The 56,945-nt window shown below is 72.2% G+C and carries 49 protein-coding genes and 1 tRNA gene (1 of these 50 running past the window's edge); 21 read left to right on the top strand and 29 right to left on the bottom strand.

All coding sequences use genetic code 11. The features are described 5' to 3' along the window. From JKV81_RS29995 to JKV81_RS29980, 4 genes are all read right to left on the bottom strand, one after another. A protein-coding gene (locus JKV81_RS29995) for an ATP-binding SpoIIE family protein phosphatase (RefSeq protein WP_129265260.1) crosses the window boundary here: on the bottom strand, positions 1-9 show its 5' portion. It extends 1,935 nt beyond the left edge of the window; 9 of the gene's 1,944 nt are visible here — the first part of the coding sequence; its start codon is at positions 7-9; the stop codon falls past the left edge of the window. 383 nt (positions 10-392) lie between these two features. Further along, positions 393-1,121 carry a cytidylyl-2-hydroxypropylphosphonate hydrolase gene (gene fomD, locus JKV81_RS29990; protein WP_124274463.1) on the bottom strand — a complete coding sequence of 243 codons (729 nt, stop codon included), beginning with the start codon at positions 1,119-1,121 and terminating at the stop codon, positions 393-395. A 44-nt stretch (positions 1,122-1,165) separates the two neighbouring features. Further along, complete coding sequence (locus tag JKV81_RS29985) at positions 1,166-2,569, bottom strand: class II fumarate hydratase (RefSeq protein WP_202078797.1); 1,404 nt, start codon at positions 2,567-2,569, stop codon at positions 1,166-1,168. Between the two features lie 246 nt (positions 2,570-2,815). After that, complete coding sequence (locus tag JKV81_RS29980; protein WP_164493618.1) at positions 2,816-4,483, bottom strand: fumarate hydratase; 1,668 nt, start codon at positions 4,481-4,483, stop codon at positions 2,816-2,818. A 203-nt stretch (positions 4,484-4,686) separates the two neighbouring features. On the opposite strand from JKV81_RS29980, the gene JKV81_RS29975 reads away from it, so the two are divergent. Continuing rightward, positions 4,687-5,358: a DUF1707 SHOCT-like domain-containing protein gene (locus tag JKV81_RS29975; protein WP_202078795.1), complete on the top strand. Its 672-nt coding sequence runs from the start codon at positions 4,687-4,689 to the stop codon at positions 5,356-5,358. A gap of 164 nt (positions 5,359-5,522) precedes the next feature. Next, entirely contained in the window at positions 5,523-5,888 is a 366-nt protein-coding gene (locus JKV81_RS29970) for a WhiB family transcriptional regulator (RefSeq protein WP_202078793.1), read from the top strand. Between the two features lie 61 nt (positions 5,889-5,949). Here the strand turns inward: JKV81_RS29970 and glpX are convergent, their stop codons facing one another. After that, complete coding sequence (gene glpX / locus JKV81_RS29965; protein ID WP_099174695.1) at positions 5,950-6,981, bottom strand: class II fructose-bisphosphatase; 1,032 nt, start codon at positions 6,979-6,981, stop codon at positions 5,950-5,952. Between the two features lie 144 nt (positions 6,982-7,125). On the opposite strand from glpX, the gene JKV81_RS29960 reads away from it, so the two are divergent. Continuing rightward, positions 7,126-7,680 (top strand): DUF4245 domain-containing protein, encoded by a 555-nt coding sequence (locus tag JKV81_RS29960; RefSeq protein ID WP_307820630.1) that lies wholly within the window; start codon positions 7,126-7,128, stop codon positions 7,678-7,680. Between the two features lie 90 nt (positions 7,681-7,770). Here the strand turns inward: JKV81_RS29960 and JKV81_RS29955 are convergent, their stop codons facing one another. From JKV81_RS29955 to JKV81_RS29940, 4 genes are all read right to left on the bottom strand, one after another. Next, a complete protein-coding gene (locus JKV81_RS29955) occupies positions 7,771-8,361 on the bottom strand; it encodes a malonic semialdehyde reductase (protein ID WP_129265263.1) in 591 nt (196 codons plus the stop codon). 132 nt (positions 8,362-8,493) lie between these two features. Then, positions 8,494-8,745, bottom strand: coding sequence for an exodeoxyribonuclease VII small subunit (locus JKV81_RS29950; protein ID WP_202078789.1), 252 nt, complete (start codon positions 8,743-8,745; stop codon positions 8,494-8,496). A gap of 64 nt (positions 8,746-8,809) precedes the next feature. Further along, a complete protein-coding gene (xseA, locus tag JKV81_RS29945) occupies positions 8,810-10,021 on the bottom strand; it encodes an exodeoxyribonuclease VII large subunit (RefSeq protein ID WP_099174845.1) in 1,212 nt (403 codons plus the stop codon). Between the two features lie 125 nt (positions 10,022-10,146). Continuing rightward, the gene (locus tag JKV81_RS29940; RefSeq protein ID WP_129267111.1) at positions 10,147-11,490 is read right to left on the bottom strand and encodes an APC family permease; all 1,344 of its coding nucleotides are present in this window, start codon (positions 11,488-11,490) and stop codon (positions 10,147-10,149) included. Positions 11,491-11,568: 78 nt separating this feature from the next. Between JKV81_RS29940 and JKV81_RS29935 the strand changes: the two genes are divergently transcribed. Beyond that, a complete protein-coding gene (locus JKV81_RS29935) occupies positions 11,569-12,558 on the top strand; it encodes a 4-hydroxy-3-methylbut-2-enyl diphosphate reductase (RefSeq protein ID WP_202078787.1) in 990 nt (329 codons plus the stop codon). Between the two features lie 111 nt (positions 12,559-12,669). Continuing rightward, a complete protein-coding gene (gene ppgK, locus JKV81_RS29930; RefSeq protein WP_129265266.1) occupies positions 12,670-13,407 on the top strand; it encodes a polyphosphate--glucose phosphotransferase in 738 nt (245 codons plus the stop codon). A gap of 86 nt (positions 13,408-13,493) precedes the next feature. Here ppgK and JKV81_RS29925 read toward each other — a convergent pair whose 3' ends face one another. Beyond that, entirely contained in the window at positions 13,494-14,123 is a 630-nt protein-coding gene (locus JKV81_RS29925) for a DUF6542 domain-containing protein (RefSeq protein ID WP_202078785.1), read from the bottom strand. A gap of 230 nt (positions 14,124-14,353) precedes the next feature. On the opposite strand from JKV81_RS29925, the gene ychF reads away from it, so the two are divergent. Further along, positions 14,354-15,442 (top strand): redox-regulated ATPase YchF, encoded by a 1,089-nt coding sequence (gene ychF / locus JKV81_RS29920; protein WP_124274474.1) that lies wholly within the window; start codon positions 14,354-14,356, stop codon positions 15,440-15,442. A 224-nt stretch (positions 15,443-15,666) separates the two neighbouring features. Next, a complete protein-coding gene (locus JKV81_RS29915; protein WP_202078807.1) occupies positions 15,667-17,085 on the top strand; it encodes an ATP-binding protein in 1,419 nt (472 codons plus the stop codon). 77 nt (positions 17,086-17,162) lie between these two features. Here JKV81_RS29915 and JKV81_RS29910 read toward each other — a convergent pair whose 3' ends face one another. Together JKV81_RS29910 and JKV81_RS29905 are read right to left on the bottom strand one after the other, a co-directional pair. Continuing rightward, positions 17,163-18,047 (bottom strand): CPBP family intramembrane glutamic endopeptidase, encoded by an 885-nt coding sequence (locus JKV81_RS29910; RefSeq protein WP_236058131.1) that lies wholly within the window; start codon positions 18,045-18,047, stop codon positions 17,163-17,165. A gap of 49 nt (positions 18,048-18,096) precedes the next feature. Further along, entirely contained in the window at positions 18,097-19,044 is a 948-nt protein-coding gene (locus JKV81_RS29905) for an alpha/beta hydrolase (protein ID WP_202078783.1), read from the bottom strand. A 72-nt stretch (positions 19,045-19,116) separates the two neighbouring features. Between JKV81_RS29905 and JKV81_RS29900 the strand changes: the two genes are divergently transcribed. Next, positions 19,117-19,674 (top strand): helix-turn-helix domain-containing protein, encoded by a 558-nt coding sequence (locus tag JKV81_RS29900; RefSeq protein ID WP_129265275.1) that lies wholly within the window; start codon positions 19,117-19,119, stop codon positions 19,672-19,674. An 8-nt stretch (positions 19,675-19,682) separates the two neighbouring features. On the opposite strand, the gene JKV81_RS29895 is transcribed toward JKV81_RS29900, so the two are convergent. The 3 genes from JKV81_RS29895 to JKV81_RS29885 form a co-directional block, all read right to left on the bottom strand. Continuing rightward, a complete protein-coding gene (locus JKV81_RS29895; RefSeq protein WP_202078782.1) occupies positions 19,683-22,220 on the bottom strand; it encodes an ABC transporter permease in 2,538 nt (845 codons plus the stop codon). Then, positions 22,217-23,047 carry an ABC transporter ATP-binding protein gene (locus JKV81_RS29890; RefSeq protein ID WP_202078780.1) on the bottom strand — a complete coding sequence of 277 codons (831 nt, stop codon included), beginning with the start codon at positions 23,045-23,047 and terminating at the stop codon, positions 22,217-22,219. Before JKV81_RS29890 ends, JKV81_RS29895 begins: the two co-directional genes overlap by 4 nt. 204 nt (positions 23,048-23,251) lie before the next feature. Then, positions 23,252-23,833 (bottom strand): hypothetical protein, encoded by a 582-nt coding sequence (locus JKV81_RS29885; RefSeq protein WP_307820629.1) that lies wholly within the window; start codon positions 23,831-23,833, stop codon positions 23,252-23,254. Positions 23,834-23,971: 138 nt separating this feature from the next. Between JKV81_RS29885 and JKV81_RS29880 the strand changes: the two genes are divergently transcribed. Continuing rightward, positions 23,972-24,571 (top strand): TetR/AcrR family transcriptional regulator, encoded by a 600-nt coding sequence (locus JKV81_RS29880; RefSeq protein ID WP_124274504.1) that lies wholly within the window; start codon positions 23,972-23,974, stop codon positions 24,569-24,571. 278 nt (positions 24,572-24,849) lie between these two features. Here the strand turns inward: JKV81_RS29880 and JKV81_RS29875 are convergent, their stop codons facing one another. From JKV81_RS29875 to JKV81_RS29855, 5 genes are all read right to left on the bottom strand, one after another. Further along, complete coding sequence (locus JKV81_RS29875; RefSeq protein ID WP_202078778.1) at positions 24,850-25,053, bottom strand: hypothetical protein; 204 nt, start codon at positions 25,051-25,053, stop codon at positions 24,850-24,852. A 405-nt stretch (positions 25,054-25,458) separates the two neighbouring features. Next, positions 25,459-26,304: an SDR family oxidoreductase gene (locus JKV81_RS29870; protein WP_202078776.1), complete on the bottom strand. Its 846-nt coding sequence runs from the start codon at positions 26,302-26,304 to the stop codon at positions 25,459-25,461. A gap of 131 nt (positions 26,305-26,435) precedes the next feature. Further along, positions 26,436-28,328, bottom strand: coding sequence for an SMI1/KNR4 family protein (locus JKV81_RS29865; protein ID WP_202078774.1), 1,893 nt, complete (start codon positions 28,326-28,328; stop codon positions 26,436-26,438). Between the two features lie 54 nt (positions 28,329-28,382). After that, positions 28,383-28,456, bottom strand: a tRNA-Trp gene (locus JKV81_RS29860). Further along, entirely contained in the window at positions 28,447-31,068 is a 2,622-nt protein-coding gene (locus JKV81_RS29855; RefSeq protein WP_202078772.1) for a glycosyl hydrolase family 65 domain-containing protein, read from the bottom strand. The genes JKV81_RS29860 and JKV81_RS29855 overlap by 10 nt, the downstream gene beginning before the upstream one ends. A 90-nt stretch (positions 31,069-31,158) precedes the next feature. Here JKV81_RS29855 and JKV81_RS29850 point away from each other — a divergent pair, with 90 nt between their 5' ends. Beyond that, entirely contained in the window at positions 31,159-31,641 is a 483-nt protein-coding gene (locus JKV81_RS29850; protein WP_202078770.1) for a cupin domain-containing protein, read from the top strand. Between the two features lie 25 nt (positions 31,642-31,666). Here JKV81_RS29850 and JKV81_RS29845 read toward each other — a convergent pair whose 3' ends face one another. Next, positions 31,667-32,785 (bottom strand): threonine synthase, encoded by a 1,119-nt coding sequence (locus JKV81_RS29845; RefSeq protein WP_202078768.1) that lies wholly within the window; start codon positions 32,783-32,785, stop codon positions 31,667-31,669. Positions 32,786-32,948: 163 nt separating this feature from the next. Between JKV81_RS29845 and JKV81_RS29840 the strand changes: the two genes are divergently transcribed. From JKV81_RS29840 to JKV81_RS29815, 6 genes are all read left to right on the top strand, one after another. Next, positions 32,949-33,701, top strand: a complete 753-nt coding sequence (locus tag JKV81_RS29840; protein WP_124274510.1) for a GntR family transcriptional regulator — start codon at positions 32,949-32,951, stop codon at positions 33,699-33,701. 202 nt (positions 33,702-33,903) lie between these two features. Continuing rightward, positions 33,904-35,625: a purine-cytosine permease family protein gene (locus tag JKV81_RS29835; protein WP_129265283.1), complete on the top strand. Its 1,722-nt coding sequence runs from the start codon at positions 33,904-33,906 to the stop codon at positions 35,623-35,625. Positions 35,626-35,828: 203 nt separating this feature from the next. Further along, positions 35,829-36,011 carry a hypothetical protein gene (locus JKV81_RS29830; protein WP_033298025.1) on the top strand — a complete coding sequence of 61 codons (183 nt, stop codon included), beginning with the start codon at positions 35,829-35,831 and terminating at the stop codon, positions 36,009-36,011. A gap of 41 nt (positions 36,012-36,052) precedes the next feature. Then, the gene (locus tag JKV81_RS29825) at positions 36,053-36,457 is read left to right on the top strand and encodes a (deoxy)nucleoside triphosphate pyrophosphohydrolase (protein ID WP_202078766.1); all 405 of its coding nucleotides are present in this window, start codon (positions 36,053-36,055) and stop codon (positions 36,455-36,457) included. 187 nt (positions 36,458-36,644) lie between these two features. Continuing rightward, positions 36,645-37,082: an ATP-binding protein gene (locus JKV81_RS29820; protein ID WP_129265285.1), complete on the top strand. Its 438-nt coding sequence runs from the start codon at positions 36,645-36,647 to the stop codon at positions 37,080-37,082. 193 nt (positions 37,083-37,275) lie between these two features. Beyond that, on the top strand, positions 37,276-39,855 hold the full coding sequence (locus JKV81_RS29815; RefSeq protein ID WP_129267117.1) for a SpoIIE family protein phosphatase: 2,580 nt from the start codon (positions 37,276-37,278) through the stop codon (positions 39,853-39,855). Between the two features lie 31 nt (positions 39,856-39,886). On the opposite strand, the gene JKV81_RS29810 is transcribed toward JKV81_RS29815, so the two are convergent. The 7 genes from JKV81_RS29810 to JKV81_RS29780 form a co-directional block, all read right to left on the bottom strand. Next, positions 39,887-40,600: a PspA/IM30 family protein gene (locus JKV81_RS29810; protein ID WP_202078764.1), complete on the bottom strand. Its 714-nt coding sequence runs from the start codon at positions 40,598-40,600 to the stop codon at positions 39,887-39,889. 103 nt (positions 40,601-40,703) lie between these two features. After that, complete coding sequence (locus JKV81_RS29805; protein ID WP_202078801.1) at positions 40,704-42,800, bottom strand: TPM domain-containing protein; 2,097 nt, start codon at positions 42,798-42,800, stop codon at positions 40,704-40,706. Positions 42,801-42,879: 79 nt separating this feature from the next. Then, a complete protein-coding gene (locus JKV81_RS29800) occupies positions 42,880-44,352 on the bottom strand; it encodes a glucoamylase family protein (RefSeq protein WP_202078762.1) in 1,473 nt (490 codons plus the stop codon). 189 nt (positions 44,353-44,541) lie between these two features. Beyond that, the gene (locus JKV81_RS29795; protein ID WP_129265288.1) at positions 44,542-45,744 is read right to left on the bottom strand and encodes a glycoside hydrolase family 1 protein; all 1,203 of its coding nucleotides are present in this window, start codon (positions 45,742-45,744) and stop codon (positions 44,542-44,544) included. Between the two features lie 78 nt (positions 45,745-45,822). After that, positions 45,823-46,692 (bottom strand): carbohydrate ABC transporter permease, encoded by an 870-nt coding sequence (locus JKV81_RS29790; protein ID WP_129265289.1) that lies wholly within the window; start codon positions 46,690-46,692, stop codon positions 45,823-45,825. Continuing rightward, a complete protein-coding gene (locus JKV81_RS29785; protein ID WP_202078760.1) occupies positions 46,689-47,675 on the bottom strand; it encodes a carbohydrate ABC transporter permease in 987 nt (328 codons plus the stop codon). The genes JKV81_RS29790 and JKV81_RS29785 overlap by 4 nt, the downstream gene beginning before the upstream one ends. A gap of 2 nt (positions 47,676-47,677) precedes the next feature. After that, positions 47,678-48,925 carry a sugar ABC transporter substrate-binding protein gene (locus tag JKV81_RS29780; protein ID WP_202078758.1) on the bottom strand — a complete coding sequence of 416 codons (1,248 nt, stop codon included), beginning with the start codon at positions 48,923-48,925 and terminating at the stop codon, positions 47,678-47,680. 263 nt (positions 48,926-49,188) lie between these two features. Here JKV81_RS29780 and JKV81_RS29775 point away from each other — a divergent pair, with 263 nt between their 5' ends. After that, the gene (locus JKV81_RS29775) at positions 49,189-50,271 is read left to right on the top strand and encodes an acetylxylan esterase (protein ID WP_202078756.1); all 1,083 of its coding nucleotides are present in this window, start codon (positions 49,189-49,191) and stop codon (positions 50,269-50,271) included. Here the strand turns inward: JKV81_RS29775 and JKV81_RS29770 are convergent. Further along, entirely contained in the window at positions 50,218-51,273 is a 1,056-nt protein-coding gene (locus JKV81_RS29770; RefSeq protein ID WP_129265293.1) for a LacI family DNA-binding transcriptional regulator, read from the bottom strand. The genes JKV81_RS29775 and JKV81_RS29770 overlap by 54 nt on opposite strands. Before the next feature lie 209 nt (positions 51,274-51,482). On the opposite strand from JKV81_RS29770, the gene JKV81_RS29765 reads away from it, so the two are divergent. The 4 genes from JKV81_RS29765 (at position 51,483) to JKV81_RS29750 (ending at position 56,618) form a co-directional block, all read left to right on the top strand. After that, the gene (locus JKV81_RS29765; RefSeq protein ID WP_307820628.1) at positions 51,483-52,004 is read left to right on the top strand and encodes a MarR family winged helix-turn-helix transcriptional regulator; all 522 of its coding nucleotides are present in this window, start codon (positions 51,483-51,485) and stop codon (positions 52,002-52,004) included. Next, positions 52,001-53,509: an MFS transporter gene (locus tag JKV81_RS29760; RefSeq protein WP_307820627.1), complete on the top strand. Its 1,509-nt coding sequence runs from the start codon at positions 52,001-52,003 to the stop codon at positions 53,507-53,509. The genes JKV81_RS29765 and JKV81_RS29760 overlap by 4 nt, the downstream gene beginning before the upstream one ends. A gap of 63 nt (positions 53,510-53,572) precedes the next feature. Beyond that, positions 53,573-54,124: an isochorismatase family protein gene (locus JKV81_RS29755; protein WP_129265294.1), complete on the top strand. Its 552-nt coding sequence runs from the start codon at positions 53,573-53,575 to the stop codon at positions 54,122-54,124. 193 nt (positions 54,125-54,317) lie between these two features. Beyond that, complete coding sequence (locus tag JKV81_RS29750; protein ID WP_202078754.1) at positions 54,318-56,618, top strand: ABC transporter family substrate-binding protein; 2,301 nt, start codon at positions 54,318-54,320, stop codon at positions 56,616-56,618. Positions 56,619-56,945: the final 327 nt, after the last annotated feature.

Raw genomic sequence — 56,945 nt, 5'->3', positions numbered from 1 at the left:
CTCCGTCACGCGTGGGATTCCGTCCGTCCGGGCCGGTTGTATGAGGCAATCACCTCGGGGGGCTGCGCCACTGTGCCCCGGCAAGAGCGGTGAGAACAACGGCTGTCACCGGATGCCCATGGAAAAGGGGCCGAAACCGTACGCCCGGCAGGCATGCCGGCAAGGGTTCTGCCGGTGGCCGGGCAGGGATAAGCGAACACGTCTCCACCCCCTCGTAGTGGTGCGTGCGACGCACGGCCCACCCGGCTCCGTAAGCCGTGTGACTCATGCGATGCGTGCGGTGACTGGTGGTCAGGCCCCTGTCCGGTCACGCCGGTTGTGGCGCATCGGTCCGGCGGAGCGGTTCTCGGAGGGCGATCCTACGTTTGCCCCCCTGGGGTGCATCAAGGGTCTCACGGCGGCGTGGGAGCGGGGGTGCGGTCCCAGTCATCCGGCAGCGGCGGGACCTGCCACCGGGGGTCGGGCCGCCAGTGCTCCCAGCCGTCGCTGAACGGGGAGCCCCAGCGCTGGATCACCTCGACGGCCGCCAGCCCCGCCTCACGCACCCGCCGGGCGGTGGCCTCGTCCATCAGGCCGACCCGCTGGGCCTGTGCGAACTCGTCCTCGTCGAGCCACTCCCAGCTGTGGTCGGGACGTACGGAGATGTCCAGGAAGTGGTCCTGCGAATCGACCCCGCCCGCCCAGCGTGAGCGGGGCTCCTCGAGGTTGACGTACCAGTTGCGGAAGAGCCAGCCGCGGTCCCAGAACAACCACACCGACCAGGGGTCGCCCGGCCGGGCGAGCTTGAGCACGCCCGAGCCGAACCACCGGGAGCGCACCGTCGTGCGCGGGCGGGTGTAGCGGGTGGCGAGCGGCTCGGCGTGCACCTGGGTGCCGTCGGCGAGGACCGGCCGCACACACTCGGTGCCGGACGCCATCCAGACCGCCAGCAGCTCGTCGGTGTCCTGCACGACGGTGACCGGCCGGCAGATGTGGACCGCCCGGCCGCCACCGGTCTCACCGGGGCGGGGTCTCTCGTTGTCCCGGTAGCGCCAGAGGATCCGGTCCCCCGGCGACCAGCGCACACCGTCCCCCGCACCCGCCCCGGAGCCTGCTCCCGTACCCGCGTCCGTCGCTGTCATGAAGAGATCTTAGGGACGCACCCGCCCGTACGGTGCGTTACGCGTCAGGGACGGGTCATACGCAACACGTCCAGGGCCTCGTTCAGCTGTTCCAGCGTCAGGTCGCCGCGCTCGACGTATCCTCCGGCCAGCACGGTCTCCCGGATCGTCGTGCCGTCGGCCAGGGACTTCTTGGCGACCTTCGCGGCCTCCTCGTAGCCGATGTACTTGTTCAGCGGGGTCACGACCGAGGGCGAGGACTCCGCGTACTGCCGGGCCCGCTCCGCATGGGCCGTGATGCCGTCGACCGTGCGGTCGGCGAGCAGCCGGGAGGCGTTGGTGAGCAGCCGCACCGACTCCAGCAGGTTCTTCGCGATCACCGGGAGCATGACGTTGAGCTCGAAGTTCCCGGCGGCTCCCGCGACGGCGACCGTGGCGTCGTTGCCGGTGACCTGGGCCGCGACCATGAGCACGGCCTCCGGGACGACCGGGTTGACCTTGCCCGGCATGATCGAGGACCCCGGCTGGAGGTCGGGCAGGCTGATCTCCGCGAGACCCGTACGGGGGCCGGAGGCCATCCAGCGCAGGTCGTTGGAGATCTTGGTGAGCGAGACCGCGATCGTACGGAGCTGGCCCGAGGTCTCGACGAGCCCGTCACGGGCGCCCTGCGCCTCGAAGTGGTTGCGGGCCTCGGTGAGCGGCAGCCCGGTCGTGCGGGCGACCTCGGCGATCACCGCGGCGGAGAAGCCGGGCGGGGTGTTGATCCCTGTGCCCACCGCCGTACCGCCCAGGGGGAGTTCGGCGAGCCGGGGGAGCGAGGCGTGCAGCCGCTCGACGCCGTGCCGGATCTGCGCCGCGTAACCGCCGAACTCCTGCCCCAGGGTGACGGGGGTGGCGTCCATCAGATGCGTACGGCCCGACTTCACGACCTCCGAGAATTCGGCCGATTTCCGCTCCAGGGAAGCGGCCAGGTGTTCGAGCGCCGGAATCAGGTCCGCGGTGACGGCGGCGGTCGCCGCGATGTGGATCGACGAAGGGAACACGTCGTTCGACGACTGGGAGGCGTTGACGTGGTCGTTGGGGTGGACCTCACGCCCCAGCCGCTCCGTGGCGAGCGTCGCCACGACCTCGTTGGTGTTCATGTTGGACGACGTTCCGGAGCCCGTCTGGAACACGTCGACCGGGAAGTGCTCGTCCCAGCGCCCCGCCACCACCTCGGCGGCGGCCTCCTGGATCGCGTCCGCGATGTCCGGATCCAGCACCTTCAGCTCGGCGTTGACCTTCGCCGCCGCGGCCTTGATCCGGGCCAGGGCCTCGATGTGGGCCCGCTCCAGCCGTTGCCCCGAGATCGGGAAGTTCTCCACCGCGCGCTGTGTCTGTGCCCGCCACTTCGCGTGCGCGGGCACCCTCACCTCGCCCATCGAGTCGTGCTCGACGCGGTACTGCGTGTCCTCGGCCGGTTCGCCCATGGTGTTCCTACCTCCTGCTGAGGCGAGCACGGTCCGCGCCCGCCGTATTCCCCGCTACTCCTGCCCAGGCCCCCCGGACGGATCACACCCGGCCACGACGTTCACGCGTCCACCGGGCCCGGAGCGCCCACCCGGCCCCGAGGGCCCACCGGGCCCCAGGGAGGCGCCCACCGGAGCCCGGCACGTCCGCAAACGACGGAGGGGCGCGTCCGGCGAACCGGGCGCGCCCCTCCGTCGGGTGTGCGGTCAGCCGAGGCCGGGGCCGCGGACCGGGATGCTGGTGAAGGTGGGGGCCGGGGCGGGCTCGGTGAAGAAGTCGTTGCCCTTGTCGTCGACCACGATGAACGCGGGGAAGTCCTCGACCTCGATCCGCCAGACCGCCTCCATGCCGAGCTCCTCGTACTCGACGACCTCGACCTTCTTGATGCAGTCCTGCGCGAGACGCGCGGCGGGGCCGCCGATCGAGCCGAGGTAGAAGCCGCCGTGCGCGTCGCACGCGTCGGTGACCTGCTTGGACCGGTTGCCCTTGGCGAGCATCACCTTGGAGCCGCCCGCCGCCTGGAACTGCGCGACGTAGCTGTCCATACGGCCGGCCGTCGTCGGGCCGAAGGAGCCGGAGGCGTACCCCTCGGGGGTCTTCGCCGGGCCCGCGTAGTAGACCGGGTGGTCCTTCAGGTACTGCGGCATCTCCTCGCCCGCGTCCAGCCGCTCCTTGATCTTGGCGTGCGCGATGTCGCGCGCCACGACCAGCGGGCCGGTCAGCGAGAGCCGGGTCTTGACCGGGTACTTGGTCAGCTCGGCGAGGACGTCGTCCATGGGGCGGTTCAGGTCGATCTTCACGACGTCACCCGCCTCGTCGAGGTGCTCGTCCGTGGTGTCCGGCAGGAAGCGCGCCGGGTCCGTCTCCAGCTGCTCCAGGAAGACGCCCTCGGCGGTGATCTTCGCGGTGGCCTGGCGGTCCGCCGAGCAGGACACGGCGATCGCGACCGGCAGCGAGGCGCCGTGCCGGGGCAGGCGGACGACCCGCACGTCGTGGCAGAAGTACTTGCCGCCGAACTGCGCGCCGATACCGATCTTCTGCGTCAGCTCGAAGACCTTCTCCTCCAGCTCCTTGTCCCGGAAGCCGTGGCCGGTCGGGGAGCCCTCGGCGGGCAGCTCGTCCAGGTAGTGCGCGGAGGCGTACTTGGCGGTCTTCAGCGCGAACTCGGCCGACGTACCGCCGACGACGATCGCCAGGTGGTAGGGCGGGCAGGCCGCCGTACCCAGCGAACGGATCTTCTCCTCCAGGAACTTCATCATGGAGGCCTCGTTGAGGACCGCCTTGGTCTCCTGGAAGAGGAACGACTTGTTGGCCGAGCCGCCGCCCTTGGCCATGAAGAGGAACTTGTACGCGCCGCCGTCGGTCGCGTACAGCTCGATCTGGGCCGGGAGGTTGGAACCGGTGTTCTTCTCGTCCCACATGGTCAGCGGGGCCATCTGCGAGTACCGCAGGTTGAGCTTGGTGTACGCGTCGAAGATGCCGTGCGACAGGGCCTCCTCGTCACCGCCCTCGGTGAGCACGTTCTGTCCGCGCTTGCCCATGACGATCGCCGTGCCGGTGTCCTGGCACATCGGCAGGACACCCGCCGCGGCGATGTTCGCGTTCTTCAGGAGGTCCAGCGCCACGAACTTGTCGTTGGAGGAGGCCTCGGGGTCGTCCACGATGCGCCGCAGCTGCGCCAGGTGGGCGGGGCGCAGGTAGTGGGAGATGTCGTGCATGGCCTCGGCCGCCAGCGTGCGCAGGGCCTCCGGAGCCACCTTGAGGAACGTACGGCCGTCGGCCTCGAAGGTCGAGACGCCGTCGGCGGTCACCAGCCGGTACGGCGTGGTGTCCTCCCCCAGGGGGAGCAGATCGGAGTACGCAAACTCTGGCATTACGGCCATTCCTCACTCGGCGACAGCAGCTGACCACCCTTGGGCAGCGCATCCACCAGGGTAGAACGCCGCCGACGCGCCGGGCCTGTGAGGTAAGGCTCACCCGGGGGCGCCTGATCCCGTACGGCGGATTCCTCCGCTTCTTCCGAGCGAGGCCGGAGAGGTACTGGTCGCGATCTATCGCGTTTGGGTAGTCTGGTCCGGTGGACCTCGAGAAGCAGCCCCAGCAGCCCGTCGCTCCGGCCGGTCCCGCGCCCGCCGGAATCCGCGCCTCCGACGCGGACCGTGACCGGATCGCGGACATCCTGCGAGACGCCGTGGCCGAGGGCCGGCTGACCGCGGACGAGCACGCCGAGCGGGTCGACCTCGTCTACCGGGCGAAGACGGTCGGTGAGCTGGAGCCGCTGGTCCAGGACCTGCCGGCGGCCGGAGGTGCGGCCCGGCCGGGCGCCTCGCCGTACGGCTACGGTCCCGAGGGGGCGTCCGGGCCCGCCGAGAATCTGGTGGCGGTGTTCAGCAGCTCCACCCGCAAGGGCCGTTGGCGCGTCGGCGGGCGCACGAACGCCTTCTCGCTCTTCGGCAGCGTGGAGATCGACCTGACCGAGGCGCTGTTCGGCCAGCGTCTGACGGTCATCAACGCGACGTCCATCTTCGGCAGCGTCGAGATCAAGGTTCCCGAGAACATCTCGCTGCGTGGCAGCGGGACGGGCATTTTCGGCAATTTCGAGGTCGACACACTGGAATCCGCCGACCCGGAAGCCCCGGTGGTCGTCGTGAACGGCTACTCGGTGTTCGGGAACGTCGAGGCAAAGCCCAAGCGTGGCAAGCTCATCACCAATCTCCAGAAGCAGTTGCGCAAGCACCTCGGCCACTGAGGCCGGGCGGCCGGTTCACGGCGAATTCCGGCCAACGGCCGGTACAGGGGCGCGGCGAGGGCCCGCACGGCGGCACCACTCAGTGCATAGGCGTGCGTACAGCGGGTAGGGAGTGCTGCATCGCCTCTCGCTCACGAAGCCGAAGCCGTCGTCAGGAGTGGACCGTGCTGCACATGCCGCATCAGCCCCTGCAGGTCGCCGCCGTTCCGTCCCAGCGCACACCCGCGCGGGAGGACCAGGCGGGGCCCTGGCACTCGGAGGCGGTGTGCCGCCGGGACGAAGCCGGGCTGTTCTTCGCCCCGTCGAAGGAGCCGACTGCTGCCCGGCTGGCCCGTGAGCAGGCCGCGAAACAGGTCTGTGCGGGGTGCCCGGTGATGGTGGAGTGCCGGGAGCACGCGCTCGTGCAGCCCGAGCCCTACGGGGTGTGGGGCGGCCTCACCGCCGCCGAGCGCCGGGTGGTGCTCGCCCGCCGCCGCAGGCGGGACGTGGAGCTCAAGGCCGCGGCGCCGACCGGCCGCATAGCCGGCTGAGACCGTTTGTGGATGTGGGGACCGCCCGGCCGGGCGGCCCCCACATCCACGCTCTCCGGAGCTACTTGGCGCGGTCGAAGTCGATCGCGCTGTAGGCGCGCAGCTTCGACAGCCGGTGGGTCGAGGAGATCGTCCGGATCGTGCCGGACTTGGACCGCATCACGATCGACTCGGTGGTCGCCGTCTCCGCGCGGTACCGCACACCGCGCATCAGCTCACCGTCGGTGATCCCCGTCGCCACGAAGAACACGTTGTCGCCGCTGACCAGGTCGTCGGTCGACAGCACCCGGTCCAGATCGTGGCCCGCGTCCAGCGCCTTCTGCCGCTCCGCCTCGTCCTTGGGCCAGAGCTTGCCCTGGATGACACCGCCGAGGCACTTTATGGCGCACGCCGAGATGATGCCCTCGGGGGTGCCGCCGATGCCCATCAGCAGGTCGACGCCGGTGCCCTCGCGGGCGGCCATGATGGAGCCCGCCACGTCGCCGTCGGAGATGAACTTGATCCGGGCGCCGGTCTCGCGGATCTCCTTGACGATGCCGTCGTGGCGCGGGCGGTCCAGGACGACGACGGTGACGTCCTCGGGCGCGGAGTTCTTCGCCCGTGCGACGCGCCTGATGTTCACCGCCACGGGCGCGTTGATGTCGACGAATTCGGCGGCCTCGGGGCCGGTGACCAGCTTGTCCATGTAGAAGACCGCGGACGGGTCGAACATCGCCCCGCGGTCCGCGGCCGCCAGCACGGCGATCGCGTTGGGCATGCCCTTGGCGTTGAGCGTGGTGCCGTCGATCGGGTCGACCGCGATGTCGACCTCGGCGCCGGTGCCGTCGCCGACCCGCTCGCCGTTGAACAGCATGGGGGCTTCGTCCTTCTCGCCCTCACCGATGACGACGACACCGTTCATCGACACCGTGGAGACGAGCGTGCGCATGGCTTTCACGGCGGCGCCGTCGGCGCCGATCTTGTCGCCGCGGCCGACCCAGCGACCGGCGGCCATGGCGGCGGCCTCGGTGACCCGCACCAACTCCAGGGCCAGGTTGCGGTCGGGGGCCTCCGGGGAGACCTCGAGCTGGGACGGCAGATGATGCTCGGACATCGGAGCGCACCTTTCTGTACGACGACGACCGGAAAAGAGGGTGCTGTGACTCTATCGGTAGGTCGATAAAATGAGCAGAGCGGGTCACGAATGAGCGGGTGCCCGCTGGCCGGGCGCCGGGCGGCTCATGCCACCATTGAGTCCGTGGCAAGCAAGCGAGGCAAGCAGACCGTCCGGGACATGATCCTGTCGATGCTCGTGATCACCGCAGTGGCGGGCGTCGTCTACATCTTCATCCCGCACGACGACAAGGCCGACCCGATCAAGGCGGTCGACTACCGGGTCGAGCTCGCGACGGCCCGGCGCGCCGCGCCGTACCCGGTGGCGGCCCCGGCCGGGCTGCCGGACGACTGGAAGCCGACCTCCGTCTCGTACGAGGGGCAGAACGGCGCGGGCTGGCACCTCGGCTTCCTCGACCCGGACGACAAGTACGTGGCCGTGGAGCAGTCGACGACCCCGGCGAAGAAGTACATCCCCGAGGTCAGCCAGGACGCCGAGAACACCGGCCGCACCCGCGACGTCTCGGGGCAGGCCTGGGAGGTCTGGAAGGGTCCGAAGTACGACGCGCTCGTGCTGCACGCCGAGGGTGTGACGACCGTGGTCACCGGCTCCGCCCCCGCCGACCGGCTGGCGGAGATGGCCGCCTCGCTGAAGACGGCTTCCGCGGACGACGCCTCGGGCGCTCCCGCCGCCTCCTGACACGCCGTACGCGCATACGGAAGAGCCCCGCGACGCTCGGCGTCGCGGGGCTCTTCCCGTGCTGTCCCGGGGCTGCGCCCCGGGCGGGGCTCAGACGGTCGTGACGACCTCGTCGTAGGAGAGGCGCGGCAGACGCGGGAACCAGGCGTCGTCGCCCGGCTTGCCGATGTTGACGGCCATGAGGAGCTTGTGGTCGCCGTCCAGGAACTCCTTCTCGATGCCCGCGGCGTCGAAGCCGGTCATCGGGCCCGCAGCCAGGCCGGCGGCGCGGACGCCGATGATGAAGTAGGCGGCCTGGAGCGCGGCGTTCAGCGCGGCCGACTGCTCGCGGACCGGGCGCTCGGAGAAGAACGCGTCCTTGGCCTGCGGGAAGTGCGGCATGAGCGCCGGGAGTTCCTCGTGGAACTCGTGGTCGGCGACGAGGAGCGCGACCAGCGGGGCGGAGGAGGTCTTCGGCCGGTTGCCCTCGGCCATGTGCTTCACGAGACGCTCGCGGCCCTCCGGCGTACGCACCAGGACGACGCGCAGCGGCGACTGGTTGAAGGCGGTGGGGCCGTACTTGACCAGGTCGTAGATCGCCTGGACCTGCTCGTCGGTCACCGGCTCGTCGGTGAACGTGTTGGCAGTGCGGGCCTCGCGGAAGAGGAGGTCCTGGGCGGCGGGGTCAAGAACGAGGGACATCTGGAGCGTTACCTTCCGGACGGAACGGGTCGAGCGATGCGATCACCGTAACCGAGGAATAGATTAAACTTCAACTAAATCTGGGCGGGAGTGATCCACCGCACAGACACCCCCGAAGCGACCCGGGCGCCCCTACTCCGCGCCGCCGGGCTCCGTGTCCTCCTCGGGGCGCGCCAGCGCCGCGTCCAGCCGGGCCCGCGCGCCCTCCAGCCAGTGCCGGCAGACCTTCGCCAGCTCCTCGCCGCGCTCCCACAGGGCCAGCGACTCCTCCAGCGTCGTGCCGCCCGCCTCCAGGCGGCGTACGACCTCGATCAGCTCGTCCCGCGCCTGCTCGTACCCGAGCGTGCCCGTCGCGGCAGCCGTCGTCGTCCCGTCGTCCGTCATGCCGACCACCCTATGCGCGGGCTCCGACAAACCCGGCCCCCGGCGGCGACGGCCTGCGGGGCCGTCACTCCGCGACCCGTACGGTGAACTCGCCCTCGGATACCCGCGCCCGCAGCTCCTCGCCCGGCGCCCCGGCGTCCGCGGGGGAGCGCACCACATGGCCGTCCGGCCGCTGGAGCACCGCGTAACCCCGCTCCAGCGTCGCCGCGGGCGACAGCGCCACCACCCGGGCCCGGGTGTGCGCGAGCTCCGAGTCGGCGCGGTCCAGCAGATGCCCGAGCACCCTGCGGCTCCGCCCCACCAGCGCGTCGACCTCGGCCTCCCGCTCGTCCACCATCCGCTGCGGCCGCTCCATCGAGGACCGGCCCAGCGCGTGCGCCAGCCCGCGCTCCTCCCGGTCGATCAGGCCGCGCACGGTCCGCAGCGCGCGGTCCCTGAGCCCCTGGACGCGGTCGAGCTCCTCGCCCACGTCCGGCACGACCTTCTTCGCCGCGTCCGTCGGCGTCGACGCCCGGAAGTCGGCCACCAGGTCGAGCAGGGGCGAGTCCGGCTCGTGCCCGATGGCGGAGACCACCGGCGTACGGCACGCGGCCACCGCCCTGATCAGCGCCTCGTCGGAGAACGGCAGCAGGTCCTCGACACTGCCGCCGCCACGGGCGACGACGATCACGTCGACCTCCGGCAGCGCGTCCAGCTCCTGGACGGCCTGCACCACCTGGTTCACCGCGTGCACGCCCTGCACCGCGGTGTTGCGCACCTCGAAGCGCACCGCCGGCCAGCGCCGCCTGGCGTTCTCCAGGACGTCACGCTCGGCCGCCGACGCCCGCCCCGAGACCAGGCCGATCAGCTGCGGCAGGAAGGGGAGCGGCTTCTTGCGGTCCAGGGCGAAGAGCCCCTCGGCGGCCAGCGACTTCTTCAGCTGCTCCAGCCGCACCAGCAGCTCGCCGATGCCCACCGGCCGTATCTCCGTGGCCCGCAGGGACAGCTGTCCCCGCGGGGCGTACCACTCGGGCTTGGCGAGGACGACCACCCGGGCGCCCTCCGTCACCACGTCCGCGATCCGGTCGAAGACCTGCCGGAAGCAGGTCACGCTCACCGAGATGTCGTGGGACGGGTCGCGCAGCGTCAGGAACACCACCCCGGCGCCCGGCCGGCGCGAGAGCTGGGTGATCTGCCCCTCGACCCAGACCGCGCCGAGCCGGTCGATCCACCCGCCGATCAGCCGCGACACGTCGCCGACGGGCAGCGGGGCTTCCGGGGACGTAGTGAGAGCCATACGGGCGAGCGTATCGGCCGGTACGGACAACCAGGGCCTTCCGTACGGCTCGAACGGGGGGCCGTACGGCGCGTACCGGGTCCTGCGGCGGCGCGTACCGGGCCCGTGCGCCTTGAGGGAGCCCCTCAGGCCGTCCGCCGCCCCCACTGCACCGCGAGCACCACCAGCCCGATGCCCAGCCAGCACAGGCCCACCAGCTGCGCGCTCGTCGTCGCCTCCAGGATCACCGCGACCAGCACGCCCGCGCCCACCACCGGCACCACGATGTGGCGCCACCAGCTCGGCGGCCCCTCCATCCGGCGTACGGCGAACCAGCCGACCACCGACGCGTGCAGCAGGACGAACGCGGTGAGCGCGCCCACGTTCACGACCGACACCAGATGGTCGAGGCCGTCGTCGCGCCGGGCCGCCCACACCGCCGCCACCAGCGTCACGACCGCCGCGCACGAGATCGCGACACGCGGCACCCCGGACCGGCTGTCGACCCGCGACAGGAACGACGGCAGCCGCCCCTCCCGCCCCATCGCGAACACCAGCCGGCCGGCCGCCGCCTGCCCGGCCAGCGCCGCGAAGGCCGCGCCGATCGCCTTGCTGACGGCCACCAGGTCGTGCAGCCACGTCCCGACCGAGGCGTCCACCGCGTCGTAGAACGCCGACCCCTGCTTCACCGGATCCGCGGCCAGCTCCGCCGAGCTCACCGGCTCCAGCAGCGCCGCCAGGTACGACTGGACCACGAACAGGGCCCCGGCGAGCAGCAGGCAGAACAGCACCGCCCGCGCCACCTTCGCGGAACCCCCCGTCACCTCCTCCGCGAACGAGGCGATCGCGTCGAAGCCCAGATAGGAGAGCACGGCGACGGAGACCGCCCCCAGCACCGCGGTCATCGAGAACCCGGTGTCCCCGGTCAGCGGCGACAGCCAGCCGCGCTGCGCCCCGTCCCGGGCGAGCACCACGACCGCCGACACCACGAACACCAGCAGCACCACGATCTCCATGGCGAGCACCGCGAAGCCCACCCGGGCGGCCGCCCGTACGCCCCAGAGGTTGAGCAGGGTCGTCACGACGACCGCGATCGCCGTCCACACCCACCGCGACACCTCGGGGACCAGCGCGTTCATCGCGATCCCCGAGAAGAGGTAGGCGACGGCGGGGATGAGCAGGTAGTCGAGCATCGCCATCCAGCCGGCGATGAACCCCGGGCCCTCCCCGAGCCCCTTGCGGGCGTACGCGAAGACCGAACCGGCGAGCGGGGCCACATGGACCATCTGGGCGTAGCTGAAGGCGGTGAAGGCCATCACCACGGTCGCCACCAGGTACACCAGCGCCACGGCCCCGTCGGACCTGGCGTCCAGCGTGCCGAAGACCCCGACCGGGGCCATCGGTGCGATGAACAGCAGCCCGTAGACCACCAGGTCCCGGAACCCGAGTGTGCGCCGCAGCTTCCCCTTTTCCGTGCTGCTGCCCGCCATGAAGCCTCCGTCGCTGGTCCGCGTACGCATCAGTCTCACCACCACGCCGTCCCGGCGCCTGTTCGACACGGCCTTACGATGGGACGCATGACTGCAACTCCTGCCCGCCGTGTCCTGCTCGCCGCACCCCGTGGCTACTGCGCGGGTGTGGACCGCGCCGTGATCGCCGTCGAGAAAGCCCTGGAGCAGTACGGTGCCCCGGTCTACGTCCGGCACGAGATCGTGCACAACAAGTACGTCGTGCAGACGCTCGAGAAGAAGGGCGCGATCTTCGTCGACGTGACCGCGGAGGTGCCCGAGGGCTCCATCGTGATGTTCTCGGCGCACGGCGTCGCCCCGACCGTCCACGCGGAGGCGGCCGAGCGCAAGCTCGCCACGATCGACGCGACCTGCCCGCTGGTCACCAAGGTCCACAAGGAAGCCGTCCGCTACGCCAAGGAGGACTACGACATCCTCCTGATCGGCCACGAGGGCCACGAGGAGGTCATCGGCACGAGCGGCGAGGCGCCCGACCACATCACGCTGGTCGACGGCCCCGAGGACGTCGCCAACGTCGAGGTCCGCGACGAGTCGAAGGTCGTCTGGCTCTCCCAGACCACCCTCTCCGTCGACGAGACGATGGAGACCGTCGGGGCGCTCAAGAACAAGTTCCCGAACCTCCTCTCCCCGCCCAGCGACGACATCTGCTACGCCACGCAAAACCGCCAGATCGCGGTGAAGAAGCTGGCCGAGGACGCCGAGCTGGTCATCGTCGTCGGCTCGAAGAACTCCTCCAACTCGATCCGCATGGTCGAGGTCGCCCTGGACGCCGGCGCGCCCGCCGCCCACCTGGTGGACTTCGCCGACGAGATCGACGAGGCCTGGCTGGAGGGCGTCACCACGGTCGGCCTCACCTCCGGTGCCTCGGTGCCCGACGTCCTGGTCGACGGCGTGCTGGAGTGGCTCGGCAAGCGGGGCTACGCCGATGTCGAGACGGTGAAGACGGCGGACGAGTCGATCACCTTCTCGCTGCCCAAGGAGCTCCGGCGCGACCTGCGCGCCGAGGCGGCCGCGCTCGCCGCGGAGTAGCCGCCGGTCCGCGCCCGGGGGCGCACGGTGCCCGGGGCGTGCCCTGGGCACCGCCCCTCGGATCGCCCGTCCGGGGAGTGATCCCCGCCACCTGCCCGTACCGTGGATCACATGGAGATCTTCGGTGTGGACATCGGCGGTTCGGGCATCAAGGGTGCGCCCGTGGACCTGGACCGCGGAGAGCTGGCGCAGGAGCGCCACAAGGTACTGACACCCCACCCGGCCACGCCAGACAGCGTGGCCGACGGTGTGGCCGAGGTCGTCGGGCACTTCGACTGGAAGGGCCCGGTCGGCATCACCTTCCCGGGAGTCGTCACCGGCGGCATCACCAGGACCGCGGCCAACGTGGACAAGGGCTGGATCGACACCGACGCCCGGACGCTCCTCAGCGACCGGATCGGTCAGCCCGTCACGATCCTCAACGACGCCGACGCGGCCGGGGTGGCCGAGATGACCTTCGGCGCGGGCCGCGACCGCAAGGGCACGGTGATCATGCTGACGCTCGGTACGGGCATCGGCAGCGCGGTCTTCACCGACGGACAGCTGGTCCCCAACACCGAGCTCGGCCACCTGGAGCTGCACGGCCACGACGCCGAGAAGCGCGCCTCCACGAAGGCCAAGGAGGACGAGGACCTGAGCTGGCAGCACTGGGCGCACCGGGTGCAGAAGTACCTGGTCCACGTGGAGATGCTGTTCTCGCCCGAGCTCTTCATCATCGGCGGGGGTGTCAGCCGTAAGGCGGAGAAGTTCCTGCCGCTCATCGAGCACGTACGGGCCGAGATGGTCCCGGCCCAGCTGCAGAACAACGCGGGCATCGTCGGCGCGGCCATGGCGGCCGCGGGCAAGTAGCCCGGTACCTGGGCGCGGGGGCGGGCAAGTAGCTTCCGCGCGGTCCTTCAGGCACGGGGGCGGGCAAGTAGCTTCCGTGCGGTCCCTCAGGCGCGGGGGCGGCGGGCGGCGGCGGCGCGGTCGGCCCGGAGCAGGTGGCGCTGCCGCTCCCGCATCTGCCGGACCTTCCGTACGGAGGCGATGAGACCCGCGACGAGCGTGCCGCCGTACAGCCAGCCGGCATGGACGGCGAGCGCGGTCACCACGGCCATCGCCTGCCCGCCGAAGCCGCCCGTGCCCCCGGCGACGGGGATCACCCCGATCGCGAAGGCGATGGGCACGATGATCGGCGCGGTCACCAGGTCGGCGGGCCGCACCCAGAGGGCCGTCAGGGCACTGACCGGCAGGAACAGCACCCCGTACACGATCTCCGAAGCGCCGAACAGCACCCGGTCCACGCAGGCCAGCAGGAACATGGTCAGGGCCGCGAAGAGCCCGGCGCCGATGCCGGTCAGCCGGGGGTTGGGGAACCGGCGCAGCGCCAGGACCACGGGCGGGACGCCGCCGGGCCGGGAACCGCGCGCCGCCGGCCCCGGGCCCGTCGCCGGCGCAGGGGCGACCGCGACCGTCACCGGATAGCCGGCGGGGGCCGTGACCTCGCCCAGCCCGCCGGGCGGGGCGGGCTGAACCTGCGGGGACTGCGTGCGCTGCGGGGTACGTGTCCTGTGCTGCTCCACCCCGACAACCTAGGTCGCCGGGTGCACTCTTTCGGGCGTTGGACACGCGCTTTGGGTGACCTTGGCGTTGCGTTCGACCACACCTGGCCGAAACCGCACCGTTCGGCCCCCGGGAAGCCGCCTCCCGCGCACCCGTGACGGGCCGCCCGGCCCCGCCCGTAAACTGGAGAATCGGTCCACTCCCGGCCCGCCCGCACAGCCCCTCTCCTCCACTTCAGGAAGTCGCCAAAGTGTCGCTCACGATCGGAATCGTCGGCCTGCCGAATGTCGGCAAGTCGACCCTGTTCAACGCCCTGACCAAGAACGACGTGCTGGCGGCCAACTACCCGTTCGCCACCATCGAGCCGAACGTCGGCGTCGTGGGCGTCCCCGACCCCCGCCTGAACACCCTCGCCGAGATCTTCAGCTCCCAGAAGCTGCTCCCCGCCACCGTCGACTTCGTCGACATCGCGGGCATCGTGCGGGGCGCGAGCGAAGGTGAGGGCCTGGGCAACAAGTTCCTGGCGAACATCCGCGAGTCCGACGCGATCTGCCAGGTCATCCGCGCCTTCAAGGACGAGAACGTCGTCCACGTCGACGGCAAGGTCTCGCCCAAGGACGACATCGAGACGATCAACACCGAGCTGATCCTGGCCGACCTCCAGTCCGTCGAGAAGGCCGTCCCGCGCCTGACGAAGGAGGCCCGCCTCCAGAAGGACAAGGTCGCGGTCCTCGCCGCCGTCGAGGAGGCCCAGAAGATCCTGGAGGCGGGCGACACGCTCTTCTCCCGGGGTATCACGGCCGGCACCGAGAAGGGCCGCCTGCTCCACGAGCTGCACCTGCTCACGACGAAGCCCTTCCTGTACGTCTTCAACGTCGACGAGGACGAGCTGGTCGACGAGGACTTCAAGAACGAGCAGCGCGCCCTGGTCGCCCCGGCCGAGGCCATCTTCCTCAACGCCAAGATCGAGTCCGAGCTCATCGAGCTGGACGACGACGAGGCCCTCGAACTGCTCCAGTCGATGGGCCAGGAAGAGCCCGGCCTGGCCACCCTCGGCCGCGTCGGCTTCGACACCCTGGGCCTCCAGACCTACCTCACGGCAGGCCCGAAGGAAGCCCGCGCCTGGACGATCAAGAAGGGCGCCACGGCCCCGGAGGCGGCCGGTGTGATCCACACCGACTTCCAGAAGGGCTTCATCAAGGCGGAGATCGTCTCCTTCGAGGACCTGGTCGAGACGGGCTCGGTCGCGGAGGCCCGCGCCAAGGGCAAGGCGCGCATGGAGGGCAAGGACTATGTGATGCAGGACGGGGACGTGGTGGAGTTCCGCTTCAACGTCTGAGCGGATGAAGTAACACCACGTCGCCGACGTTGCGCATACGCAGGTCAGAAGGGGTCGGACTCTGTCGAGTCCGGCCCCTTCGCCTGCACCGTGCTGGGTCTCGGGAGTGCGACGTTGCCGCGCAGGGTTTCTTGCGGCTGTCACCTTCCACGAGACGGCAGGGCTCTGCGCTAACCTTTATGTTACTAACATCGTCGTGAGTAACATACGTGGAGGTCGGCAGCGTGGTGGACTTCGTGGGCCGTCGGCACGAGCTGGCGACGTTGGAGCGGGAGCTGCAGAAGGTGGCGGCCGGGGTCGGCGGTGAGCGGCCCGGGCGCTGTGTGATGTTGCGTGGGCGGCGTCGGGTGGGGAAGTCGCGGCTGGTCGAGCGGTTCGCGGAGCGCTCCGGAGCCCCGTTCTTGTTCTACGCGGCGACCGGCGCGTCTCCCCGGGACGATCTTGCGCGGCTGGCCCGGGACGCCCAGGCGTCGACGTTGCCGTCGGCGGGGCTGGTGGCGGCCGCGCGGCCGGAGAGCTGGGACGCCGCGTTCGACGTGCTGGCGGCGGCGCTGCCCGCCGACCGGGCGAGCGTGCTGGTCATCGACGAGGTGCCGTATCTGATGGACGCCGACGGCGCCTTCGAGGGGATGCTGCAACGGGCCTGGGACCGGGTGCTGGAGGCCAAGCCCGTGCTGCTGATCCTCATCGGGTCCGATCTGTCGATGATGGAGGCGCTGAACAGCTATGGGCGCCCCTTCCACCAGCGCGGCCGGGAGATGGTGCTGGGGCCGCTGAACCCCGCCGAGGTGGGGCGGATGCTCGGGCTGGATCCGGCGGGCGCCTTCGACGCGGCGCTGGTCACCGGCGGGCTGCCGCTGATCTGTGCGGAGTGGCAGCGGGGAGCGGGGCTGTGGGACTTCCTCGGGGAAGCGCTGAGCGACCCGGTCTCGGCCCTGCTGGTATCGGCCGAGCGTTCGCTGGCTGCCGAATTCCCCCCGCAGGCCCAGGCCCGTACGGTGCTGGCGGCCATCGGCAGTGGCGAACGGACCTTCACCAACATCGCCCGTGCAGCCGGCGGGATCGGGGCCACGCCGCTGCAGCGAGCGCTGGAGCTGCTCACGGACAAGCGGATCGTCGCTGCGGAGCTGCCCGTCTCGCTCCGCCCGTCGAAGGATCGCCGCTACCGGGTGGCGGATCCCTACCTGAGGTTCTGGCTGCACCTGCTCGGCCCCTCCATGGAGGAGATCGAGCGTGGGCGGGGCGATCTGACGCTGGCGCGGATCCGGGAGAGTTGGACCAGCTGGCGTGGCCGGGCGGTCGAGCCGCTGGTGCGTGAGGCGCTCGCCCGGATACTGCCCGACGACCAGCTGCCCGCAGCGCCGGCGGTGGGTGGTTACTGGACCCGCACCAATGACGTCGAGATCGACATCGTCGGTGCGGACCGTGCTCCCGTTGCCAAGGAGCTGTTCTTCCTCGGCTCCGTCAAGTGGCTGGAGCAGTCGCCCTTCGACCGGCACGACCTGGCAGCCCTTCATCGGCACCGGGCTGCCCTCACCGACGAACCCGTGCCCCTCGTGGCGGTCTCGCGCAGCGGCGTCGACGCTCCGGGCCTCGACGCGACCTACGGCCCCGGTGACCTGCTGGCCGCCTGGCCGCTGTGAGGGGCGGTTCGCAGGCGAGGTGCGGGAGTTCGATGCGTACGGTGCGGCGTCCTGGTCGCGTGTGAACTGTCTGGCCGTCAGGCCCGGACGGTGTCCCGTGCGTCGGGGAGGGGTGCCTCGGCCGGTGGTACGTCCATGGCTTGCCCGGTCGTACGCCGGCGGCCCGTGGCCAGGAGCAGCGCGATGAGGATGATCTGGCAGCCCATGATCAGCGCCTGGGTCGCTGGGGTCTTCACGGCCAGCAGGACCATCGTCGTGTTGACGGCGAAGTGCACGGCGATCGAGGCCAGGACGCCCGCCCGCTCGTAGGCGCAGGTGACCAGCATGGCCATCGGGATGTTGCCGACGGCGAAGAGCACCCCGCCCGGGGTCGCGAGGCCCAGGTCGTTCTGGACCGTTCCGTCGATGAAGAACAGCGGCATGTGCCACACGGCCCAGATGACGCCGAGCACCAGGGCGATCCGGAAGCGGCCCATCGTGGCGCGCATCCTCGGGTAGGCGGTGCCGCGCCAGCCCGGTTCCTCGGATAGCGGGCCGGAGATGATCATGCTGACCAGGAACGCCGCGGGGCCGCCCATGGACCTCATCGTGTCCTGTGTGTCCGACCAGCTCGGTGCCGGGTCGCCGGCCGCGTGCCCGATGACCGCGGCGGCCAGTACGGCTGCCGAGGCCGCCAGCATCAGCAGCGGCGCCAGGAGCAGGGCGGCCGGGCGGAACCGGACGGCGTGCTCCGGGACCGGCTCGCCCCGGCGCCTGCGGCGGATGCGGATGACCAGGGCGCCTGCCAGCGGGCCGAAGGCCCCGAGCAGGAAGGGCACGTACGTGGGGGTGCCGGCGGCCGCCGGTCCGCCGAGGGCGATCGCGGTGCCCCAGCAGGCCCAGCTCATGCCGAAGGAGACCAGCATGAAGAGCATCAGGTCGGTTTTACGGCGGGTGGGCGCCGGTGTTTGTGGCGTGGGCATGCCAATATGTCCCTTGTGGTGAGTCGGGGGCGCACGGAGGGTCCGTAGGTCAGGAAGTGGCGGAGTGGCTCCTGGGGAGCGTCTCGCAACCGGCCGCGCACAGGTGGCCGGTGAGCCACCTGGCGACGAGGTCGAGCAGGCCGGGGTCGACCGGGTCGCGCAGCAGGCGGCGGTAGGAGTTCAGGGTCGGGTGGCCCGGGTCGCGCCGCAGGATGTGGGTGAGGTCGTCGATGCGGTGGGTCTCCGCGCCGCCGGGGACCAGCCGGGCGATCTCCTTCAGGTCGTCCGGGTCGACCTGGAGGTCCTTGTCGCCGGTGATCGCGAGGACCGCGGCGTCGACGGCGGCCAGGTCGTCCCGGGTGTCATGGGCGAGCATCTCCCGTAGCCAGCGGGCGTTGACCTTGGCTCCGGCCACGCGCGCCACGTCCGTCCGGGTCCTCTTCACCCGGGCGAGGGCCCGGCTGCCCAGGCCCGCCAGCGGCCGGCGCAGCAGTCGCACGGGGGCGGGCATGCTCGCGACGACCGAGCGGCCCTGTCGGCGGAACGCCTCCTCGCCCGGGCCCGCGAAGCCGGCCAGCAGCACCACCGCGCGCACGTCCGTCCGGGCCCCCAGGGCCATGGCGTGCAGCGCGCCCTCGCTGTGGCCGATCACCCCGATCGCGTCCGCGCGGATGTCGGACCGGGCCGCCAGGGCGCGTACGGCCGCGGCGGCGTCCCGGCGGTTGTCGGCGAAGCCTGCGGCCCGCCAGTCGCCGGGGGTGGCGCCGTTGCCGCGACGGTCGTAGCGCAGGGTGGCCATCCCCCGTGCCGCGAGGGTGTCGGCCACCGGCCGGCCCAGGTTCATCGGGAGCTTCGGGGTGTTGCCGTCGCGGTCCAGCGGGCCCGAGCCGTGCAGCAGCAGGACGGCCGGGTGCGGGCCGTGGCCGGCGGGCAGCGTCAGGGTGCCGGCCAGCGAGGTCCCGTCGTCCGCGGTGACCGTCATGTCGATGTCGGGCAAGGCTCCGCCTCTTTCGTTCGCGGTCATCCATTCTCAACTCCGAGAACGTTATCAGATGTGAGATCATGAACCATGGCAACCGCGAATCTCCTCCTCCACCCGGTCCGGATGCGCATCCTCCAGACCCTGGTCGGCGCCGGTGAGCTGACCACTGCCCAGCTCCGGGAGCGCCTCCCGGACGTCTCGGCGGCCAGCATGTACCGGCACGTCGCGACCCTCACCAAGGCCGGCATCCTGGAGGTGGTCCAGGAGAGGCCCGTACGCGGGACGGTCGAGCGGAGCTACCGGGTCCGGCAGGACGAGGCCCTCGTCGACGAGGACGCCCGCGCCGGAATGACCAAGGACGACCACCGGCAGGCCTTCACCGTCTTCACCGGCGGGATGATGGCCGATCTCGACCGCTACCTCTCCCGCGACGACGCCGATCCCCCGAACGACGGCGTCCTCTACCGGCAGGGAGCGGTATGGGTGACCCCCGGTGAGTTCACCGAACTGGTGGCGGAACTGGAGGCCCTGGTCGCCCGGTACACGGGGCGCACCCCCGGCGACGACCGCATCCGTCACATCGTCAGTCTCGCCCTGGTGCCCGACAAGGCGGCCGGGGAGGAGGGCCGGGCATCCGAGGCGTAGGGCACGGGCTACGACCAGCGGCGCAGCGCGGCCCGTGCGGGCAGTGTCACCGCGAGCAGGACCAGGGCGACGGCGGCCGCCACGAAGGAGCCGTACAGCAGCGGGGGCACGTACGGGCCGTCGCCGGTCAGGCCGTGGATCATCGGGATCAGCGTGGCCGCGGCGATGGCGGTGCCGAGGGTCACGCCCACCGCGGAGACCAGCAGGCCCTCCCAGTGGAGCATCTGCAGCACCTGGCGCCGGGTGGAGCCGACCAGGCGCAGCGTGCCCAGCTCGCGCCGGCGGTCGAGGACCGTCATCACCAGGGTGTTGACGGCGGCGACGGCGGCGAAGCCGCCGAGGACCGCGGCCATGGTGGTGTTGGACCAGGCACCCAGCTCCGCGTCGAGGCTCCGCCCGGTGGCGTAGCCGGAGGCGTCGGTGACCTCGCCGAGGCCGGCGAGCGACTCCTCCGAGCCGCCCCGTACCAGCAGCGCGCTGTCGAAGCCCGAGGTCACATGCCCGGCCAGGGACGCCCGGTCCATGGTCGCCGTGGCCAGGCCGAGCCCACGGCCGTAGACCGCGACGACCTCGGGGCGGGCCTTCGTGCCGTCCGGGAGGTGGAGCGGCAGCGGGTCGCCGACGCCGACGCCCGCCGAGGTGGCCAGTGTGGTGTCGATGGCGATGCGGCCGGCACCGAGCCGGTCGAGGCTGCCTTCGCGTACGTCCAGGTCCTGCACCTTCGCGAGGACCGCGCCCGATCCGGTGACCCCCTGGACCGCCGCGCCCTGGAGCGCCGCGAACTCGCCGGAGCCGACCGGGACCAGCACCTGTGTGCTGAGCACGCCGACGGCCGCCTCCACCCCCGGCGCACGAGCGGCTCGTGCCGCGGCGTCCACCGGGATCCCCGCCGGGTCCGTGACCACGTGGTCCGCGGTGAGACCCGCGCGCAGCTGTTTGTCGGCGATGTGGCTCTCGCTCGTGTGCATGAAGACGAGCGTCGAGGCGAAGGCCATGGCGAGCACGATCGGGGTGATCGCGGAGGCGAGACGGCGGGCATTCGTACGGGAGTTGGCGGCCGCCAGTTCACCGGCCGGGCCCGCTCCGCGCAGCGGGAGGCCGAAGAGGCCCGCGCACACCCGGGCCACCAGCGGGCCGAGCAGGGCGACGGCGAGCATGAAGCACATGACGACGCCGAGGGAGGCGCCTGCCGCGTCGTCCCCCGCGGAGTTCGCGGAGACGCCGGTGAGGATCGCGCCGCCGACGAGGGCGCCGACGCCCAGCACCGTACGGACGACACCCGGACGCAGCCGCTCCACGGACGCCTCGGTGAGCGCCTGCCCCGGCTTGGTCCTCGCGGGCCTGCGCCCGGCGGCCCAGCCGGCGGCGAGCGCCGTGAGCAGCCCGGTGGCCACGGCGACGAGGAGCGGGATCCAGGAGACGTGCACCCGTACCGCCTCGGGGATCGCGCCCCGGTCCTGCAACTGCCCGAACCACCAGTGCGCCAGCCCGATTCCGGGCAGACAGCCGGCGATCCCGGCGAGCGGCGCGACGAGCAGCGCCTCGGAGGCGACCGCGCGGCGGATCTGCCGGGGGGTGGCTCCGACGGCGCGCAGCAGCGCGAACTCGCGGGCCCGCTGCGACACCGACAGGGCCACCGTCCCGGCCGCGGTGAAGATCGCGACGATGGTGGCGATGCCGCCGAAGGAGCCGCCGATCCCGAAGAGCGTCTCCTTCGCGTAGCCGAGACCGGGGTCCTCGACGGCGCCCCGGTCGTCGCCGAGGTGTACGTCGGCGCCGGAGCCGGCCAGGGCCGTCCGTACGGACCCGGCGAGGGCGCCGGCGCGCGTACCGGGCTCGGCCAGTACGGCGATGGCGTCCGCCCTGCCGGGGTGGCCGGCGAGCGCCGGGGCCTGGGTGTCGGCGAACCACGCGAGGGCGTCCCCGGTGCCGGTGTTCCGGGCGGTGTCCCCGGGCCCGGCCTCGGCGACGCCCGCGACCCGGAAGTCCCGTCGCCCGGCTGCGGTCCGCAGGGTGACGGTGTCGCCGACGGCGGCCTTCGCGGCGCGAGCCGTACCCGCGTCGAGCACGACCTCGCCGTCGTGGGGCGCGGCCCCCGTGGTCAGCGCCGTACCGGTGAAGGCGTGCGAGCCCCACCCGTGGGCGGTGAGCGCACCGCCGGGGACGGGGAGTTCACGCGAGCCCGGCGCCGCGTCCGCCGTGCGCACGGGGAAGGTGAAGTCCGCTACGGCGGTGGCCGCCCCGGGTGCCGTGGCCGCCCTCGCCGCCAGTCCGGCGTCCACCCGTGCCCTGTCCGGCAGCGGGACGGCCTCCTCCTCACGGTCCTCGCCGCTGCCCGTGACCACGCGTACGTACTGGTCGGCCGCCGCGACGACCGGCACCTTCGCGTACCGCTCCGCCGGCACCGACGCCCGCAGCCCCGTCTCCAGCAGGATGCCGCAGGCCGCGACGATCAGCGCGGACATCAGCAGCGCGAGGAAGGTCCCGGCGAAGGACGCGGGCTTGAAGCGGACGGCGGCGCGCGCCAGCCCGTTGGGGCGCATCATGCCGCCACCCCGGCCCCCACGCGGGCGGTACGGGCCGTGAGCGCCGTCATCCGCTCCGCGATCAGCTCCGCAGAACCGCGCTCCACGCCGTCCGCGAAGGCGCCGTCCGCGAGGAAGAGCACCCGGTCCGCCCAGGCGGCCGCCACCGGATCGTGGGTGACCATGACGACCGTCGCGCCCAGCTGGTCGACGGCGTGCCGGAGCAGGCCGAGGACCTCGGCGGCGGTGCCGGTGTCGAGGGCGCCGGTGGGCTCGTCGGCGAACACCACGTCCGGGGCGGTGACCAGCGCGCGGGCGACGGCAACCCGCTGCTGCTGGCCGCCCGACAGCTCGCCGGGGCGGCGCCGCGCCTTGTCGGCGAGCCCGACCTGTGCGAGGACCGCGGCCGCCCGGTGGCGGTCCTGGCGCTGCCCGGCGAGGCGCATGGGCAACAGGACGTTCTGCGCCACCGTCAGCGACGGCAGCAGGTTGAACGCCTGGAAGACGAAGCCGACCCGGCTGCGGCGGAGTTCGGTGAGCTCGTTCTCGCTCATGCCGGTGATCTCCGTACCCCCGAGGCGTACGGAGCCCGCCGACGGCCGGTCGAGCCCGGCGGCACACTGCAGGAACGTGGACTTGCCCGAGCCCGACGGGCCCATCACCGCGGTGAACGTGCCACGGGCCAGGGCGAGATCGACGCCCGCGAGTGCGTGCACGGAGCCTGCTCCGCGACCGTACTGCCGCCGCACACCGCGCAGTTCGACGGCGTGGACGGCATGACCGGGGGTGGCGGCCGGGGACGCCGGTTCCTCGTCGGTGCTCCGGCGCCTGCCGCTGCGTAGCCTCATGTTCCGCCCTTTCGCGCTCTTCTCGACTGGGTGGAGTGTGGGGCGGCGGCAGCGCGCCGGGCGTCATACCCGGGAGCCAATGTGGGGGTGCTACCGGAGTAGGGGGCGGGGGAGGGGATCAGCCCGGGGGATCAGCCGGGGCAGGGAGCGGGGCATGCGTCCGCGCCGGGTGCCGGGTCATGCGCCCCGCGTCCGGGTGCCGGGTCAGGCGCTCTTGGCGGTGTGCTTGAGGCGGAGGGCGGAGACCAGGAAGAAGACCCCGCCGAGGAAGGCGTAACCGGCCAGATTGCTCAGCGTGGCGCCGTCCGCACCCGCCTGCGCGAAGAAGGACGCCCCGGCGAGGGTGGAGATGGCACCGCTGACGATCATCGCCCACTGGCCGCCCAGCCGGCGTCGCACGGCGCCCACGACGAGCTGGACCAGGCCCGCGGTGACGGCCCAGACGCCCCAGACCCGCAGGACCGCGGGGATGCCGGACGTGGCGGCGACGGCGAGGCCGACGGCGGTGAGGGTGCTGAGCGCGATGTTCACGTACAGGCCGCGGACCGGACCGCCGACCGCCCTCGCGGACCGGGCGTCGACGACCGCGCAGGCCACGTCGAACAGGGGATAGACCACCAGCAGGGCCGCGCTCAGCGGACCCAGGGTGTCGGCGGTCGCGAACAGCAGGCCGGCCCATACGGCGGCGAACGCGAACCGCAGGAAGTACAGCTTCCGCAGGGACGCGGCGGCGCCGGTGGCGGGGGTGGCGGGGGCGGTGCCTCGGGTGGTGACGGAGGTGTCCACGGGGGGTGCCTTTCGGTGGCGGCGCATCGATGGGGATGTGCGGGGGAGAACGTTCGGTCTCTTGTGACCATCAAAGGGCGCCCGGGGGTGGCTGTCAAGACCGAACGTTCTCCCTCACCTGTTTGGTAGCCTCGGAGCATGAGTAGGGGCACAGGAAGTGGCAGCACGTCCGAGGCGCGAGCCAGGCTGCTCGGTACGGCGACGAGGATCTTCTACGCGGAGGGAATCCACTCCGTCGGCGTCGACCGCATCATCGCGGAGGCGCAGGTGACCCGGGCGACGCTGTACCGGCACTTCTCGGGCAAGGAGGAACTCGTCCTCGCCTACCTCGACCAGGCCGACCGGGGGATCAGGGCGCAGGTCGCGTCCGCGCAGGCGGAGGACGCGCCCGCGGCGGACCGGATCCGGGCCGTCAGCCGCTCCATCACCGAAGGCATCAGGTCACCCGGGTTCCGCGGATGCGCCTTCCTCAACGCGGTGGCCGAGTACCCGGACCCCGCCCATCCGATCCACCAGGCCGTGCTGGCCCACCGGCAGTGGTTCCTGGACACCGTCACGGAGTTGCTGGCGGAGGCGGGTCACACGCCCGCCGGTGCGGCCGGCCGGCATCTCGTGATGCTGCGGGACGGCGCCATGGCGGAGGGCTGCCTCTTCGACCCGGAGCTCGTCTCCGAGACGTTCCTGCAGGCCGTCGAGGGACTACTGCGGGCACGCCCCGCCTCGACGGGGCGAAAGTGACAGCTTGAGGGGCCGGTCGTGGGGGCCGGGGCGCGGCGCCTCTCGACTCGCCGGTGTGCTCACGGTCGAGTCGTAAGGCTCATGTCGGAGACCTGCCGTCCGCCTCCGGGACCCGGGCTGCCCGAAAGGGTTCCCGGAGGGGTGTGGGGCGCCGCCCCACGGTTGTCCGGCCCGCCGGGCCGAGGTGACACTGCATGTGGGACGCGAGCGTGGCGCCGCCCCACGGCCGCTATGCCCCGCGGCCTGACCGGCATCGGGGCATACGGGCTCGGGTCGGCTCAGGCCGAGAGCGTGGAGGTGGAGCCGAGCCCGGCGGCACCCAGGCCGTCGACGCCGAGGGCGCCGGAGAATCCCGCGGAGAGCGAGGAGAGCGGCGTCTCCAGGGCGACCTCGCCGGCCAGGCCGGCGAAGGTGCCACCGGACACGTTGTCCAGGTCCGCGTCGGAGATTTCCTGGGCCTGTATCTGGGGGGCGGAGCTCATGAGGTGAATTCCTTTCACGTTCTGCTTCCGAATGGCGGGAGGCCGACCCCGTCAGGAAAGAAGGCCCCATTGCCGCTGTCACGACTGCGGCTTCCGCGGTGCGAAGGATGAAAGCACGTGGGTGCGTCACGGGGCCACCCACCCGGCAGCGCTCCGGCCTGCTCTTCCTCACCGAAAAGGCAGGGCGGTCACATCGGTTCATGGACCGGTGCGAATTCTTCACCCGACAGGACGGCTGAATTTCCGTCGGCCCTATTCCTGATCCGTCGCGAACGGGACATTCCCCGTACCGGAGGCGAGGCGTTCTCCCCGCGCCGGGAGAACGGCCGTCACCGGCGGTCCACCTGCGTGCGCCGTGTGGAGATCCACCGCAGACGGGCCGGCAACGGCCTCCTCGGACCCAGGTCAGGGCCCGACCGGCGTGCCCGGAGCGATGTCGTACGCCTTCTGTACGAGGGCGGGACGGCGGCCGTCGTTGAGCTGACGGCCCCACTGGGCGTCCATCTGCGCACGGGCCTGCGGCTCCATCTCGGCGGGGAGCAGATGCCGGTAGCGGTGGTCCTCGCCCAGGAGAACCTGGACGGTCCGCCGGTGGACCGGTTCCGGGTCGTACTGCTCGTGCGGGAAAGCGAGCCGGGCGTAGTCGAAGAGACGGTCGGCCGGGTTGTCGCGCCATTCCTTCCACGTCTCGAACATGGTGTCGTTGAAGCCGGTGAGGAAGGGGCCCGGATTGATGGTCGCGACCGTGACCCCGAACTCCGCGAGTTCCTGGTCGAGTGCGTCGGCGAACGCCTCCACCGCGTGTTTGGAGGCCGCGTAGGCGCCGGTGAACGGGTCGACGGTGAGACCGGCGACCGAGGACATGAACACGATCCGCCCACTGCGGCGCGCCGCCATCCGGCGGGCGATGCCCTGGGTGAGCAGCACGGTCCCGAAGACGTTCACCTCGAACTGGCGGCGCAGCCGCTCCTCGGGGAGGTCGGCGGTCGCGCCGCCCTCGGAGACGCCGGCGTTGTTCAGGAGGACCTCGACCTCCCAGGACCAGGCGTTCTCCCGGTCGCCCGGGTCGGTCACGTCCAGCTTCTCGACCCGCAGTTCGGCGCCGCGCTCGCGGGCAGCGGCCCGTACCGCGCTGACCTGGGCGATGATCTCCACGCCCGCGATCACCTCGTGCCCGGCCGAGGCGAGCCGCAGCGCCACCTCCTTGCCGAAGCCGCTGCCCGCGCCGGTGATGAGAATCGGTCCTGCCATGTCGTCACGCCTCTCCGCGCCCGCGCCCCGGGGCGCCCGCTGTCCTGACCAGCCCGTACCCGCCGCACCTTATGCGTCGGATGCGGGCATTTCGGTCACCTTCGGCAGCGGTGGGCGCGTGGGGTCCGAGGTCAGGACCGGTGGCGTACGAACCGGATATAGGCGTAGCTCTCCCCCTCACGCGGCGCCCGGGTCCAGGACCGGGTGGTGAAGGTGCTCAGGCACCCCCGGGTCAGCGCGAAGCGGGGAAGGGACAGGCCGAGTTCGGTGTGCAGGGCCGCCAGCGCGCGCAGCTCGTTGTCCTGTTCGGTGGCGTCCGGGAGGAACAGGCCTGCGGGGTCCAGGGCCTCGGGTATCGCTCCGGAGCGCTGGATCTCCGTACCCCGCACCGTGAACGCGTAGAGCTCCTCACCCTGTTCGGCGACCGACAGGTGGAACGTGGGCGGGCGGTCGCCCGGCGACGGGCGGCCCGGTTCGTGCCACACCACCACCGCACGGCCGGACGCGGAGGCGGCCGGGGCGGGGGACACGAACCGCTCGCCCAGGTGGTGAGGGTCGCGGTCGAAGGCGAAGGCCCACCCGCCGGCGGCGCGGCCGACGGCGACCGGGGCCCGGTCCTCCCAGGGCTCCGCGTGCTCCTGCGCCTCGGCCACGGATGCCCGCCGCCAGCGCCCCCAGCGCTGATCCACGGGGGCGCTCAGCGTGGAGCCCTCCTCGCCGATCAGACCCGGCAGCCGGGCGGGATCGATCCCCTCGGCCCAGACGCAGCGGTATCCGTCGTCGGCCTGCCGGTACGGATCGGATTCCGTCAGCCACACGAGACCCGGCGGGTCGAGATCGGGCACGGGATCCGGAGCGGGGCCCTGCTCCCCGGCCCGGGGCGTCGCGAGGATCTCCCGCCCGCGCTCCGGAGTGATCAGAGACCCCAGGAACGGATCGGCGAGCAGGCCGACCGGGGCGATCAGCTGGGGTCCGGGGGCTTCCCACAGCGGGAGCGCCGCCCGCAGCACCCGCCAGGCGGCGTCGGTCGCGCCCCAGCGGGCCGCTTCCCGGGCCTCGGCGACGGCCCGGCCCCACGGGCCGGGAGGCGCATAGCGGTGGGTGCCGTCCCGCACGGCGCCCAGCACGGCCTCGGCGGTCTCCCGGGGGACCCCGCGGGCGGCCATCATGCCGAGCCAGTGGTCGTCCCCGTCCGGCCCCCGTTCGCCGCGCGCCGGTTCCACGGCCTGCACGGGAAGTATCTCGGGCAGACAGCTCGGGTCGGCCACCAGGAAGCCGTAGTCCCGGGCGGTCTGCGGAGCCGTCAGGTGCCGGAGCTGGTTCAGCAGGGTGGCGCTGTGCGGCCGACCGAAGGAGAGCGCGTCCTCCAGCAGGGGCAGGGCCTCCTCGTGCCGCCCGCGCAGGGCCAGCAGTCGGGCCTCCTCGACATGGGCGTCCTGGGCGCGGGTGGTCGCGTTCACGAAGCCGGGCATCGCCGCCCGGTCCCCGTGGAAAGCGCGGTACATGGCCTCCATGTACGCGCGGAACGACGGGTAGCGGTCCGGGTATTCGCCGCTCCAGCCCTTGTAGACGTAGAGCGCCCACTCGCCGTCCTGGTCCCGGTCGCCCGGGTCGAGGAGGGCCGACGACATGTCGGACTCCGTCTCCAGCCGGAGCGCCCGCCGCCACATGCCGGCGAGCAGGACCTCCTCCTCGCGCGGGTCGTCTCCCAGACCCTCCTCGTACAGCGGGGTCATGCCGTGCGGATCATGGAACCAGTCGATGTCCGCGGCGCCCCCGAGCTCGTAGATCGCGGCTGTCTGCTCCACACGCCACCCGTCGCTCGCGGCCAGGAACTCCCGGTAGGACGGCGGCAGCCGCTGCCCCAGCCGTCTCTCGGCCGCGGCTATCGCGGCCTCGCCCGCTCCGGGTCTGGAAGGGCCGGCGAGGGGCGACTCGTCGTCCTGCTCGTCGTCCTCGCCGGGAACCCACTCCTCCTGCCAACGGCCCAGGAAGTCACGCCAGTCGAAAGTCTCATCGCTCATGGCCAGGATGCTGCCATCCGGCACCGACAACGCCGCCGGCACAAGGGATCCGGGCGGAGCCGACCGGATTCGAACCGGCGTCCTCGCGGTTGTGGAGACCGGCGCGACGACCTCTGCGCTACTGCTCCGCCCGGCCCGGCATGCTAGCAACCGCCTGTTCACCTGTGCCGACGGTCAGTTCGCTCACCCCCGCCGGCTTCTCCGCGTCCGCCGAGCGCACCGTGAGCCTGACCCGGCGGGCCGGATCGCCCGGGTGGTACGGGCGCCACGCGCGGCCGTCCAGGGAGGTCTCCAGGGTGTGGGAGGCCGGGGCGGTGTCCGTCCACCGGGGCGTCAGCGAAGCGATCCGGGTCACCTGACGCAGGGTCACCGTCAGCGTGCCCGTCGCGCCGTCCGGTGACCAGGAGGTCGACGGGCTGCCGTCCACCGCCGCCTCGGCGTACAGGCCGGGCGCCTCGGACGTGGCCGTCGCCGGGCGGCAGCGGGCCGCGTCGGTCGTCGGGGCGAGGTCGGGCCGCCGGGTGGGGAGCGTGAGGGTGCCGGAGAGACGGCGCGGCCCCGCCGGGGTGTGGACGGTGAAGGGCGCGCCTGCCGTCAGCCGGACCGTGGTCGTCCGGGGGCCGACGGCGACGTCGTACGTACGGCCCCGGTAACGCAGCCCCGTCAGCTCCACGCCCTCGCGGAGCTGCGGCGGCAGGAGCGGGTCCAGGCGTACGCCGTCCTCGCGCAGCCTGAGCCCGGTCAGACCGTGCGTGAACACCTGGAGGAAGCCGCCCTTGCCGGTGAGGAAGTCCTCGGCCGGGAAGCCCGAGAGCGGGTCCTCGGCCCCGGACTTCTCGCCCCGCGCCTCGGAGAAGAGGCTGTACGGACCCCGGACGAACGGGCGTACGGCGCGCTGGAGATACGTGTACGTGGCGCAGCCCGGCTCCCCGATCGCGGCGGCGTCGATCGCGTGCACCGAGTCGGTCATCGCGGGGCCGTCCGGGTCGGTGCGGGCGGCGTAGTAATCGAGTGTCGCGGCGGCGGCGCCCTCCTCCATCGGCCACTCCAGCGGGTAGACCAGCAGCACCGTGTCGGCCTGCTTGATCGTCGAGCCGTTGTAGCCCGCGTACTGGAGGAACAGCTTCCGCTCAGCGTCGTACGGGATGCGAAGTCCGTCGGCGACGCGGGTCCAGCCGGCGGGCGCCGGGTGGCCGAGGAGTGCGGCGGCGCGGGTGGCGTGGCGCAGGGCGGTGGCGGCGACCGCGTTGGTGAAGACGCCGTCGGTGACGCCGTTGCTGTACTCGTCGGGGCCGGCGACGTTCTTCACCGAGTAGCTGCCGTCGTCGTTGGCCGTGGCGCGCGACTGCCAGAAGTCGGCGATGCCCTTCAGCAGCGGCCAGCCCCGCCCGGCCAGCCAGGCGCGGTCGCCGGTGGCCAGGTAGTACTGCCAGACGGCGAGTGCGATGTCGCCCTGGAGGTGGTTCTGGGTGAGGCAGTGCGGCGGGTCCCAGCTCTGGCACTCGGAGTCCAGACGGCCCTCGCTCGCGCTCGTCCAGGGGTAGAACAGCCCCTTGTGGCCCAGCTTCTCGGCGTTCGCGCGGGCGGCGGCGCGGGTGCGGTAGCGGTACTCGACGACCGAGCGGGCCAGGTCGGGGCGGGTGGCGAGCAGCCCCGGATACATCCAGGTCTCGGCGTCCCAGAACACCATGCCCGCGTAGTTGTCGCTGGTCAGCCCGGCCGGGGCGATGCTGTCCGAGGAGCCGGGCCGGGTGTTGGCGAGCAGCCCGTACTGCGCGGCCCGCAGCCAGGCCTGGAGGTCCGGGCTGCCCGGGGTCCGGACGTCGGACGCCCACGCCTGGCTCCAGGCAGCCGCGTTGGCGGCGAGGACCCCGGACCAGCCGCGCCGGGCCGCGCGGTCCGCCGCCGCGCCGGCGGAGACGAGCGGGGTGCGGGAGGTGAGGGCGGTGTCGACGCCCACGTACTTCTCGAAGGTGTACGAGCGCCCCGCCCTGACCCGGGTGGTACGCGCGCCGTCGGTGCCCCGCTGGACGATCGCCCCCTCCGTGCCGGTGCCGAGCGTCCGGAACGTGCCGTCGCCGGCGACCGTGACCCGGCGCGCCCCGCGCACGTCCAGCCGGCCCGTGACCGTCGCGGTGCCGCTCCAGTGCGGGGTCATCCGCAGGCGTACGGCGCCGGTGTGGACGTCGGAGCGGTCGGCCAGCACCTCGTAGGTCAGGTCGGTCGCACGCCCGTCGGCCGTGGTCCACCGCAGGGAGGTGACCACGACGCCGCAGCGCAGATGCAGGGTCTGGCGGTAGCGGGAGACACGGCCGGCGGGGGTGGCGGAGCCGTACGTCTCGGAGCCGACGCGCACGTCCAGCGTGGTCCAGGACGGCAGCGCGGCGATCACCTCGCGGCCCTCGGCGAGGGCTTCGTCCCGGGCGTAGAGGCCCGACACGAAGGCACCGTCGTACCGTGGGGTGTAGAGGGGCCAGCCCGTCTTCTCGCCCGTGGCGGCGTATCCGGTGCCCGTGGCGGGCACCCGGTGGCCCAAGTAGCCGTTGCCGACATAGGGGTCGTATCCGGCGGCCTCGCCGAAGGTGGTGGACGTCGGTGCCCAGGAGGCGTCGGAGGGGGACTCCGTCCTGCCGCACACCGGGGCCGGGGCCGGCTCCGCGGCGTACGACAGGGGCGGCAGGGGGAAGATCAGCGCGCCCGCGGTCAACGGCGCGAGGAGAGAGATGCGCGTGAGGCTCACCCCACGAAGGTAGGGAAGGCGACGCCGCCGGTGCGGTACCGGCGCGCGGGACGAGCGGCCCGGTCCAGGACCGGGGGCAGGGAGAGCGGCATGTCCTATCCGGAACCCGTCTACACGGACGGCGCCGGCGAGATCAGCGCGACGTACCGTCCGGCGGACACCGTCCCGAATCTGCTGACACGCAGCGGCGGGAACACCCACTACCTGGCCACGGCGGAGTCGACGCACGGCGAGTTCGGGCTGTACCGCATCAACATGGCGCCCCGGGCGGGCGGCCCCGCCGAGCACTTCCACCGGTCGATCTCGGAGTCGTTCTTCATCCTCGGCGGGACGGTGCGGATCTACGACGGCGAGCGATGGGTCGACGCCACCGAGGGCGACTTCCTGTACGTGCCCCCGGGCGGCCTGCACGCCTTCCGCAACGACTCCGACGAGCCCGCCTCCATGCTGCTGCTTTTCACCCCGGGGGCGCCCCGCGAGGAGTACTTCGAGAAGGTCGGGCAGGTCTCCGACTGGCCGGAGAAGGAGCGGGCGGAGTTCTTCTTCAAGCACGACACCTACTGGACGCGCTGAGGCCTTCCCCGGCGCCTCAGGACTCCTACGGAGCCAGGCCCGTCTTGAGTCCGGCCCCGCAGAGCGGGACGACCACGCTCCGGTCCGTCACCCCGCCGACGGCCGCCCAGCAGGCGACCCCGGTGGTCTCGACGAAGAAGCCGCGGGCGGCCAGATCCTGCTGCGCATCGCGGATCTGGTCCTCCGTCACCGTCAGGAAGGTGCCGCCGGACTCCCGGACGGCGGCCAGGATCTGCCGGGCGCGCGGCGGCCGGGGGATGGCGATCCCCTCGGCGAGCGTGGACCTCACCGGGTCCGAGGGCTCGTCCGGCAGCCGGTCGGCGCCCGCCCGGAACGCCGTGGCCAGCGGGGACACCGCCTCGGCCTGTACGGCGATGAGGGCCGGGCGGCGGTCGATCAGGCCGTGCGCGAGGAGCTCCGCGGTGGCGAGGGCGGCGCCCAGGAGCAGGGTGCCGTTGCCGACGGGTACGGCGAGGGCGTCGGGCAGGGTGCCGCCCAGCTCCTCCCAGATCTCGTAGACGTACGTCTTGGTGCCGTGCAGGAAGTACGGGTTGAAGACGTGCGAGGCGTAGAAGGTGCCGGGCGCTCCGGCGGCGGTGCGGGCGGCGGCCGCCGTGGCCTCCCGGCCTCCGGGCACGGTCTCCAGCCGGGCGCCGTGGGCGCGGATCTGCTCGGTCTTCTTGGCGGAGGTCCCCTCGGGGACGTACACCGTGCAGGGCAGTCCGGCGCGGGCGCAGTACGCCGCGACGGCCGTCCCGGCGTTGCCGCTGCTGTCCGCGACGACCCGGTCGGGGCCGAGCCTGCGGGCCAGTTCGGCCAGCATGACCGCGCCCCGGTCCTTGAACGAGAGCGTCGGCATCAGGTAGTCGAGCTTGGCGGAGACCTGGTCCGTCAGGGCGACGAGAGGCGTCCGCCCCTCACCCAGGGAGACCGCCGGGGCGGCCAGGGGGAGCGCCTCCTCGTACCGCCACAGGGAATTGACGCGGGTGCGCAGCGAGTCGATCCGGACGGGCGGGAGAGGCCCGGTGTCCAGGTCCCAGGGGCCGCCGCAGTCCGGGCAGCACCAGGCCGCCGTGGAGCTGTCGGCCCGCGCCCCGTCCCGGGGGCAGACATAGGTGGCGGTGGGCATACGGGTCTCGGCCATGGAGCAAACCTATTCCGGGTCCGCGCATCCTGGTGCCCGCGCGGTCAGGTATGCGCCGGTGGCCAGCGAATCATCACATCGAGTGAAACTCTGGCCCGTGCTTGCGGTACTCAACCCACGGTTGCGACGCTGTTGCTGTCTGTCAACCTGTTGGGAGTGGCCTGTGGCTTTCGGTGAGCAGCCCGCCTATCTGCGCGTGGCGAGCGATCTCAGGGAGAAGATCGTCAACGGTGCGCTGCCGCCCCATACCCGCCTGCCGTCGCAGGCCCGCATCCGCGAGGAGTACGGGGTCTCGGACACCGTGGCGCTGGAGGCGCGCAAGGTGCTGATGGCCGAGGGGCTCGTCGAGGGACGGTCGGGATCGGGCACCTATGTGCGGGCGCGCCCTGTCCCGCGCCCGATCGCCCGCTCCGGCTACCGGGCGGGCCCCGGCACCACGCCGTTCCGTCAGGAGCAGACGGCGGAAGGGGTGCGGGGGACGTGGGAGTCCCGCAGCGAGCAGGAGGGGGCGAGCGTCGAGATCGCCGAGCGGCTCGGGATCGAGCCGGGCGACCGGGTGATGCGCACGCGGTACGTCTTCCGGGAGGCGGGCGAGCCGATGATGCTGTCCACGTCCTGGGAGCCCCTGGCCGTCACGGGCCGTACGCCGGTGATGCTGCCGGAGGAGGGCCCGCTGGGCGGCTGCGGTGTCGTCGACCGCATGGCGGCGATCGACATCGTCGTGGACAACGTGGCGGAGGAGGTCGGCGCGCGCCCGGGGCTGGCGGAGGAGCTCCTGGCGCTCGGCGGTGTGCCGGGCCATGTGGTCATGGTCATCGGCCGGACGTACTACGCCTCGGGGCTGGCCGTCGAGACGGCCGACGTGGTCGTCCCCGCCGACCGCTACCGGATTGCCTACCATCTGCCGGTCAAGTGAGCGCCGCCGAGGGCGGGGTGACAGGTGGGACGGCTGTGGTGACCGCTGGGAGCGACGGCGTGTCCGCCCCGGGTGATACGGAGTTAACGGGCCCGCGCCGCACGTAACCGGCGGGCAATCGCGCGTCGTGACAGCTTGTCATGTTCAAGTCCTACCTTCCCGTTCGTCACCGCACACCGGACCGACGAACGGGAAGTCACCGATGACGGACATCGCCACGCCCACGACGGGCGAAGCGCCGCACCAGGCGCCGCAGGAGGGCCCCCGGGCGCCACGGCGCAGTTACGCCAAGCTCGCCGCCGACGAGAGCCGCGAGGACTACTCCCTCCGCTACGCGCCGCACTCCTTCCGGCGCTGGTCGCCCTCGACGGTCGCGGGGACGGCGCTCGGGGGCATCGCGTATCTGGCGGACTTCGCGATCGGTGCGTCGATCGTCTTCACCTACGGATTCACCAGCGGGCTGGCCTCGATCCTGGCCGCCGCGGCGATCATCTTCCTCACCGGCATCCCGATCGCCCGGGCCTGCGCGAAGTACGGCCTGGACATGGACCTGGTCACCCGCGGGGCCGGCTTCGGCTACTTCGGCTCGACGCTGACCTCGCTGATCTACGCGTCCTTCACCTTCATCTTCTTCGCGCTCGAAGGCTCGATCATGGCGCAGGCCATGCACCAGGCCGTCGGACTCCCCGTCGAGGCCGGCTATCTGGTCACCACGCTGATCGTCATCCCGATCGTGTTCCGGGGCATGGGCGCGCTGGCCAAGGTGCAGGCCTGGACCCAGCCGGTCTGGATCATCGGCATGGTGCTCCCCTTCGTGGTGCTCGCCGTCGAGGCGCCGGGCTCGTGGGGCGCGTTCAGCTCCTTCACGGGCACGGAGGGCGCGCAGCCGGGCTTCTCCTGGATCGCCTTCGGGCTCGGCACGGGCGTCGCCCTCTCGCTCATCGCGCAGATCGGCGAACAGGCCGACTACCTGCGCTTCATGCCCGCCAGGACCGAGGCCAACAAGCGGCGCTGGAATCTCGCCGTGCTCGCCGCGGGACCCGGCTGGGTCATCATCGGGGCGGCGAAGCAGCTCGGGGGCGCCTTCCTCGCCTTCGTCGCACTGGAGGCGGTCGGCAAGACGCACGCGCTGGAGCCGATCGCCCCGCAGATCGAGGCGCTGAAGCCCTGGCTCGGTTCGTTCGCGCTGCCGGCCGCCGCCCTCTTCGTGATCGTCTCCCAGATCAAGATCAACGTCACCAACGCCTACAGCGGCTCGCTGTCCTGGTCGAACTTCTTCTCCCGGATCACCCACCGGCACCCCGGCCGGGTCTGGTACATCTTCCTCAACCTCACCATCGCGCTCACGCTGATGGAGATGAACATGTTCGCGGCCCTGAACAAGCTGCTGGGCTTCTACTCCAACGTGGGCATCGCCTGGATCGCGGCCGTCGCCGCCGACCTCGTCATCAACAAGCGGATCGGCCTGAGCCCCCGTTACATCGAGTTCAAGCGGGCCTATCTGTACGCCGTCAACCCCGCCGGCTTCGGGGCGATGGTGATCGCGTCGACCGTCTCGATCCTCGCCTTCTTCGGACTGTTCGGCAGGTACGCCGAGGCATTCTCGACCTTCATCGCGGCCGGACTGTCCCTGGTCCTCTGCCCGCTGATCGCCTGGCTGACGAAGGGGAAGTACTACCTGGCCCGGCCGAACCCGGTGAACGGCCCGGACGTCGAGATCGCCGACATCACCGCCACCCACACCTGCGCGGTGTGCGAGACCGCCTACGAGCTGCCGGACATCGCGGACTGCCCGGTCCGGTCGGGCCCGATCTGCTCCCTGTGCTGCTCGCTGGACGAGGAGTGCGGGGACGCCTGCCGCAAGGACCCCGCGGCCGGCCCGGTGCTGATGCCGCTCCCGGTCGTACGGACACCGGCCGGCTGACGCCGCGGAGGTGGCCGGAAGGGGGCGCATTCGGTGGATGCGCCCCCTTGGGTATGGCCGGATGCGTGTCTCTTTGTGTAAACACGCATCCGCTGAGTGAAGGTCAGGCGTACGCTCGGGCATATGCGTACTGCGGTTTCCTGGGGATCCTTAGAGACGTGCACGCCGTGGGGGAGAGGGGCGGGATGCTGGGGAGGAACGTCATGACGGACAGCGGTGCCGTACTTCCCTGGCTGGTGATCAGACAGGACGACAACGGCAACAGGTACCGCGTCGGGCGTTATGCGACGCAGGACGAGGCGCAGAAGATCGCCGACGGCCTGGACCGTCATGGACACAAGCAGCTCTACTGGGTGGAGCGAACGAGCCGGAGCGCGCGCCCGTAGGGCCGCCCGGCGGCCGGGAGCCACCGGCTACGCTCCGGCACATGAGTGATTCCGTGGTGGTGGCCGGGGCCGTCTGCGACGGCGGACGGCTCCTGGCCGCCCGCCGCAGCGCGCCGCCGGAGCTCGCCGGACGCTGGGAGCTGCCGGGCGGCAAGCTGGAGCCGGGGGAGAGCGGCGAGCAGGCGCTCGTACGGGAACTCCGGGAGGAGCTCGGCGTGGAGGCCGAGCCCCTGGAGCGCATCCCGGGGGAGTGGCCGCTGAAGCCCGGCCTCGTGCTGCGGGTGTGGACGGTCCGGCTGCTGTCGGGCGAGCCCAGCCCGCTGGAGGACCACGACGAGCTGCGCTGGCTCGCGCCGGACGAGGCGGACGACGTCGACTGGCTGGACCAGGACCGCCCCGCCGTGGCCGAGGCCGTACGCCGTCTGCGGGAGGCCGCGCGCGCCTGAACGCCGGGCCTGCGGGACGCGCCGGGGCGGAGAGGCGGACGGCCTGCGGGACGTACCGGGGCGGAGCGGCGCGAGGGATGCACCCGTACGCCCCATGGTGTGCGTTCTGCGATAGGTTGCTCTGAATATCGGGTATGTGCCGATCAGGCCCTTATGGAGGGCGCACCCCCGCTGCCGGCTCTGGGAAGTGATCGGCGTGACCGATACCGAAGGCGACTGCGCCGAGTGGAGTTTTCCGGCGGTGCCGGGCTCCGTGCGCAGCGCCAGGCACGCGGTACGTGACGCACTTCACCAGTGGGGGTTCGACGCGACGGTGGGCGATGTCGCCGTCCTGCTGGTCAGCGAGCTGGTGACCAATTCCCTGCGCCACGCCTCCGGCCCCATCGGCGTCCGCCTGAGGTGGCCGCATCCCGACGGCGAGGGGCCCGAGCCGGGCGCGGAGGCGCGCGGTCTGCTGGTGGAAGTCTCCGATCCGGTTCCGGATCCGCCCACCGAACGCACGGCCGGACCCGAGGACGAGGGCGGTCGCGGGCTGCAGCTCGTGGCTTGTTCCGCGCGCCGCTGGGGGACCCGGCGCGGAAATGGTGGCAAGACCGTGTGGTTCGAGCTGCCTCTGCCTGGTTAGGAGTGGGAGGGGACGCACAGCGATCACCGGAGGTCGGGCAGGACCTGGCTGAAAGGGACTGAGACCGTGCTGTGATCGTGAACGCCGTGCCGGTGAGGCCCGTAGTGCTGAATACTGCGGGCAGGACCGGTCCGGTGTGTGAGCTGGAGGGGACGGTCGCGTGAGCGAGATACCTGGGACGGCGGGCGACGTCATGTGGCAGAGCAGCCCGCCCGGCTCGATCTATGACTACATCAGGGTCGCATCGTTCTCGATCGGGGCCGACGGCCTGATCGAGCAGTGGAGCCGGAGGGCCGCCGGTCTGTTCGGCATGTCCTCCGCCGAGGTGGTGGGCAGGGACCCGGTCGAGGCCTTCATGCCCGCCGAGCTGCGCCCGGACGCCCACCGCGCGGTGAGCGAGATCCTCGACGGCAAGGAGTGGACGGGCCTCGTCCCGTTCCGGATCCCCGGCGAGAACGCGGTCCGCGGGCTCGCCGAGATCTATGTCATGCCGAGCGAGACGGAGACCGGCGAGCGCGCCGCGCTGTGCATCGTCGTCGACGTCAGGGCGCTGCGCCGCATCGAGACGGACCTGGCTGCTTCGCAGGCGATTTTCGGCCAATCTCCCTTCGGCTTCGTCCTCTTCGGCACCGACTTCACCGTCGTACGGGCCAACAAGCGGTTCGCCACCGTCTTCGGCGGCGAGGCCGACGACCACCGCGGCCGCACGGTCGAGGACTACCTGGCCCGCCCGGAGGCCGAACGCCTCTCGTCCACGCTCCGGCGCGTCCTGGAGACCGGGGACGCCGTCACCGACCTCCAGCTGGTCGGCACCCCGCCCGGCACCACGGGCCGGCGCCACTGGTCGATGAACCTCTACCGGGTGCACAGCGGCGCCGGGCGGCCCGTCGGCATCGCCGGGCTCGCCACCGACGTCACCCAGCGCCACATCGCGGCCCGGGAGGCGGCCAGCGCCCGCCGTAACCTCGCCCTGCTCAACGAGGCCAGCGCGCGCATCGGCAACTCCCTCGACCTGGAGACCACCGCCAGGGAACTCCTCGACGTCGCCGTGCCCGGCTTCTGCGACCTCGCCTCCGTCGACCTCTACCAGGGTCTGCTCACCGGCGAGGAGGCCTCACCCGCCAGCTGGGGCAGGCACCACCAGGAATCCGGCACCGGCTCCGCGGAGCTGCGCCGCGTCGCCCACGCCAGCGCCGTCTCCGACGCCCTCCCCGAGGTCTTCGCCGCCGGCACGGGAAGCGGCGCGGAGGGTGCGGGGGACACCGGCCCGCCCGCGCTCGGTTCGGTGCACCGCTACCCGTTCCACTCGCCCTGCGCCGTCGCCCTGCGCACCGGCCGCGTCGAGGACGTGCCCGGCGACGAGCGCGGCTTCGTCCACTCCACCCTCGCCGTGCCGATGGTCGCGCACGACGTCGTCGTCGGCCTCGTGCAGTTCTCCCGTACCAAGGGCAGCGAGTCCTTCGGCGAGCGGGACCGGGCGCTGGCCACCGAGCTCGCCGCCCGCGCCGCCGTCTGTATCGACAACGCCCGCCTCTACCGCCGGGAGCACGAGCGGGCGCTCATCCTCCAGCGCAGCCTGCTCCCCCCGGGTGACCCCGAGGCCGCGGGCCTGGACATCGCCTGTCGCTACCTCCCGGGCAACACGGCCACCGAGGTCGGCGGCGACTGGTTCGACGTGATCGAGCTCCCCGGCCACCGCACGGCCCTGGTCGTCGGCGACGTGATGGGCCGTGGACTGCGGGCGGCCGTCGCCATGGGTGAACTGCGGACCGCCGTACGCACCCTGGCCCTCCTGGACCTGGAACCCGCCGAGGTGCTCTCCGCCCTCGACGAGGTCGCCCGGGGTCTCGGCACCCCGGGAGGCGGCGAGCGGAGCGACGGCTTCGGTGCCGGCGGCGGAGCCCAGTGGCCGTCGCGCGCCGCCCACAAGTCACGCGAGGCCGACCTCTCCGAGGTGTATCTGGCGACCTGCGTGTACGCCGTGTACGACCCGGTCACCCGGCGCTGCACCTTCGCCAACGCCGGTCACCTCCCCCCGGTCGTCGCCGAGCCGGGCGAGCCCGCCCTGCTGCTCGACGTACCGCCGGGCATGCCGCTCGGCGTCGGCGGCGAGCCCTTCGAGGAGGTCGAGGTGGAGCTCAAGGAGGGCGCCCTCCTCGCGCTGTACACCGACGGGCTCGTCGAGTCCCGCGACCACCCGCTCGACGAGGGCCTCGACGCCTTCCGGCAGGCCCTCGCCGAACCGTCGCAGCCCCTCGAAGACGTCTGCGACCACGTCCTGACGACCCTCGACACCCGGCACGGCGAGGACGACATCGCCCTGCTGATGGCCCGTATCCAGGGGCTCGCCCCGGACGCGGTGGGCGACTGGCGCCTCCCGCGCGAGCTCCGCTCGGTCGGCCGCGCCCGCGAGCTGGCCCGCGAACAGCTGACCGCCTGGGATCTGGACGACCTGGTGGACACCACCGAACTGCTCGTCAGCGAGCTCGTCACCAACGCCCTGCGCTACGGCGAGGGCGAGATCCGGCTCAGGCTGCTCCGCGACCGTACGCTCGTCTGCGAGGTGTGGGACGCGGGTCTCGTCCAGCCGCGCCGCCGGCGCGCACGCGACACCGACGAGGGCGGGCGCGGGCTGCAACTGGTCGGGCTGCTCAGCGCGGCCTGGGGATCGCGGCGCACCCCGCGCGGCAAGACGGTCTGGTTCGAGCTGGCGCTGCCCGACGGGGCTCCCGCCGCCGAGCTCTCCGTGGAGCAGCTGCTGAGCATGTACTGACCGGGCGGGGCGGGCAGTCGCCCGCCCCCGGTCAGGAGGCGGACTTCAGGGCGGCGAGCCGGGCCTCGATCTCCGCGCTCTCCCCGAGGCTGTCCAGCTGCTCGAACTGGGCGTCCAGGGACGACGCGGCGAGTTCCTGCTTGCCCACCGCCCTCGCCTCCTCGCGCCGCACCTTGTCCTCGAAGCGCCCCAGCTCACTCGTCGGGTCCATGACGTCGATGCTCTTCACGGCGTCCATCATCCGGTTCTGCGCCTGCGCGGACGCGGCGCGGGCGACCAGCTCGTCGCGCTTGGACTTCAGCTGGGTCAGCTTGTCCTTCATCTGGTCGAGGCCCGACTTCAGCTTGTCCACCACCACGGTCTGCGAGGCGATCGTCGGCTCGGCCGTCCTCGCCTCCTGCTCCGACTGGAGCTGCCGCCCCAGCGCCACCTTGGCGAGGTTGTCGAACGTGTCCGCCTCGGCCCCCGCGCCCCCGGCGCGCAGCTCGTCGGCCTTCCGGCTCGCGGCCAGCGCCTTCCGGCCCCACTCATCGGCCGCGTCGACGTCCTCGCGGTGGTCCTCCTCCATCAGCCTGAGGTTGCCGATGGTCGCGGCCACCGCCTGCTCGGCCTCCGCGATGTTGGCGGTGTAGTCGCGGATCAGCTGGTCCAGCATCTTCTGCGGGTCCTCCGCCTGGTCGATCAGGGCGTTGATGTTGGCCCGCGCCAGCTGGGTGACGCGGCCGAGGACGGTCTGCTTGGTCATGGCACCTCTCCTTGTACGAAGTCCCCCTGCGTGAAGCCCCGTGGGAAATCCCTCCGGGCGAAGTCGTTCCGGGCGGAGGCCCGTCGTGCGCGCGCGGCCGGTGTCAGAAGCGGCCCCCGCCGCCGCGCCGGCCGCGGGTCCCGCCACCGCCGAAGCTGCCCGGACCGCCGCCGAAGCCGCCCCCGGAACCCCCGAACCCGCCGCCGAACCCGCCCCCGAGCCCTCCGCGCCGCCCGCCGCCGAGCAGCCCGCCGAGGATGATGCCGCCCAGCACCGCGCCGCCCGCCCCGCCTCCGCCGCGCGGGCCGCCGAAGCCGCTCCGGTCGCGGTAGACGCGTACGTCCTGCTCGGCCAGGCTCCGCGCCTGCGTGGCCAGCGCGTCCGCCTGCTGCGCCTCGGCCAGGGCGCCCTGCGGGTCGTTGCCCTCGGACAGCTCCCGGGCCCGCTCCCAGCGCCGCTGGGCCTCCGCGAGCCGGGTGCGGGCCTGACTGCCCACCGCGCCCCGGTTGGTGGTGATGTAGTCGGCGGCGGCGCCGATCGCCGCTCGCGCGGTGAGCATCGCCTGGTCCAGCAGCGAACGCGCCCGCCGGCCGCCCTGCTCCTGCTCACGGGCCCCCGCCAGCGCCTCGTCCAGCGCCGCGTCGGCCTCCTCCACCCGGCGCAGCGCGTCGATCGGGTCGTACGGTCCGGAGCCCATCTCGCCGCGCACATCCGCGGCCACCGCCTCGGCGCGGGCGACCCGGCCCCGCAGGTCCGCGGTCGGCACCCCCTCCGGGGTGCCGTCCAGCAGGCCCCGGGCGTCGGCCAGGTCCGTCTCCGTCTCGGTGAGCGCGCCCGGCAGCCTGTCCGCGGCCTCGGCCAGCTCCCCGGCCCGCCGGTCGACCGCGTCCACGAGGGTGGACACCTGGTCGATCGCCCCCTCGGCGGCGCGGACGTACACCGCGGCCCGTGCGTGGTCGCCGCTGTTCACCGCCTCGCGCGCCTGGTTGAGGGCGGACGTGGTGAACGTCAGCCGGTCCCCGGCCTGTTCGAGGTCCTCTGCGGCGGGGGCGGCGGCCGATTCGGCGTACCGCTCCCGCATCGCGCCGAGGGACGTCCGGGCGGCGGAGACGCGCTCCGTCAGGGTGCGGAAGGCGGTCTCGGCGGTGGCCACGGCCTGCGGGGCGGTCTGTTCGAGGGAGCGCAGCCGGTCGAAGTCCTCGGACACGGCGTCCAGGCGCTCGTTGGCGTCCCGGCACCGGCCGATGATCTCGTCGAGCATGCGGCGCCGTGTCGCGTCGTCCTCGGGGAAGGCGTCGTCCAGCTGCTGCCGCAGCCGGAACGCGGCGGTCAGCTCGGACCTGGCGTGCTGGACGGCGCCGGCGAACGGGGCCGCGGCCTCCTCGCCGAACTGGGCCGTGGCGAAGCCGAGCTCCTCCTGGCTGGTCCGTACGGCGTCGTCCGTGTCGACCAGGTCCTCCTTGGCCCGCGCGTCCAGGTCCGGCAGGGGGACCTGCGGCTCGGCCGCCGCTCCGGTCCCGCCGCCCCAGCCGCCCGCCGCCGGGGTCGTACGGGTGCTCGTACGGCGTCTGCGGCGGGCGAAGGTGAGGGCGGCGACGGCGACCGCCACCACGACCAGGGCCAGGGGGAGGATCAGGCCGGCCGAGGAGCCTCCCGAGCCGTTCCCGGGGTCAGGGGCGCCCGGGGTGAGCGCCGGGGTCGGGACGGGGTCGCCGGCGAGCACCGCGGCGTAGCCGTCGGCGGCGCCGATCGCGGCCCCGGCCCAGTCGTTCTGCCGGAGCGCCGGCTCGATCGCCGTGTTCGCGACGTCCTGGAGATCGGCGTCGGTGAGGCGTGAGCCCCGGTCGACGGAGTAGGCGTACTGCCGGTCGTGCGTGGCCACGGCCAGCAGCACGTCGTCCTGGCCGAGGCCGTTGCGGTTCGCGGTCTCGTCGGTCCAGGTCTGGGCGTCCCGGCCGGAGAAGTCACGGACGTACGCCACGAACAGCTGCACCCGCTGCTCGTCGAACAAACGGTCGAGCGCGGCGTCGACCTGACGCTCACGGTCGCCGAGCGCGTCCACCTTGTCGGTGATCTGCCCGTCACGGGAGAGGGTGACGGGGTCCTCGGCCCGGGCGCCGGTGACGCCCGGCAGGGCGATCCAGAGCACCGCCGTCAGGGCGGCGACGAGGACCCTGCCGGGTATCGAAGGCCGGGACATCCCGGTACGGCTCGCAGGCGGCGTCACATTCCGGAGGCTATGTCCGCCCACTGCCGCCCGCGACCCGGCGCCGGACCGGTCAGATGCTGAAGCGTTCCGCGGCGAGCAGGGGACGCACCCGCGACCGGAAGCCGCCCGTCCGGAACGGCCGCTGGAGCAGTCCGGGCTTCAGCGCCTGGGCCAGCGCGGCGACGATCATGCCCTGGTCGAGCGCCAGCATGAAGTCGCTGACCCGCCCGGTGTCCACGTTCACCGAGTCCCGGAAGCCGTAGCCCTCGTGGTACGCGCCGAAGTCACGGTCCAGCGCCCGGAGGTTCGCCACCGCCTCCCGGCCGGCGTACGGCAGCGCGAGGAACGAGGCGTGCGGGGTGACGACTCCGTTGGTGAACGCCGACGGGTCCGGCAGCGGTGCGCCGTCCGTGGTGTAGGTGCGGTCGGTGTTGGAGGCGTAGCCGTCGGCCTGCATGCCCAGGGCGTCGACGCCGTACTCCTGGTAGCCGCCCTCGGGGACGTTCGCGGGGGAGAAGCCCCAGTAGCCGTACCGGGCCTCCTCCAGGCCGTGCGCGATCTGGCTGCGGACGTACCGCTGGTGGCTGCGGCCCCAGGACCGCGGCGACCACTCCGGCTCGGGGACGAACAGCGGCACCATCAGCGCCTCGAACATCGAGCCGCCCCAGGTGGGGACCAGCTTCCGCCCGCCGTGGGTGTAGTGCCCCTGCCAGACACGCACCCCGTCCATCACGGCGTACGCGCCACCCGGACTCTGCTCCTGCTCGTGCTCGGGCAGCATCGTGCGCAGCAGGTGCCAGTAGTGCTCGGAGGGCAGCGAACCATCCGCGATGCCCAGGTAACTGGCCATCCGGGGCTCGGTGTTGAGGGCCCCGTAATGGTGCGGGGTGGGCTCCTCCGTGTCCGTCCAGACACCGCCGCGCAGCTGCCCGGGGCCGGCCACGGGGTCGGAGGGGTCGTACGGCGTGTAGTAGTACGACCAGTCGGCGGTGGAGAGGATCCGCGCGATGCGGGGGCGGAGCGAGGGGGCGGCGTCGGCGGCGATCCGCAGGCCGGTGACCAGCCAGGCGTTGTCGACCGAGGACAGGAACGGGCGGACCGGGTCCCCGGTGCCGGGCCACTCCGTCAGCACCGAACCGTCGTGGGCGTCGTACCAGTTGAGCCAGAAGCCGTGGTGGCGCTCCAGCTTCTCCACGGCGGAGACGGTCCGCTCCAGGGTGCGGAGCATCGCGGCCCCGCTGATCACGCCGAGCCCTCCGGCCGCCACCGCCGACCAGAGGCCGCAGCCGATGTTGGTGGGCGAGGTCTGGCGGGAGACGACGGGTGCGGCGCCGCTGACGTCGATCTTGTCCGCGGTGAGACCGAAGCCGGTCGTCATCGCCTCGATCGAGCGGTACGTGTCGGTGAACCAGGCCAGGAGCTGCCCGGAGCCGGAGCCGGTGCGGCCGGCCGGTGCGGCTGCGGCGTACGGAGCGGTCAGGGCTCCGGCCGACAGGGCGGCGGCTCCCGTCCCGGCAGCGGTGAGAAACGTGCGACGGTCCATCGGAACCTCTCGGGAAGGGTCGGGGTCATCGTCAGTCACGGTGCGGCCCGGACACGTCCGGGCGGGGTGGCGGGGGAGCCGCCGCCGGTCAGGTGGCGACGACTCCCCCGCCGGAGGGAAGCCGTCAGGCGCTCCCTGTTCCGGGGCCGGTCCCGGTGCGGTGGCCGGCGTGCTCCACCGGCCACCGCACTAACCGGCGGTGCGGGGCAGCTCGCGGGAGCGGCCGAGGGAGCCCAGCCACTCGGCGGAGGGGCGGGCGGTCCGCTCGAAGGTCGTCCAGTCGACGCCGATCAGGCCGAAGGTGGGGGTGAAGGAGCCCCACTCGTAGTTGTCCAGGGCGCTCCAGGCCAGATAGCCCTGGACGTTCAGCCCGTCCTCGATCGCGGAGGCCACCTCATTCAGCGCGCCCGTGTAGTACGCGACGCGGCGGGTGTCGTCGGCCGTGGCGATGCCGTTCTCCGTGACGATCAGCGCCATGTCCGGGCCCGCCACCCGGGCGGTGTGGCGCAGGGCGTGGCCGACGGCGGCCGGGTAGTACTCCCACTGTGTGAGGGTCCGCTCGACGTCGTCGGCCGCGGGGACCGGGCCGTCGGCGCCGATCTCCGTACGGGTGTAGGACTGGACCCCGATCCAGTCGTCGCCGCGGGCGGCCTCGATGAAGACGTCCTCGCGCGGGTGGCGGTAGGCGGCGGTGACGTCCTCGGCGCCCGGGCGGGCCTGGTAGACCTGGTTGGCGATGGTCCAGCCGACCTGGATCCCGGCGTCCAGCGCCCGGATCTCCTTCACGGCCGCGTGGTGCGCCGCGATGACGGCCTCGGTGGTCTCGTCGTCGGGGGTGGGCAGCCCGGCGGGCGGGAAGCCGATGTCGCCGCGCTTGGCCTGGCCCGCCATCACGGCGATCATGTTCGGTTCGTTGATCGTGCAGACATGGCTGACGCCCTCGGAGATCACCGGTGCGCAGGCCGCGACGTACCGGGCGAAGAGCTCGGTGGCGCCGTCCGCCGTCCAGCCGCCGCGCGCCTCGAACCACTGCGGCACGGTGAAGTGGTGCAGGGTGACCATCGGGCGCAGCCCGCGGGCGATCGCTCCCTCGACCATGCGGCGGTAGTGGGCCAGCTCGGCCCGGGAGAACCGCCCCTCGGCGGGCTCGATGCGGGCCCACTCGATGGAGAAGCGGTAGTCGGTGAAGCCGAGGGACGCCAGCAGGTCCATGTCCTCGCGCCAGCGGTGGTAGCTGTCGCAGGCGTCCAGGCTGGGCTCCTGGATGTGGGTGCCGGTGGAGTGCTCCTTGACCCACCAGTCGCTGTTGGTGTTGTTGCCCTCGATCTGGTGGGCGGCGGTGGAGGCGCCCCACAGGAAGCCTTCGGGGAACGGGACAGGGGCGTGCGTCATCGCGGAGTGTCTTTCTGTGCGTGAAGGGGTGCGGCCGCGGTGCGGGGTGCGGCCTCGTGTGCGTACGGGGCGGGCCGGCTACTTCATACCGGCCGTGGCGATGCCCTGGGTGAAGTGCCGCTGCAGGGCGATGAAGAGGATCAGCACCGGCAGGACGACGAGGAAGGCCCCGGCCATCAGCATGCCGTTGGAGCCTCCCGCCTTGTTGGGGTCGGTCGCGAACGTGGCCAGGGCGACCGGGAGCGTGTACTTGTCCGGGTCGTTGGTCGCGATCAGCGGCCAGACGAAGTTGTTCCAGGAGCCGAGGAAGGTGAAGATCGACAGCGTCGCGAGGGCGGGCTTCACCAGCGGCATGACGATGCGCCAGAAGATGAACCACTCGCCGGCGCCGTCCATCCGGGCCGCTTCCAGCAGCTCGTCCGGGATCGACTGCATGAACTGCCGCATCAGGAAGACGCCGAACGCGCCGGCCGCGAAGGGCAGCACCAGACCGGCGTACGAGTCGATCAGCCGGAGCTTGCTCATCAGCACGAACAGCGGCAGCAGCATCAGGTTCCCGGGCACCATCAGGGCGCCCAGGACCACACCGAAGATCTTGTCGCGGCCGGTGAACCTCAGCTTGGCCAGGGCGTATCCGAGCATCGAGCAGAACACCAGGTTCGAGACGGTGACCAGCACCGCCACGATCACGGAGTTCATGAAGTAGAGCGGCAGGTCCAGCTTGTCCAGCAGCTCCCGGAAGTTGCCCAGGGTCCACTCGGTGGGGATCCACACCGGGGGACTGGCGGAGAGCTCGCTCGTCGTCTTGAACGAGGAGAGGGCCATCCAGAGGAACGGCGCGGACATGATCAGCAGGCCCAGCGAGAGCAGGACGTAGACCAGAGGACGCCTCAGGTTCCGGGACGCGCCCGTGGGCGCCGTACGCGCGGGTGCGTTCGGGGCGGTCATTTCGTGTTGTCCTTCAGCAGTCGGAGCTGCAGCACCGTGATGCCCATGATCACCACGAAGAGGACGTACGCCATGGCGCTCGCGTAGCCCATGTGGAAGAAGTTGAAGCCCTCGCGGTACATGTTCAGCGACACGGTCAGCGTGGAGTCGGAGGGGCCGCCCTGCGTCATCACGAACGGCTCCTCGAAGACGTTGAGATAGCCGATGGTCGTGATCACGGTGGCGTAGAGCAGGGTGGGCCGCAGCAGCGGGACCGTGATCCCGCGGAACTCCTGCCACACCCCGGCGCCGTCGAGCCGCGCCGCCTCCCTGACCTCGGTCGGGATGGCCTGGAGGCCCGCGATGAAGAGCACCATGACCGTGCCGACGTTGCGCCAGACGGCCATCGCGATCATCGACGGCATGGCCAGGGTCTCGGAACCCAGGAAGTCCGGGGCGGTGAGGCCCACTTCGGAGAACAGTCCGGCGACGAGCCCGTCGCTCGGGTCGAGGACGAAGCGCCACACCACGGCGACCGCCACGATCGTGGTGACCACCGGGGCGTAGAAGCCGACCCGGAAGAAGGTCCTCGCCCGGTCGATGCCGTTGTTCAGGAGCACGGCGACGACCAGCCCGAGGGCGATCGTCAGCGGGACGCCCACCACCACGAAGTACGCCGTGTTGAAGAGGGACTTGAGGAACTTCTCGTCGCCGAACAGCTCGGTGTAGTTCTCGAAGCCGATGAAGTTCGCTTCCCACGGGCGGGTGACGTTGCGCAGCCCGAAGTCCGTGAAGCTCATCAGCAGTGTGGCGAGGATCGGGAACGCCATGAAGACGGTGAAGAGGACGAGGAACGGGGTGGAGAACAGCCAGCCGGCCGTGTTCTGCACGCCCATCGAGCGCTTCCGGCGCGCGGCCCCGCCCCGGCCGGCCCCGGGCGGGGGAGCCCCGGGGCCCTTCTTCACCTCGGCCGGCTGCGCGGCCCGTGCGGTCGTGGTGCCCATGGCTACTTCTTCACGAGGCCTTCGATCTCGGACTGCGCGGTCTTCAGCGCGTCCTCGGCGGAGGCCTTGCCCTGCGTCACCTTGGCGATCGCCTGGTCGACCTTGTCGTTGATCTCGGTCAGCCGGGCCGAGGGGTGGGAGGACTTCGCGGTGTCCATCTGCTTCTTGAAGACCTGGAGGTTCGCGTCGCCGGCGAGCTTGCCGGAGTCCCAGGCCGTGGTGTTCGCGGGGAGGTCCTTGGTGCGCGCGTACCAGTCGGCCTGGCCCTCGGCGTCCGTGAGGTACCGGATGAACTCCGTGGCCGCCGCCTTGTGCTCACTGTCCTTGGAGACCACCAGCGAGGAGCCGCCCGCCTGGGACGCTGAGGTGCTGTCCGCCGGGACGGGGGCCACCGCCCACTTGCCCTTGATCTGCGGCTGGCCCTCGTCGAGCAGGGTGACGTGCCAGGGGCCGCCGAAGAACATGGGGACCCGGCCGTTGCCGAAGTCCTTCAGCACGTCGTAGCCCGGCTGCACCGACTTGTTGGCGAGGCCCTTGTCGAAGTACGCGCCGTACTCCTTCAGCGCGCTGACGGCCTCGGGGCTGTCGATGACCGCCTCACCCTTGTCGTCGACGATCGCGCCGCCCGCGGAGTACAGGAACGGGTAGAAGCTCTGCACCGTGTCCAGACCGCTGGGCTGGATCGACAGGCCCCACTTGGTGCCGGCCTTCTCCTGGTACGCGGTCGCCAGGTCCCGCATCTCCTGCCAGTCGGCGGGCGCCTTGTCGACACCGGCCTTCTTCGCCAGGTCGGTGCGGTAGTAGAGGACGCGGGTGTCGACGTACCACGGCACGCCGTACGCGGTGCCGTCCACCTCGCCCTGGTTCCAGCCGGCGGGGAAGAAGTCCTTCTTGTCGAAGGTCTTCGTGTCGACCGGCTCCAGGACGCCGAGCTCGGCGAACTCTCCCATGTAGCTGCCGCCCATCTGCGCCACGTCCGGCATGGTGCCGGCCGCGGCGGCGGAGACGAGCTTCTGGTGGGCGACGTCCCAGCCGACCGGGGTCACCTTGACGGTGACGTTGGGGTGGGCCTTCTCGTACACCTCGGCCACCTCGGCGAGCTTCTCGCCCTCGGCCCCCATGGCCCAGACGGTGAGCGTCTGCTTCGCGTCCGCGGCGACGTCCTCGCCCCCGGAACTGCCGCAGGCGGAGATACCGAGGGCGAGCGCCACGGTGAGGGCGGCGGAGGCGGTTCTGGCGGTGCGGGACATGGAGGGCTCCTCCTCGAGCAATCCGAATGTATGCGCTGCCTGTAAGCGCATACATCACTCTGCGACAGTCCTTCCGGAATCCGCAAGAGGGTGCTGGGTCACACTCGTGCAACGTGCTCGACACCTGGGTGTTCGTTCGGGGCACCGTAAGCAGGTCATTTGCGGAATAGAAGTGGATGTGACCGATTCCGCTTGGGGTGGAGGGAATCCAGGCCCCTGGGGCGGCCCCGCCCGGCACCGGAGGAGGCCCTACTGTCCTGCGCATGGCCCTGTTCCTCCATGACTTCCCGTTCGACCCCGCCTACGGCCGGACCCGCGATGACCTGCTGCGCGTCCCGGCACCCGCGGAACCCGGGGACTTCGAGGCGTTCTGGACGGCGCGCCACCGTGAGGCACGCGCCGTCGCCACCGCCCCCGAGGTGGGTCCCGTCGAGGAGGAGCGCGACGGGGTCCGGCTGCACGGCGTGACCTTCACGTCCATCGGCGGCGTACGCCTCGGAGGCTGGCTCGCGCTGCCCGCCGACGGCACGGCGGAGCACGGCTTCGTCATCGGGCACGGGTACGGAGGCCGCCAGGAGGCCGGGTCCGATGTGCCGCTGCCGCTGCCCCGGTCCGCCGCGATCCTGCCCTGCGTACGCGGCATGGGGTCCCGCGGACGGGTGCCCGGCATCCCGGACGAGGCGGCGGGGCACGTCCTGCACGGCATCGGATCGCGCGACACCTATGTCATCGGCGACTGCGTGGCCGACCTGTGGTGTGCGGCCTCGGCGCTCCAGGAGCTGCTGCCCGGGCTCGCGGGCCCCGGCCGGCTCGGTTACCTGGGGGAGAGCTTCGGCGGTGGGCTCGGGGCGCTCGCGCTGCCCTGGGACGAACGGTTCGGCGCGGCGCAGCTCACCGTCCCGACCTTCGGCAACCACCCGCTCCGGCTCACCCTGCCCTGCGTGGGCAGCGGGGAGTCCGTACGCGCCCACCATCGCGGGCACCCCGACGTCACGGAGGTCCTGCGCTACTTCGACGCGGCGACCGCCGCCGCCCGGCTGGAGCTGCCGACGCTCGTGGCCGCGGCCCTGTTCGACCCGTCCGTGCCGCCGCCGGGGCAGTTCGCCGTGCACAACGCGCTGCCCGGGCCCCGGGAGTTGATGGTGCTGCGGGCGGGGCACTTCGCGTACGACGGGCTCGCGGAGGAGAGCGCGGAGCTCGCCGCGCGGCGCGAACGCTTCTTCGGGACCTGGCTCCGGGGCGCCGCCCCGGGCGGCCGGGGGCCGGACACGGCCGTCCGGGGCGGCCGGGGGTCAGCCGCAGCCGCAGCTCGCACGGCGGGCCAGGGCGACGGGCAGCTCCAGTGACACCGGGTCGCGGCTCGGATCGGCCAGGCGTTGCACCAGCAACTCCACCGCCTGCTCGCCCAGCTGCCGGATCGGCTGCCGTACGGTCGTGAGCGAGGGGCGCACGATCCGGCTCAGCGGAATCCCGTCGAAGCCGGTCACGGCGATGTCCTCGGGCACCCGCACCCCGCGCCGCTCCAGCGCGCGCAGCGCCCCCACCGCCATCTGGTCGTTGGCGAAGACCATCGCCTCCGGCCGCTCGGCGCCCCGGTCGAGCAGTGTCTCGGCGGCCCGCGCGCCCTCGGCCCGCGTCATCATCCCGGTCCGCAGGTCCGGCGCGTCCGGGACCGGCAGCCCGGCGTCCCGGCACGCGTCGCGGAAGCCGCGGAACCGTGCCTCGGCGTCGGGCGACTCCGGGTCGCCCCCGACGAAGGCGAGCCGCCGCAGCCCGTGGTCCTCGATCAGATGGCGGGCCAGCTCACGCTCCCCGGCGGCGTTCGCGACGACGATGTGGTCGAGGTGGTCGATCTCGCGCGGCCCGGCGAGCATCACCACGGGAAGCCGGCGCGAGATGACGTCGAGGTCCTCGGTCGGCACGGTCTGGGCCAGTACGGCGAAGCCGTCCACCCGGCCCGCCACCTTCGCGACGAGGCTCTCCGGCCCGCCCTGGAGCGACGCGGCGATCAGCAGGGCGTAACCGTGACGGCGGGCCGCCCGCTCCATGCCGCGGATGATCTGGTCGGAGTACAGCATCGCGGCGTCGTCGGCCCCGCTGTCGGTCTCCGCGTCGGCCTCGGCCTCCGGATCCGCGTAGTCGGGGAAGCAGAGCCCCAGCACCCCGGTGGTGCGGCTGGCCAGGCCCCGGGCGTTCCCGCTCGGTACGTAGCCGAGCTCACGGGCCGCCTCCAGCACCCGTTCCCGTGTCCCGGCGCGCACCGAGTCGGGGTTGCGGTAGACCCGGGAAACCGTGGCGATCGAGACGCCCGACCGCTCGGCCACGTCGTACACCGTAGGCGCGCTCACTCGACCGACCGTCCGCTTCTTCTCCGTGCGCAGCACCCGCCGGTGCGGGTGGCGGCCCTCTTCTGAAAGCGCATTCACCCTAGATCGCGGGCCCGGTGGCGGGCAACAGCGGCCCTGTTCAGCGCGCCGTCCGCCGGTCGCGGCCCCCTTTGCCGAACAATGGACAGGTTGCCTTGCAAGATGCCCTGTCCATCTTTACCGTGGAACACATGTCCGGAACATCCGAGAGCGCCGAGCACCCCAGGGCCGCCGGTACGGCAGAGAACCCGGGGGCCTCAGGGCACGTCTCGTCGCCGAGCGCTGCCGATCCCACGGCCGAGCGTGTGGCGGCCGATCTCTCGGGCGTGGTCGGCCGGCTGCTCAGGCGGCTGCGGAGCTCCTCGGCGGACAGCCTGCTCACCCCCTCCCAGCGCTCGGTCCTCGCCCGGCTGGAGGACGGCGGACCGGCCACCACCGCGTCGCTGGCCCGCGCCGAGCTCGTACGGCCCCAGTCGATGCGGCTGACCCTGGGCGCCCTGGAGAGCCAGGGGTTCGTCACCCGGGCCCCCGACCCGTCGGACGGCCGCAAGTCGGTCGTGTCGGTGACCGAGGAGGGCAGCACGGTCCTGGCGGGCGTACGGGCCGCCAAGCGGAGCTGGCTCGCCGACGCGATCGCCGGTGAACTGGACGGGGCGGAGCGCCGGGCGCTCGCCGAGGCCGTCGAGCTCATCGGCCGTCTGGTCGACAAGTGACCCGTCGCGGCACGGAGCTGACCACCGGCGCGCCGGCGGCGGACCCCCGGCCCACGCCGGCCGAGGTATCCGGAGCAGGCCCCGGTTCAGGTTCCGACCCCGGCCCTGGTTCCGTCCGCGGGTCCGGCCCCGGCTCCGGATCCGACCCCCGCGCAGGGTTCAGCGCGCGGCTCACCGCGCCGCTGCTGATGGGCTCCCTGCTCAACCCGCTCAACACCACGATGATCTCCACCGCCCTGGTGGCCATCGGGCACTCCTTCGGCATCGGGGCCGCCGACACCGCCTGGCTCATCTCCGTCCTCTACCTCGCCAGCGCCGTCGCCCAGCCCGTCCTCGGCAAGCTCGCCGACACCCTCGGCCCGCGCAGGGTCTTCCTGGCCGGTCTCGTCGTCGTGATGGCGTCCGGTCTCGTCGGCGCACTGGCCCCCGGATTCGGCACACTGATCGTCTCCCGGCTGCTGCTCGGCGTCGGCACATCGGCCGCGTACCCGGCCGCCATGGCCGTCCTGCGCGACGAGTCGCGGCGCCTCGGCCGTCCCACCCCGCGCCCCGTCCTCGCCAGACTCTCCTTCGCGGCCCTCGGCAGCGCCGCCGTCGGCCCCGCGCTCGGCGGGCTGCTGGTGTCCGTCGTCGGCTGGCGCGGCATCTTCGCCGTCAACGTGCCGATCGCGCTGCTCGCCTTCGGCGCCGCGCTGCTCTGGGTCCCCGCCGACCCGCCGCGCGACCGGGCCGCCGACGGGTCCGCGCCGAAGCTCTCCCTGGACCCGCTGGGCATCGGCCTGTTCACCACCGCGCTGACGGTGCTGGTCTTCTTCCTGCTCGACCTCGCCCACCCGCAGTGGTGGCTGCTCGCCCCCTTCGCCGTCCTGACGGCCGTCCTGGTCCGGTGGCAGCTGCGCACCCCGCAGCCGTTCATCGACCTCCGGATGATCGCGGGCAACGGCCCCCTGCTCCGTACGTACATACGCCACGGCCTCAGCTATCTGCTGATCTACTGCGTCATGTACGGCTACACCCAGTGGCTGGAGGAGGCCCGCGGATTCTCCTCGGGCCACACGGGGCTGCTCATGCTCCCGATGTCGGTGACCGCGCTCGTCTGCTCGCTGCTCGGCGCGCGCACGAAGGGGCTGCGGGCCCCGCTGACCGTGGCCTGCCTCCTGCTCACCGCCGGCGCGGGCATCCTGGTCCTCCTCTCCGGCGATACCCCGCTCGCCGTCCTGCTGCTCGCCGGAGCGTGCTTCGGCGCCCCGCAGGGACTCATCGGCACGAGCAACCAGGCCGCCGTCCAGGCCTACGCGCCCCCCGAGAGCATCGGGGCCGCCGCCGGGCTCCAACGCACCGCCCAGTACATCGGCGCGATCACCGCGTCCAGCCTGATCGCCCTGGCCTACGCGGACGCGGCGACCGACGCCGGGCTCCACCTCATGGCGGCGGTCTCCGTCGTCCTGGCCGTCCTGCTGGCCGCCCTGACCCTCACCGACCGCGCCCTGCGCGCACGCACCTGACCGACCACGTCCGTACATCAACACATCAGCACATCAGCACATCAGCACATCAAGGAGTTACGCATGACCGCCACCGTCCTGGACCCCCGGACCGCTCTCGTCGTCGTCGACCTGCAGAAGGGCATCGTCGGCCTCCCCACGGCCCACCCGGCCGAGGACGTCGTCGCCCGCTCCGTGACCCTCGCCGACGCCTTCCGCGCCAAGGACCTCCCGGTCTTCCTGGTCCGGGTGACGGGCGGCGCCCCCGGCCGTAACGAGAGCCGGGGCCCGTCCGGGAAGCCCGCCGCGGACTGGGCCGACATCGTGCCCGAGCTCGGCCCGCGCGAGAGCGACATCGTGGTCACCAAGCAGCAGTGGGGCGCCTTCCACGGCACCGCCCTCGACCTCGAACTGCGCCGCCGCGGCGTCACCCAGGTCGTCCTCACGGGCATCGCCACCAGCATCGGCGTCGAGTCCACCGCCCGCGCCGCGCACGAGCACGGCTACCACGTCACCATCGCCACGGACGCGGTCACCGACATGGACGCCGACGCCCACCGCAACAGCGTCGAGAAGATCTTCCCGAGGCTCGGCGAGACCGACACCACCGACGCGATCGTCAAGCTCCTGGGCTGACCGCCGCCGGGCCGGTACCGGGGCCGCACGGGTGACTTCCGCGGCCTCGACGGCCGCGCCTGCCTCCTCCCGCGCGTGCAGGTGCTTTCAGTGGATCAGCGAATCAGTCTGATCAACTGCAAATGCCACCAGAACGCATCATCCGGTCCATTCCGGTACAGGGTGGGCCGGGCCGGCCCCGGAGGTATCAGCCATGGCCCACGTCGGCGTCCCACGCGGGACGGCCCGAAAGCGCCGCTCGGTCGCGCTCCTGGCGACAGGCGTGCTCACGCTCCCGGTACTGGCGGGCTGCACCTCGGACAGCGAGGGCCCCACCCCGGTGGCCGTCCCGCAGGACATCGCCCCGGCCTCCCGGGACCGGGTGGCCGACGGCTCCACCCTCACCTGGGCCATCGACGCGGTCCCCGCCACGCTCAACGCCTACCAGGCCGACGCGGACAGCGCGACGACGCGGATCACCGGAGCCCTGCTGCCCTCCCTGTTCCCGCTGGACGCGCGGGGTGAGCCCAAGCTCAACCCCGACTACCTGGAGTCGGCGAAGGTCATCGAGCAGGAGCCCAAGCAGGTCGTCCTCTACAAGCTCAACCAGCAGGCCGTGTGGAGCGACGGCCGGGAGATCGGCGCCCCCGACTTCGTCGCCCAGTGGCGCGCGCTGAGCGGCAAGGACTCGGCCTTCTGGACCGCGCGCAACGCGGGGTACGAGCGGATCGAGAAGATCGAGCGGGGCAAGGACGACCTCCAGGTCCGGGTCACGTTCTCGAAGCCGTACGCGGACTGGCGCTCGCTGTTCTCACCGCTGTACCCGAAGGAGGTGACCGGCTCGCCCGGCACCTTCAACGACGGGGCCAGGGCCACCCTGAAGAACACCGCAGGGCCGTTCCGGCTGCGCAGCGTGAACAAGGACAAGGGGACGGTCGTCCTCGACCGGAACCCGCGCTGGTGGGGCAACGAGGCCAAGCTCGAATCCCTGGTCTTCCGCGCCGTCGAGCCCAAGGACCGTACCGACGCGCTGACCGCCGGCACGGTGGACGTCGCCGACATCGACGCCACGACGGCGAACGGCATCGCCCTCGCGGCCCGCTACCGCGGGGGGAACGGCGGGCCGCCCGCCCACGGCCCCGGCGCCGACATCACCCCGGCCGCCGCCCTGCGGTCCTGGGCGCTGGCCCACGGCTCGGACGAGGAGGCCGCCGAGGCGGCGCAGCTGGCCCGCGAGAAGAACCGGGAAGCCGTCGCGGTGTACGCGGCCGAGCAGAAGTCGCTGCAGGGGTTCGTCGTACGCAAGTCCCTGGAGCCGGCCTACACGCAGCTCGCGATGAACGGCGAGTCCGGCGCCCTCTCCGACGACCGGGTGCGCCGTGCCATCGCCCGCACCCTGGACCGCCAGGAGCTCGCCGACGCGGTCCTGAAGCCGCTCGGCCTGCCGGCGAAGCCGCCCGGCAGCCACCTGGCCCTGGCCGGGCAGCCCGCGTACAAGGACGGCAGCGGCGCGCTCGGCGACCAGGACACCAAGGAGGCGCAGGCGCTGCTGGCCGACGCGGGATGGACCGTGGGCGGGGCCGTCCGCAGGACCGAGGACACCAAGGCGGGCAGCGAGGCCGAGAAGAAGGCGTCGGGGGAGGCCACCGACAAGGCCTCGGCGAAGGCCACCGACAAGGCGTCCGGGAAGGCCACGGACAAGGCTTCGGAGAAGGCTTCGGCGAAGGCGACCGACAAGGCGTCGGAGAAGGCCGCCGAGAAGGAGGAGAAGGGGGAGGAGGAGGAGGACGACAAGGCCTCGCGCGAGGAGGGCACGTACATCGTCGGTGACGACAAGCCGGGCGACGGCCCCGCCGGCACCGGGGTCACCGCCCAGGACAAGGGCCCCGCGGGCGCCTACGCCCCCGCCGGCACCCCGGCCCCCGCCCCCGCCTCGGTGAAGGCCCGGATCGGCAAGGGCGGCAAGCCCCTGACCCTCCGCTTCGTACTGCCCTCCGGCCCCGGATCGCAGCCGCTGCGCACCGTCGGGCAGAAGATCGTCGAGATGCTGGACGCGATCGGCATCAGCACGCAGATCACCAAGGTCGACGACGAGAGCTACTTCAAGGACCACATCGCCTCCGGCGACTACGACATGGCGCTGTACTCGTGGCCCGCCACCGCCTACCCCGCGACCGACGGCCGCCCGATCTTCTCCAAGCCGGAGCCCGCCACCGACGGCTCGCTGCTCGTCGAGCAGAACTACACCCGGGTCGGTTCGGACCACATCGACCAGCTCTTCGACCGGGCGGTCTCCGAACTCGACGCCAACGCGTCCAGGGACCTCCTGAAGCAGGCCGACGCACGGATCTGGGCCGCCGCAGGATCGATTCCGCTGTATCAGAGGCCACAGCTGGTCGCCGTCGACAAGAAACTTGCGAACATCGGCGCCTTCGGCTTCGCCGCACCCCGCTACGAGGACATCGGATTCACCGGGCGCCAAGCGGCAGGTTCCCCCGCGAATCGGAAGAAGTAGCAGGTCAAAGCCGCAATCGAAGCTCAGATGCAGCTCAACTCCCTTGCCCGCCGGCGTCCCCGGCGGGCAAGGTGGTGTCCGCCCTGACCCGGGCTGCTCGTCCTCTCGCACCCCTTGCCGTCCGGCCGCTCACCGGCTGGATGATGACGTAATACCAGCTGAATATCGGCTGAATTGTGGCTGTCGTCCTGCCCTGTGGATCGGGCCGGGAAGCCCCGGACCCGTCGGGCCCGTACCATTGGATTAGGGCCTCTCGTTTGGATCATGCTGGGCTCGCGTGCCCTGGTACCGCACCTCGCGGCGTTGTCGTCGGTCGGCAACGCTCCG

Source organism: Streptomyces silvae, assembly GCF_016745505.1.
Classification (GTDB): domain Bacteria; phylum Actinomycetota; class Actinomycetes; order Streptomycetales; family Streptomycetaceae; genus Streptomyces; species Streptomyces silvae.
This window is presented reverse-complemented; position numbering and strand designations above follow the sequence as displayed.

Excerpts from the sequence above, each read along its gene's own strand:
- JKV81_RS29875 (WP_202078778.1), bottom strand. The coding sequence starts at position 25,053 with ATGAGCTCCGCCCCCCAGATACAGGCCCAGGAAATCTCCGACGCGGAC.
- JKV81_RS29950 (WP_202078789.1), bottom strand. The coding sequence starts at position 8,745 with ATGACGGACGACGGGACGACGACGGCTGCCGCGACGGGCACGCTCGGG.
- JKV81_RS29895 (WP_202078782.1), bottom strand. The coding sequence starts at position 22,220 with ATGATGCGCCCCAACGGGCTGGCGCGCGCCGCCGTCCGCTTCAAGCCC.
- JKV81_RS29850 (WP_202078770.1), top strand. The coding sequence starts at position 31,159 with ATGTCCTATCCGGAACCCGTCTACACGGACGGCGCCGGCGAGATCAGC.
- JKV81_RS29755 (WP_129265294.1), top strand. The coding sequence starts at position 53,573 with ATGACCGCCACCGTCCTGGACCCCCGGACCGCTCTCGTCGTCGTCGAC.
- JKV81_RS29785 (WP_202078760.1), bottom strand. The coding sequence starts at position 47,675 with ATGGGCACCACGACCGCACGGGCCGCGCAGCCGGCCGAGGTGAAGAAG.
- fomD (WP_124274463.1), bottom strand. The coding sequence starts at position 1,121 with ATGACAGCGACGGACGCGGGTACGGGAGCAGGCTCCGGGGCGGGTGCG.
- JKV81_RS29795 (WP_129265288.1), bottom strand. The coding sequence starts at position 45,744 with ATGACGCACGCCCCTGTCCCGTTCCCCGAAGGCTTCCTGTGGGGCGCC.
- JKV81_RS29890 (WP_202078780.1), bottom strand. The coding sequence starts at position 23,047 with ATGAGGCTACGCAGCGGCAGGCGCCGGAGCACCGACGAGGAACCGGCG.
- JKV81_RS29775 (WP_202078756.1), top strand. The coding sequence starts at position 49,189 with ATGGCCCTGTTCCTCCATGACTTCCCGTTCGACCCCGCCTACGGCCGG.
- JKV81_RS29985 (WP_202078797.1), bottom strand. The coding sequence starts at position 2,569 with ATGGGCGAACCGGCCGAGGACACGCAGTACCGCGTCGAGCACGACTCG.
- JKV81_RS29750 (WP_202078754.1), top strand. The coding sequence starts at position 54,318 with ATGGCCCACGTCGGCGTCCCACGCGGGACGGCCCGAAAGCGCCGCTCG.
- JKV81_RS29825 (WP_202078766.1), top strand. The coding sequence starts at position 36,053 with ATGAGTGATTCCGTGGTGGTGGCCGGGGCCGTCTGCGACGGCGGACGG.
- JKV81_RS29830 (WP_033298025.1), top strand. The coding sequence starts at position 35,829 with ATGACGGACAGCGGTGCCGTACTTCCCTGGCTGGTGATCAGACAGGAC.
- JKV81_RS29910 (WP_236058131.1), bottom strand. The coding sequence starts at position 18,047 with ATGCCCACGCCACAAACACCGGCGCCCACCCGCCGTAAAACCGACCTG.
- JKV81_RS29980 (WP_164493618.1), bottom strand. The coding sequence starts at position 4,483 with ATGCCAGAGTTTGCGTACTCCGATCTGCTCCCCCTGGGGGAGGACACC.
- JKV81_RS29940 (WP_129267111.1), bottom strand. The coding sequence starts at position 11,490 with ATGGCGGGCAGCAGCACGGAAAAGGGGAAGCTGCGGCGCACACTCGGG.
- glpX (WP_099174695.1), bottom strand. The coding sequence starts at position 6,981 with ATGTCCGAGCATCATCTGCCGTCCCAGCTCGAGGTCTCCCCGGAGGCC.
- JKV81_RS29900 (WP_129265275.1), top strand. The coding sequence starts at position 19,117 with ATGGCAACCGCGAATCTCCTCCTCCACCCGGTCCGGATGCGCATCCTC.
- JKV81_RS29805 (WP_202078801.1), bottom strand. The coding sequence starts at position 42,800 with ATGTCCCGGCCTTCGATACCCGGCAGGGTCCTCGTCGCCGCCCTGACG.
- JKV81_RS29880 (WP_124274504.1), top strand. The coding sequence starts at position 23,972 with ATGAGTAGGGGCACAGGAAGTGGCAGCACGTCCGAGGCGCGAGCCAGG.
- JKV81_RS29765 (WP_307820628.1), top strand. The coding sequence starts at position 51,483 with ATGTCCGGAACATCCGAGAGCGCCGAGCACCCCAGGGCCGCCGGTACG.
- JKV81_RS29790 (WP_129265289.1), bottom strand. The coding sequence starts at position 46,692 with ATGACCGCCCCGAACGCACCCGCGCGTACGGCGCCCACGGGCGCGTCC.
- JKV81_RS29800 (WP_202078762.1), bottom strand. The coding sequence starts at position 44,352 with ATGGACCGTCGCACGTTTCTCACCGCTGCCGGGACGGGAGCCGCCGCC.
- JKV81_RS29845 (WP_202078768.1), bottom strand. The coding sequence starts at position 32,785 with ATGGCCGAGACCCGTATGCCCACCGCCACCTATGTCTGCCCCCGGGAC.
- JKV81_RS29835 (WP_129265283.1), top strand. The coding sequence starts at position 33,904 with ATGACGGACATCGCCACGCCCACGACGGGCGAAGCGCCGCACCAGGCG.
- JKV81_RS29865 (WP_202078774.1), bottom strand. The coding sequence starts at position 28,328 with ATGAGCGATGAGACTTTCGACTGGCGTGACTTCCTGGGCCGTTGGCAG.
- JKV81_RS29935 (WP_202078787.1), top strand. The coding sequence starts at position 11,569 with ATGGGACGCATGACTGCAACTCCTGCCCGCCGTGTCCTGCTCGCCGCA.
- JKV81_RS29870 (WP_202078776.1), bottom strand. The coding sequence starts at position 26,304 with ATGGCAGGACCGATTCTCATCACCGGCGCGGGCAGCGGCTTCGGCAAG.
- JKV81_RS29955 (WP_129265263.1), bottom strand. The coding sequence starts at position 8,361 with ATGTCCCTCGTTCTTGACCCCGCCGCCCAGGACCTCCTCTTCCGCGAG.
- xseA (WP_099174845.1), bottom strand. The coding sequence starts at position 10,021 with ATGGCTCTCACTACGTCCCCGGAAGCCCCGCTGCCCGTCGGCGACGTG.
- JKV81_RS29815 (WP_129267117.1), top strand. The coding sequence starts at position 37,276 with ATGTGGCAGAGCAGCCCGCCCGGCTCGATCTATGACTACATCAGGGTC.
- ppgK (WP_129265266.1), top strand. The coding sequence starts at position 12,670 with ATGGAGATCTTCGGTGTGGACATCGGCGGTTCGGGCATCAAGGGTGCG.
- JKV81_RS29810 (WP_202078764.1), bottom strand. The coding sequence starts at position 40,600 with ATGACCAAGCAGACCGTCCTCGGCCGCGTCACCCAGCTGGCGCGGGCC.
- JKV81_RS29780 (WP_202078758.1), bottom strand. The coding sequence starts at position 48,925 with ATGTCCCGCACCGCCAGAACCGCCTCCGCCGCCCTCACCGTGGCGCTC.